The organism is Aeromonas sp. MR16 (genome assembly GCF_022549315.1).
In the GTDB taxonomy this organism is placed as follows: Bacteria; Pseudomonadota; Gammaproteobacteria; order Enterobacterales; family Aeromonadaceae; genus Aeromonas; species Aeromonas aquatica.
The window spans coordinates 1-55,941 of record NZ_JAKZFK010000022.1 but is presented as its reverse complement, the minus strand read 5'-3'; the positions used below and the strand labels follow the sequence as shown (position 1 = coordinate 55,941).

Sequence of the window (55,941 nt, the reverse complement as noted above, 5' to 3'; positions counted from 1 at the left end):
GGTGGGTGGGCCAGCCCATCTTCTGCTGGCGCTCTACCTCGAGCCGCAGTTCGCTGGCGCGCAGATAGTGTTCGTCCAGCCAGCCCTTGGGCAGGGTCAGGGTCAGCGCTTCTTCATCGGCCTGCAGCAGGAAGCTGGGCACTGTGCCCTGGGTACGGCGCATGCAGAGGATGAGGGAGATGCGCAGTATGCGGGCCAGCCGGATCGCCTGGCGGCCGGTGACGGCGCCCTGCTTCTCCAGGGTGTCCAGCTTGAATTCGTCCCGCTGGTTGAACAGCAGGGCCGACAACAGCTTCTTCTGGGCCGGCGTGAAGCCCGGCATGTCGATGTTGTCGATGATGTAGGCGGCGTGCTGCGGCGCCTTCTTGTACTCGATACAGAGACCGATCTCGTGCAGCAGGGCCGCATAACGCAGGATCGGGCGGCCGTAACGCTTGGAGAGGCGCCAGGCTGGTTGCAGCTGGTTGAACGCCTCGACGGCTGTGTCGCGCACCCGCTCGGCGTGTTCTTTATCCAGCTGATAGCGGCTGATCAGGCTGTCGGCGGTGCGATCCCGGGCGTCACAGTCGTGGTTGTTGCCGAGCAGGCCGTAGATCAGGCCTTCGCGCAGGGCGCCGCCGGCGAGGGTCATGCTCTCTATCCCTAAGGTCTCGAAGATGGCGATCAGGATGGCGAGGCCGGAGGGGAACACGGTCAGCCGCTCGGCCGCCAGTCCTTCCAGCTGCAGTCGATCCAGCCGGCCACAGGCGATGGCCTGACCCATCAGCTCCTGCAATTTCGGCAGGGTGACCCGCTCGCTCTTGCCCTGTGCCAGCATGATCTCCTGCAGCGCCTGGACGGTGCCGGAGGCACCGACACAGGTACGCCAGCCCAGGGCGCGGTAATCCTCCGCGACCGGTGCCATCACCGCCTTGGCGGCGGCGATGGCCTGGTTGAAGCGGGTCTCGCTCAGCTCGCCGTCACCGAAGTGATTGTTGAGCCAGGTAACGCAGCCCATGTGCAGGCTGTTGAGCAGCTTCGCCTCGCTGTGCTCGCCGATCACCAGCTCGGTGCTGGCACCGCCGATGTCGATCACCAGTCGGTTGCCCTCCCCGGCGGAGGTCCAGGAGACCCCCTCGTAGATGGTCTTGGCCTCTTCCTCGCCCGAGATGATCTCGATGCTGTGGTTGAGTACCCGTTCCGCCTCGCTCAGGAATTCATCGACGTTAGTGGCAAGCCGCAGGGTGGCGGTGCCTACTACCCGGATGTTGTCGGAGGGGATGTCCTGCAACTGCTCGGAGAACAGCCGCAGGCAGTCCCAGCCCCGCTCCATGGCGGCGCGGCTGAGACGAAACTCGGAGTCGAGACCGGCGGCGAGGCGCACCTTGCGCTTGACCTTGGTGACGGTGCGCAGGGCACCGGCGACCTCGCGCACCACCAGCATATGGAAGCTGTTGGAGCCGAGGTCGATGGCGGCATAGAGCGGCGAGTTGTGCAACTGGGCCCGGTCCCTTAGTTCTTGCGGGGCGGGCGGCGGCGGTTGTTGCTGTTGCCACCACCCTGGCGATCCCGCATGTTGCGGTTCACCGGCTGGCGGTTGCGGAACACCCGTTTCGGGGCGGTCACGTCATCCAGCAGCGACTCGCGGTCGTACTTGCTGACCGGGATCGGGTGGTGGATGTACTCCTCGATGGCCGGCAGGTTGAAGGCATAGTCTTCACAGGCCAGGCTGATGGAGTGACCGCTCTTGCCGGCACGACCGGTACGACCGATACGGTGTACATAGTCTTCGGCATCGTCGGGCAGGTCGTAGTTGAAGACGTGGGTCACGTCCGGGATGTGCAGACCACGGGCGGCCACGTCGGTGGCGACCAGGACGTCCAGCGTTCCCTTGGTGAACTCTTCCAGGATCTTCATCCGCTTCTTCTGCGGCACGTCACCGGTCAGCAGGCCGACCCGGTGGCCGTCGTTCTCCAGCCACGCATGCACGTCTTCACAGACATGCTTGGTGTTGGCGAAGACGATGGCTTTCTCCGGCCACTCCTCTTCCATCAGGGAGAGCAGCAGCAGCATCTTGTCTTCGTTGGAGGGGTAGAACAGCTCCTCCTTGATGCGCACGCCTGTCATCTGTTCCGGTTCGATTTGCACGTGTTCCGGGTGGTTCATGTGCTCGTAGGCCAGCTCCTGCACGCGCAGGGAGAGGGTGGCGGAGAACAGCATGCTCAGACGCTCGGTGGCCGGCGGCATGCGGCGAAACAGGAAGCGGATGTCCTTGATGAAGCCGAGATCGAACATGCGATCCGCTTCGTCCAGCACCACGACCTGGATGCTGCCCAGATCGATGACCTTGGACTTGAAGTAGTCGATGATGCGACCGGTGGTGCCGATCAGGATGTCGACACCCTGTTCCAGCACGGCCAACTGCTTGTCGTAGCCCTCGCCGCCATAGGCGAGACCGAGCTTCAGACCGGTGGAGGCGGACATGCCTTCGGCATCGTTGTAGATCTGGACGGCCAGCTCACGGGTCGGTGCCAGTATGATGGCGCGCGGCTGATTGATCAGGCGCGGTTGGGTCAACGGGTGGGTCAGCAAATAGTTGAAGGTCGCTGCCAGGAAGGCAAGGGTCTTGCCGGTTCCCGTCTGGGCCTGACCGGCGAGGTCATGGCCTTCTACCAGCAGTGGCAGAGACAGTGCCTGGATGGGCGTGCAATAGTGAAATCCCTTTGATTCCAGACCAGCCAGAACTTCGGGTTCGAGGCCCATTTGGGCGAATTTTTCGGTCGTAAGGTGTGTTTTGCTCATGGCGGTAGGTTATCAGGTTAGGCTTGCAATAATAAACAGGATCATTTCAAATAGGGCAACTATTGCCTTTGTTGATCCATCAATAAAGCCTTAATTACTGACTGGAGTTGGAGATGAGTGACAAGATTGTTCAGCTGAGCGATGCCAGCTTCGAGGCCGATGTAATCAAAGCCGACAGCCCCGTTCTGGTCGATTTCTGGGCTGAATGGTGCGGTCCGTGCAAGATGATTGCCCCGATCCTGAACGAAGTCGCCCAAGAATATGCCGGTCGCGTGACTGTGGCGAAATTGAACATCGATCATAACGCCGACACTCCGCCCAAGTATGGCATTCGCGGTATCCCGACCCTCTTGCTGTTCAAGAATGGCGAAGTGGCAGCGACCAAGGTCGGTGCCCTGTCCAAGACTCAGCTGAAAGAGTTCCTGGACGGTAACCTGTAATAATCAAGAAGGAGCGCATTGCAATAATGCGCTCCTTGTGTTTTATCACCTAGACGCTCATCCCGATTGGTGCTAGTTTATCGTTCGTTTGCTAACCATTTTGCCGACTCATAGCTTCACCACAGCCTGGCAAGTCAAATCCGATTAGCATCAATCCAGCAGACTGTCTCCTCATTTCAATCCTTGCTTACAGACTCTCACCACTATGAATCTGACTGAATTAAAGAACACTCCTGTGTCCGAGCTGGTCAAGCTTGGCGAATCCATGGGGTTGGAAAATCTGGCTCGGGCGCACAAGAAAGACATCATCTTCGCGATCCTCAAGGCGCACGCCAAGGGTGGTGAGGATATCTTTGGCGACGGTGTGCTGGAAATCCTGACCGACGGCTTTGGCTTCCTGCGTAGCGCCGATGGCTCCTACCTGGCCGGCCCGGATGACATCTATGTCTCCCCGAGCCAGATCCGCCGCTTCAACCTGCGTACCGGTGATACCGTCTCCGGCAAGATCCGTCCGCCGAAAGAGGGCGAGCGCTACTTCGCGCTGCTCAAGGTCAACGAAGTCAACTATGACCGTCCGGAAAACGTCCGCAACAAGATCCTGTTCGAAAACCTGACGCCGCTGCACGCCAACGAGCGTCTGCGCATGGAGCGCGGCAACGGTTCGACCGAGGACATCACAGCCCGTGTGCTGGACCTGGCGTCCCCCATCGGTAAAGGCCAGCGTGGCCTGATCGTGGCGCCGCCCAAGGCCGGTAAGACCATGCTGCTGCAGAACATCGCCCAGAGCATCGCTTACAACCACCCGGACTGTGAGCTCATCGTCCTGCTGATCGACGAGCGTCCGGAAGAAGTGACCGAGATGCAGCGTATGGTGAAGGGTGAAGTGATCGCCTCCACCTTCGACGAGCCTGCATCCCGTCACGTCCAAGTTGCCGACATGGTGATCGAGAAGGCCAAGCGTCTGGTCGAGCACAAGAAGGATGTGGTCATCCTGCTGGACTCCATCACCCGTCTGGCTCGTGCCTACAACACCGTCATCCCCTCATCGGGCAAGGTACTGACCGGTGGTGTGGATGCCAACGCCCTGCACCGCCCCAAACGCTTCTTCGGCGCCGCCCGTAACGTTGAGGAAGGCGGCAGCCTGACCATCATCGCCACCGCGCTGGTCGACACCGGTTCCAAGATGGACGAGGTGATCTACGAAGAGTTCAAGGGTACCGGCAACATGGAGCTGCACCTCTCGCGCAAGATCGCCGAGAAGCGTGTCTATCCGGCTATCGACATCACCCGTTCCGGCACCCGCAAGGAAGAGCTGCTCACCGCACCGGACGAGCTGCAGAAGATGTGGATACTGCGCAAGATCATTCACCCCATGGGCGAGATCGACAGCATCGAATTCCTCATCGACAAGCTGGCAGCCACCAAGACCAACGACGAGTTCTTTGACTCCATGAAGCGTCAGCAGAAGTAACTGCCTGCTGGCATGACAAAACCGCGGCCCAGGTCGCGGTTTTTGTTTATCTATTTCCCGGCGGGCTGAGTAGTATGTGAAGCCTCGATGTCACAAGGACAGGGACGTCATGAAGCTGGTATTTCTCTTATGGCTCGGCTGGCTGATGGCTGCACCTGTGCAGGCCGACGCTCCCCCGCAGTTGCGGGCGCCTCTGGTGGCGGACGAGGGGGTTCAGGGGCATCTCGATTATCTGAACAATCGACTGAGGTTGGGGCAGTTTGCCGCCATGGATTCCCTGCTCGCGACCCTGGCGGTGGGCCAGCGCGAGTATCTGCTGTATCAACTGCTCGGCGGCCTCAAGTCGGCGACGACACCGTCCCCCGCGCTGTTGGCCTGGGTGCGCAGCAAGGCCGCCAGGGCGCCGCAATGGCTGGTGGAAGGGGAGGTGGACGGTTTTCTGGTCCAGCTGCCCGCCTACGACTTTGCCGCCGAGGCGCGGCTGGTGCTGAGCCGCTGGCAACAGCTGGCCTGGCAGGACAACTACCGTCAACTGCTGGAGCAGAACCGCTTCGACTACAAGCAGCTCTACTTCAGCCGCAACCCTGAGCTGGCCCGGCAGCAGCAGGCGCTGCTGACGGTGCTCGACGACCAGTCCGCCCCCGTGCTCAGGCGAGAGGCCAGGCGGCTGGCCTCCCTGAACCTCTTCCTGCCGGACAACCGGCTGCTGCTGCACCTCATCGAGCGCACCGGCGATCCCGCCCTCTACCAGAAACTGTGGCGTCAGCCAGTGGATCACGACAGTCTTGCGGCACTGCACACTATTATCCGCTTCTATAAAGGTCAGGAGGCGAGCGATCTGCTGATTTCCGCCAGCCGCAACGACCGCCTGATGATCCCCGCCCTGCATCAGCTCAGCCAGCTCTCGCCGCTGCCGGACACGGCCCAGCAATATCTGCTGGTCGAACTCGGCAAGCATCAATATGGCGGCCTGGTGGCCGGTCTGTTGCTGCAGATGGACGAGCCCAGGCTGCTGGCCCAACTGGCCGACAGGCTCACCCGGCAGGAGTGGCGTCACGCCTCGTCCGTCATGCTGCCCGATACGGGTACACCGGATGCGCGGCCGGGGTTATAATGCGGCACCTCCTGAACCCGCTAGGGTACCTTCATGAAATACAAGGACTTGCGTGATTTCATCGCGCAGCTGGAACAAAACGGACAGCTCAAGCGCATCAGCCGCGAGATAGACCCCTATCTGGAGATGACCGAGATCAGCGATCGCACCCTGCGTGCGGGTGGCCCGGCCCTGCTGTTCGAAAACCCCAAGGGCTACGGCATGCCGGTGCTGACGAACCTGTTCGGCACCCCGGATCGGGTCGCCATGGGCATGGGTCAGCCCAACGTCGGTGCCCTGCGTCAGGTGGGCACCTGGCTAGCCTATCTGAAGGAGCCGGAGCCGCCCCGCGGTCTCAAGGAGCTGATGGAGAAGCTGCCGATCTTCAAGCAGGTGCTCAACATGCCGACCAAGCGGCTCTCCTCCGCCCCCTGCCAACAGATAGTGCAGGAAGGGGAGGCGGTCGACCTGGATCAGATCCCGATCCAGCACTGCTGGCCCGGCGATGTGGCGCCGCTGGTCACCTGGGGGCTGACCATCACCCGCGGCCCCTACAAGAAACGGCAGAACCTCGGCATCTATCGCCAGCAGAAGATCGGCAAGAACAAGCTGATCATGCGCTGGCTGGATCACCGCGGCGGCGCCATCGATTTTCGCGAGTGGCAGGAGGCCCACCCGGGAGAGCGTTTCCCGGTGGTGGTGGCGCTCGGCGCCGATCCTGCGACCATACTCGGCGCCGTGACGCCGGTGCCCGACACCCTCTCCGAATACGCCTTCGCCGGCCTGTTGCGGGGCAGCCGCACCGAGGTGGTGAAGGCCCTGAGCTGCGATCTGGAGGTGCCCGCCAGCGCCGAGATCGTGCTGGAAGGCTATCTGGAGCCGGGGGAGATGGCGCCGGAGGGTCCCTATGGGGACCACACCGGCTACTACAACGAGGTGGACGAATTCCCGGTGTTTACCATCACCCACCTGACCATGCGCCGCGATGCCATCTATCACAGCACCTACACGGGTCGCCCGCCCGATGAGCCGGCAGTGCTCGGGGTGGCGCTGAACGAGGTGTTCGTGCCGCTGTTGCAGAAGCAGTTCCCCGAGATAGTGGACTTCTACCTGCCGCCGGAGGGGTGCTCCTACCGGATGGCGGTGGTGACCATCAAGAAGCGCTACCCCGGCCACGCCAAGCGGGTGATGCTGGGGGTCTGGTCCTTCCTGCGCCAGTTCATGTACACCAAGTTCGTGATCGTCTGCGACGACGACATCAACGCCCGTGACTGGAAGGATGTGATCTGGGCCATCACCACCCGGATGGATCCGGCGCGGGATACCACCCTGATCGAGCACACCCCCATCGACTACCTCGACTTCGCCTCGCCGGTGTCGGGGCTCGGCTCCAAAATGGGGCTGGATGCCACCAACAAGTGGCCGGGGGAGAGCAACCGGGAATGGGGCCAACCCATAGTCCAGGATGCCGCCGTCAGCGCCAGGATCGATGAGATCTGGGCCGAGCTGAAGATCCTCGACTGAGCCTCACCCTGTGCGCCCGCTGGTCCCGACACAAAAGATCGGTATTAGCGGGCTGAATTGGGTATGCTCGACTGACCTGACCAGCCGCTGGTCGCCAGATCACAGTGAATCAATGAGCGAAGCGGGCCGAGCGAGCCCGTCACAAGGACAAGAATGCAACGTATCAAGTGCCGCGTAGAGGAACTGCGCGAATATGTCGACACCATCTGGCACGTGGCCCTGGCGCCGCAGCAAGCCATCAGCTTCAAGCCGGGCCAGTATCTGCTGGTGGTGATGAGCGACTCGGACAAGCGCCCCTTCTCCATCGCCAACTCGCCGACCCGCTCCGGTGTGCTGGAGTTGCAGATAGGCGCCACCCCTGAAAACGCCTATGCCGGCCAGGTGCTGGCCCGCATGCGCGAGCAGGGCGAGATCGAGATCGAACTGGCGGCGGGCAAGGCCTTCCTGCGTGACGAATCGCCGCGTCCCCTGATCCTGATGGCGGGGGGCACCGGTTTCTCCTACGCCCGCTCCATCCTGGAGTATCTGATCGCCAGCGACAGCAAGCGCCCGGTGTTCCTCTACTGGGGCGTGCGCCAGGCGCACTGGCTCTATGAGCAGGAGCAGATGCTGCAGTGGGAGCGGGACTATGCGCCGCTCACCTTCGTGCCCGTGGTGCAGGAGCCGGAGGCCGACTGGACCGGCAAGACGGGTCTGGTGCACAAGGCCATCATGGACGACTTCGTCAGCCTGCACGACTACGACATCTATGTGGCGGGCCGCTTCGAGATGGCGGGTGCGGCGCGGGAGGAGTTCAAGGTGCTGGGGGCCGAGCCAGAGCGGATCTTCGGCGACGCCTACGAGTTTATCTAGGCGATAGCCGGCGTCTCTTCGCTGTTCCAGAAACAACAAACCCCAGCCTGGCTGGGGTTTGTTTTATGTGCCGTCGAGGCAGGTGGTTCGAGCCCGACGTTCGGCGTGATTACTCACCCTTGGCACCGAGTTGCTGTTCCAGCTGGGCCAGCTTTGCCTCGAGGGCGGTCAGCTTCTCCCGGGTGCGCAGCAGCACCTTGGTCTGCACATCAAACTCTTCGCGGCTGACCAGGTCCAGCTTGTTGAGCTGGGCCTGCAGTACCTGACGAGTCTTCTTCTCCACCTCTTCACCCATGCTGCGAATGCCGGGCGGCAGGGCGTTGTGTACCTGTTTGGCGATCTCTTCCAGTTTCTTCGGGTCGATCATGGGGTTCTCCTTAAGCAATGGACCATTCTACCGACAAATCCCCCTCTTTGCCGAGATCGGGGTGGCTTTTTGCGTGTCGGGTCCAAACAGGCTCTGGTCGGGTCTGGCATTGTGCCGAATGCTGTTACCCTCCGCCAGCGGGGTCAATGCCAATTCCTTGATGTTGTACACAAAAAAATCAGATCAGATGACCGACCAGATGCTTATAAATTGTTGCGTTGCTGTTAATATGGTTCGGTCGGGTTTGGACGCTACCCCGTCAGGCTCATCATGGATAACAACATAAAAGAGATAAGGATATGAAAAAAAAGCTAATTTATGCAGCGGTCCTCAGTGCGCTACTGAGCGGTTGTGGTGGCAGTGACGATAATAAAGGCGATACCTCAAGCTATCTCGATTACCTGCTGAGTGGCTCCAATGCGACCCGACCCAGCGCCCTGGCTGCTCGCGCGACCGACGGCACCCTGAAGTTCTCGACCGAAACGGCCGATCTCTCCAACCCGGTCTCCGCACTCTCCACCCTGGATGGCTGGTCCACGACCCAGGCCATCCAGATAGTGCCGGTGACCGCCTCCGGCATCACCGTCAAGGCGCCGACGGCCACCGAATTTGGTGCCTCAGTGGCCCCGCTCTATCTGCTGGAGCTGGCTTTTGACAGCGCCGCTCTGCGCCCGAGCGGCGTGAAGAAGGTGCTGGCCTACGGGGTGGACTTCGTGGTCGCCGAGTCGGCCGGCAAGCTGAACCTGGTGCCGCTCAAGCCGCTCAATCCCTCTTCCTACTACATGATCGTGGCCACGGATGCGCTCAAAGACAGCAGCGGCAATCCCCTCAAGCCGGGCAGCGACTATAGCAACTACAAGAGCAACACCGGCAGCAATGCCCAGGAACAGACCATCAACGGCCTGATCACCCTGCAAGAAGGGCTGTTCAAGGCTGCCACCGGCATCACCAGCGATCACGTGATCTTCTCCGACTGGTTTGGTACCCAGTCCGGTGCCGATGTGCTGGTGGCGGTGAAAGGGGCGGCCGCCTCTGTGTTGAAGGGCAGCCCGACCCTGGATGCCGCCGTCCTGTGGAAACAGGATGCCAAGGGCAATACCAGCCTGCCTGGTACCTACACCCTGGCGGTGACCGGCAGCAATGCCTTCCTGACCCAGCTGGATGCCGAGCAGTTCCTGCCCCAGGAGCAGAAGGATGCGATTGCTACCGCCTTTGGCGCCGGCACCCCGCTCAACGGCCTGGCGCAAGCCACCAAGGTTTACAGCGGCACGGTCAAGCTGCCTTACTTCCTCTCCTCGCCGGCCACCGCCGGTTCCTGGGACAAGGCCAGGACCCAGTCCTGGCACGGTGCCATCCCCAGCCTGTACGCCATCGCCAATGCCCTGAAAGCCTCGGACAGCGAGGTGATCGGCGGCCTGGTGGGCGCCGGGGTGGACCCGGCCCTGCTGGGGGCGCTGATCGCCGATCCTAGCCGCCAGGCCGAACTGCTGGCGGAGGCGAGCAAGCTGATTGGGGTAACCCTCACCTCCGGCGGCAAGCCGCTGGATGCCGAGATGAATATCGGCCGCTTCAACCCGCTGCCGGCACTGGAAGAGGTGCAGTCCGTACCGATGCGCGTCTTCGCCAAGGATGCGCTCAACACCATCACCGATGTGATCATCTATCAGCACGGCGTCACTTCGGTGAAGGAGAATGCCTACGCCCTGGCATTGGGTCAGATTGCGGCCGGTGCCCAGGCGGGCAAGAAAGTGGCCCTGGTGGTGATCGATCATCCGCTGCACGGTGAGCGTGGCTATGCCCTGAGCGGCAGCATGGCGACCGTGACCACCTCCGATAACCCGACCCCCTATCTGAACCTGAGCTACCTGACGGTGGCGCGGGACAACCTGAAACAGAGCGTGGCGGATCTGCTGGGCCTGCGTCTGGCGGTGGGGCTGGCCAATGCCAAGGGAGCCATCGGCGTGGCGGGCGTCAAGGTGCACTTCCTCGGTCACTCCCTGGGGGCCATCTCGGGTGCCAACCTGTTGGCAGTCGCCAACCAGTCCCTCGGCAATCCCCAGGCGGATGCCCTGTTCAAGTTCGACACCGGTGGCCTGGCCATGCCGGGTGGCGGCATAGCGCCGTTGCTGCTGAACTCGCCGACCTTCGGCCCGACCATCAAGATGGGCGTGCTGACCGGCGGCAGCCCGGAGTTGAAGACGGCTTTCACCGCCTATGCCCCGAGCTGCAAGACGGCGGTAGCGAGCTGCTTCGTCAACGAGTTCCTGCCGAGCCTGGACGCTACCGCTCAGGCGACGGCCGCCGGTACGCTGCAGAGCTACGTTTTCGCGGCCCAGTCGGTGCTGGATTCGGCTGACCCGATCAACCTGGCCCGTGGCATCAAGGCGGACTTCCCGCTGTTTGCCACCGAAATTGTCGGTGACGGCGCCCTGAGCCTGTCGGATCAGGTGATCCCGAACAGCATCGCGAGCGCGCCGCTGGGAGGCACCGAGCCACTGTTCCGGATGCTGGCACTGCAGCCGCTGACCGCAACCGGCGCGGCCAACCACCACGCGGCCCGCTTCCTGGCCGGTGGTCACAGCTCGCTGCTGGCACCGGATGACAACTTCGATCCGACCGGTGCGGTCACGACCGAGATGCAGACCCAGTTCGGCAGCTTCTTCATGAGCGGTGGCACCGCGGTCAAGGTGACCGACGCCAGCATGCTCAAGCAGTAAGCTATCTTGGTAAGCCAATAAAAACGCCGCCCCAAGGGGCGGCGTTTTCGTCTGTGGCAATCAGAGCAATAGCTGTGGATCAGGTGGGTCTGTGGTGCCGATCCAGCCAGCCTTGCAGCAGGCCCACCAGCAGACCCGTCAGATGGGCAATGTTGGCGGTGGGCGTGCCGAGCAGATCGAAGAAGCCGAGCGCCATCCAGAACAGCATGAAGCCCATCAGCGCCGGCGGCAGGCTGAGGCCGCAGGCCGGTTGCAGCTTGCTGCGTAGCCAGCAGTAGCCGAGCAGGGCATAGACCACCCCGGAGAGGCCACCAAAGCGCGGGCCGCTCGCGAAGAACTCCGCCACGTTGGGCAGGGCTGCGCCGACGATCAGCAGGATAAACAACTTGCCGCTGCCCAGACGCTGCTCGATCTGGCCCCCCAGATACCACCACCACAGCAGGTTGAACACCAGGTGCAGCACCGAGAAGTGGATGAAGGCCGGGGTAATGTAGCGCCACGCCTGCCAGTCGGTGAACTGGGCCAGGGTCGGATGGAACGCCAGCTGGTCGAAGATGGGCAGGCCGATGGCGTCGAGGGCATAGACGGCCAGACAGGCGATGATGACCACCAGGGTCAGGGGCCCCGCCTGATGGAGAAAGTCGGTGATGGGATCCGTCATTCCCTTGCTGTAGTCGATGCGGGCATCGGCCCGGCCGGACTGCCAGGAGGCTTCCATGTAGCGGGGGTGGTTCGGTTCGGCCAGGAAGCGCTTCACCTCCAGCTGGGCCTGGGCGAGGCGCCGTTCGTCCGCCAGCCAGACAGAGACGCCGAGCTCGGACTGGGTCAGCTCGCACGGGATGCCCAGGGTGGCGAGGTAGTCCACCAGCGCCTGGGCCATGCGGGCGTCGCCCAGCACCAGCAGCTGGATCATGCCGGATGAGGGGGAGTTGCCTGCCTCCGTCATGCGTCCCCCGCCTGAATGGGGAACTCCCTGCGCCAGGCCTCGAAGCCGCCATCCAGACTGTAGACGGCGTCATAGCCCTGTTGCAGCAGGTACTGGGCCGCGCCCTGGCTGCTGTTGCCGTGGTAGCACATCACGATCACCGGGGTGTCGAAGTCCACCTCGTTCATGAAACGAACCAGGCTGCCATTGGTGAGGTGAAAGGCGCCGACCGCGTGGGCCGCCTCGAACGATTGGGGATCGCGAATGTCCACGAGGCGGGCCTCACCGGCCTCCAGCTTCTGGTGGGCATCCTGGGCGTTGATATGGGCAAACTGGTCCACTGACATGTCCTGCGAATAGATGATTGAGAGCCAGTTTACCGCAAGCGGTGGCTGGTGCTAAGCCCGCAATGCGGGCTGTCATGCAGTGGGGCGGGATCGCAATTTCCTTCAATACCCGGCACCGCCCGCCAGCTAGTGTGGGGCTCCCTATCGATGAGGAGTTCCCATGGACGCGAGTCTGTTGTTATCCATGGCCGGCTTTGCCCTGGCCATGTCCATCTCCCCCGGCCCGGTCAATCTGGTCGCCCTCAGCACGGGGGCCCAGTATGGTTTCTGTGCCAGCCTGCGTCACGTGGTGGGGGCAACGCTGGGCTTTATCCTGCTGCTCCTGCTGATGGGACTGGGTCTCGGCGCCGCCCTGTCACGGTGGCCCATGGCGGCTGGCACCCTGCACTGGGGCGGCATCCTCTTCCTCTGCTACATGGCCTGGCAGCAGGCGATGGACGGGGGCCGGGTGGAGCAGGCCGACGGGAGGCCACCCGCCTTCCTGTACGGTGCCCTGATGCAGTGGCTCAACCCCAAGGCCTGGCTGGCGGCCAGCATGGGGATGGGGGCCTATGGCGGTGCCGGCGGCATGGGGCAGATAGTCTCCTTCACCGCGCTCTATCTGGTGATCTGTCTGGGCTCCATCGCCTGCTGGGCCTATGCCGGCAGCTGCCTGCAGGAGGCCTTGCTCAAGCCCCGCCGGTTGCGCTGGTTCAACCGCTCCATGGCCCTGTTGCTGATGTTCAGCGCCGCTTACCTGGGGCTGGCCGAGGGCTGAGCTGCAACCGGTATTGGCCCGGGGTGGCGGCGACCCGCCGTTTGAACTGGCGCTGGAAATGCGCCTGATCGGCGAAGCCGCTCGCCAGGGCGACCTCGGCCAGGGGGTGCCCCTGCCTGAGCAGGATGCGGGCGTGACGGATGCGTTGATCGAGCAGGTAGGCGTGGGGCGTCATGCCGTAATGGTGGCTGAAGGCGCGCACGAAATGGGAGGGACTGAGCCCGGCGACCACGCTCAGTTGTTGCAGATTGAGCGCGCTGGCACTGTCATCCTGCATCAGCTCGGCGGCCCGTTGCAGGTGCAGCGGCGGGCGATCATCCCAGCTGGCGGGGGTCAGCCTGGCCAGCAGCTGGTGCCCGAACAGCTGGCAGGCCACCTCCTTGGCCAGCGGATCCTGCCCCTGCAACAGCGCGCGGTGCAGCCGCTGCAATGCCAGATAGAGCACGGGATCCCGGCTCGCCGTCATGTCGAAGGGGCGGAATCGGGATCCCAGTCCCGCCTCTTCCTGCAGGCCGTGCAGCCAGTCGGTGTCGAGGTAGAACATCAGATAGGACCAGGGCTGGTCGGCGATGGGGTTGCAGGCGTGCACTTCTTCCGGGTTCATCAGCACCAGGTGGCCGCTGCCGACCTCCTGATTGCTGCGCTGGTTGAGGTAGTGGCTGTGGCCACCGGTGATGGCGCCGATGGAGAAGTGGGCGTGGCTGTGTTTGTCGTAGCAGACGTGGCGGCCATCCTGCACCGCCCGTGTCTCGATAAATGGCAGGGCCGGATCGCACCAGAAGTGATGGCGGTCCGGCCCAGGGTTGGTGGCGCTCATGACGGGCACGATGGCACCCTGTTGTCAGCCGCCAAGGTAGGCCTGACGCACCGCCGGGTTTGCCAGCAGGGCGGCACCCGTGTCTTGCAGCACCACCCGGCCGTTCTCCAGCACATAGCCCCTGTCCGCCAGCTTGAGCGCCTGGTTCGCGTTCTGCTCCACCAGGAAGATGGTCATGCCCTTCTCCCGCAGCTGCAATATGGTGTCGAAGATCTGCTGGATGATGATGGGCGCCAGCCCCAGGGAGGGCTCGTCCAGCAGCAGCAGGCGCGGCTTGCTCATCAGGGCGCGGCCTATGGCCAGCATCTGCTGCTCGCCACCTGACATGGTGCCGGCGCGCTGCTCGAGTCGCTCGTGCAGGCGCGGGAACATGGTGAACACCTGATCCAGCAGGGCCGGTTGCTCGGCCTTGTCGACGAAGAAAGACCCCATCAGCAGGTTCTCCTGTACCGTCAGGCGGGCGAAGATGCGGCGCCCCTCCGGGACCACGGCGATATCCTTGCGCATGATGCGGGCGGTGCTGAGGGAGCTTATCTGCTCCCCCTCGAACCAGATGCTGCCGCTGCTGGGCTTGGGTTCGCCACAGAGCGTCATCAGCAAGGTGGTCTTGCCGGCGCCATTGGCGCCGATCAGGGTGACTATCTCGCCCTCTTTGACCTCGACGCTGACATCGTGCAGCGCCTGGATCTTGCCGTAATGGGTCGATACGTTGCGAAGTTCTAACATCTTTTTGTCCTTACGACTCGCCCAGATAGGCCTTGATCACGGCCGGATTGTTGCGGATATCAATCGGCTTGCCATGGGCCAGCGGCGTGCCCTGATTGACCACGAAGATGCGATTGGAGATCTCCATCACCAGCTTCATGTCGTGCTCGATCAGCAGGACGGAGACGCCAAACTCGTCCCTCAGGCTGGTGATGAGCTCGTTGAGCTCGTCGGTCTCGTGGGGGTTGAGGCCGGCGGCCGGCTCGTCCAGCATCAGCAGCTCGGGCCTGGTCGCCATGCAGCGGGCGATCTCGAGCCGGCGCTGCTGGCCATAGGCCAGGTTGCCGGCGGCGCGGTTCGCGAGATCCTTGAGGCCGACCTTCTCCAGCCAGAAGGCGGACTGCTCCAGCCCCTCTTTCTCGGCGCGGCGGAAGGCCGGGGTCTTGAACAGACCGGCCAGAAAACCGGTATTAAGATGCCTGTGCTGGGCGACCAGCAGATTTTCCACTGCCGTCATTTCCTTGAACAGACGAACGTGCTGGAAGGTGCGCACTATGCCCTTGCGGGCGATGAGGTGGCCGGGCAGGCCCTGGATCTCCTCGCCACGATAGCGGATGGTGCCGCCAGTCGGGCGGTAGAAGCCGGTCAGGCAGTTGAAGATGGTGGTCTTGCCGGCGCCGTTGGGGCCAATGATGGAGATCACTTCCCCCTTGTCCACGTCCAGCTTGACGCCGTTGACCGCCAGCAGACCCCCGAAGCGCATCGACAGATCAGAGACATCCAGCAACTTGTTGTTTGTGTTGTTCATGTTGCTCATTTTCGTAGCTCCAGGTGAGGGCGGCTCATCGGCAGCAGGCCCTGGGGTCGCCAGATCATCATGAACACCATCAGCAGACCGAACATCAGCATGCGGTACTCGTTGAACTCACGGGCCAGCTCCGGCAGCACCGTCATCACGATGGCGGCCAGCACCACCCCGATCTGGGAGCCCATGCCCCCCAGCACCACGATCGCAAGGACGATGGCCGACTCGATGAAGACGAAGGACTCCGGGCTGATGAAGCCCTGGCGCGAGGCGAAGAAGCTGCCGGCGAAGCCCGCGAAGCAGGCCCCTATGGTGAAGGCGGTCAGCTTGATGATGGTGGGGTTGAGGCCCAGCGACTTGCAGGCGATCTCGTCTTCCCGCAGCGCTTCCCAGGCGCGGCCCAGCGGCATGCGCAGCAGGCGGTTGATGACGAACAGGGTGGCGATCACCAGCAGCAATGCCATCAGATAGACGAAGATGACCTTGTGATTGGCGTTGTAGGCGATGCCGAAGAAGTCGTGGAAGGTGCCGAAGCCCCCGTCCTTGACGGTGCGGTTGAATTCCAGGCCGCCGAGGGTCGGCTTGGGAATGCCGGAGATGCCGTTCGGGCCGCCGGTGAGGCTGGTCATGTTGTTGAGCAGGATGCGGATGATCTCGCCAAAGCCCAGGGTGACTATGGCCAGATAGTCTCCTCGCAGCCGCAACACCGGGAAGCCGAGCAGGAAGCCGAAGGTGGCCGCCGTCAGGCCGGCGATGGGCAGACACTCCCAGAAGCTCAGCCCGAAGTAGGTGTTGAGCAGGGCATAGCTGTAGGCACCGACCGCGTAGAAGCCGACGTAGCCGAGATCCAGCAGACCGGCCAGACCCACCACCACGTTCAGGCCCAGCCCCAGCATGATGTAGATCAGCGCCAGGGTGGCCAGATCGATGGCACCGCGGGAGGCCATGAAGGGCCAGCTCACCGCGAACAGCAGCACCAGCACGGCGGTGAGGTTATAGAGCTTGGGTGCCTCTTCCGGGCTGGGCAGCACCAGCTTGGTGAAGCCGACGGAGAAGCCGCTGATGGAGGCCTGGAACAGCCTGGCGATCTGGCCGCGCAGCATCTGGAACCAGAACACCAGGGCGGCGCCCCCCAGCAACCAGGCGAGAGACACATCGAGCCGGCTCACCACCAGCAGGCGGTTGCCGTCTGTCTCGAGCTTGAAGCCGAGCAGCCAGAAGGAGAGCACCAGCAGCATCAGGCTGGCGATGCAGGCATGGATAAATTGACGCTTCATGCTTTCACCTCCGGATTGTGCTGGTTAACGACGCAGGTACGGGTAGTTGGATGTGTCATACCTTCTCGACCTCCGGGCGACCCAGAATGCCGGTCGGCATGAATAACAACACCGCGATCAGCAGGGCAAAGGCCATCACGTCCTTGTACTCGGTGCTGAGATAACCGGCGGTGAGCGCCTCGACCACGCCGAGCAACAGGCCACCGATGACGGCGCCCGGGATGCTGCCGATGCCGCCCAGTACCGCGGCGGTGAAGGCCTTCAAGCCGGCCATAAAGCCGAGGTAGGGGTTGATGACGCCGTAATACATGCCGAGCAGCACGCCCGCGACGGCGGCCAGGGCGGCCCCCAGCACGAAGGTGATGGAGATGACCACGTGGGTATCTATGCCCAGCAGGTTGGCCATCTTGATGTCTTCAGAACAGGCGCGGCAGGCGCGGCCCATGCGGGAGCGGCCGATGAACTGGGTCAGCGCCAGCATGGTGATGAAGGTCACCACGAAGATGATGAGCTGCATGTAGGAGAGGCTGGCCTGGAAGCCGTCCTCGGCCCCGAAGTTCCAGCCGCCGGAGATCAGGGTGGGCATGGCGATATCGCGCGAGCCCTGGGCCATCCGCATCATGTTTTGCAGGAAGATCGACATGCCGATGGCGGAGATGAGGGGGATGAGGCGATTGCCGCCCCGCAGCGGGCGATAGGCGACCCGCTCTATGGTCCAGCCATAGCTGCCGGTGATGATGATACTGACCAGGAAGGCGCCGCCCAGCAGCAGTACCGTGCTGTCGATGCCCATCATGGCGAGCCCTGCCATCACCATGAAGGCGACATAGGAGCCGATCATGTAGACCTCGCCGTGGGCGAAGTTGATCATGCCGATGATGCCGTAGACCATGGTGTAGCCGATGGCGATTAACGCATAGGTGCTACCAATGGTTAACCCGTTCAGCAGCTGCTGAACCAGATAAAGAAGGTGTTCGGACATACTGCGTTCCCTGTACTTGCCCGCAAAGAAAGGAGGGGGTGACGCTTGTCACCCCCGACCGGCAGATTATTTGAGTTGAGTGGAGGTACCATCGGCGTGCCACTGGAACACACCGAACTCGAAGCCCTTCAGGTCACCGTTCGGTGCCCAGGTCAGGGGACCCATGACGGTGTCGATCGGTGCGGCCTTGATGGCGGCAGCCACGGCAGCCGGATCATCTTCACCCGCCTTGGCGATACCGGCCGCCAGGGTTTGTACCGCGGCATAGGTAGTCCAGACGAAGGGGCCTGAGGAGTCCTGACCCTTGGCCTTGAACGCAGCGACGATGGAGGCGTTGGCAGGCAGCAGGTCATATTTGTTCGGCAGGGTGACCAGCAGGCCTTCGGAAGCCGGGCCGCCGATGGCGGAGATGTCCTTGTTACCCACGCCTTCCGGACCCATGAACTTGGCCTTCAGACCCTTCTCGCCCGCCTGGCGCAGGATCAGACCCAGCTCCGGGTGGTAGCCGCCGTAATAGACGAAGTCCACGTTCTCTTTCTGCAGCTTGGCGATCAGGGCGGAGAAGTCCTTGTCGCCGGCGGTGATGCCTTCAAAGGCCACTACCTTGACGCCAGCCTTCTCCAGCGCAGCCTTCACGCTGGTGGCGATGCCTTCACCGTACTGCTTCTTGTCGTGGATGACGGCCACGCGCTGGGGTTTGACCTGTTCGATGATGTACTTGGCGGCGGTCGGGCCCTGGTCGCTGTCCAGACCTATGGTACGCATGGTCAGCTGATAGCCACGCTCGGTGATCTTGGGGTTGGTGGAGGCCGGGGTGATCATCAGCACGCCTTCATCTTCATAGATGTCGGAGGCGGGCAGGGTGTTGTCGGAACAGAGGTGGCCGACCACGAACTTGACGCCGTCGTTGATCACCTTGTTGGCGATGGCCACGGCTTGCTTGGGATCGCAGGCGTCGTCATAGATGACGGCTTCGATCTGCTTGCCCTTGATGCCGCCCGCCTTGTTGATCTGCTCGACCGCCATCTTGCCGCCGGTGAACTGCATGTCACCGTACTGGGCGACCGGGCCGGTCAGCGGGCCGGCGATGCCGATCTTGATGGTATCGGCCGCGTTGGCCATGGAAACCGATCCAAACAGAGCCAAAGAAACCGCTGCTCTGATTGCCAATTTGCTCAAGTTATGCATTGATTCGTCCCTTAATCAGTGAAATGTTTCGTTTTTTGCGCATCATTCCGAGCCTGTATCCCGTCAGCCCGGTAATAGACAAGGTTCTATCATCCCTCGCCCTGCCATGACAAGATGTTAAAGATACTAACCGGGGAGGGGGTGGTAGTGATTTTTCAGAACTAATGCGCTGTTGGTTGTCTGTTTTTGGAGTTTAATATCGCCATGATGGCGTAACATACATATAACAAATTGTCATGGTGACAATTGTCAGAGTAAAAAGCTGGCGATATTTCGCTCTGCGCCTGCTCTCATTTTGACCAAAATTCGTTTGCGCAAATAGAAATGTCCGCCTAGATTAGCCAGCATTGACAATTCGCTGGCAGCTCCCGTTAAAACCAAGCCTTTATTCGGGAAATCTGCTACTGTTCCGCTTTTGATCTTCAGGAGACAGAGATGGCCACTATCAAGGATGTCGCTTCCCGTGCAGGCGTATCCATCTCCACCGTCTCACATGTACTCAATCACACCCGTCGGGTCAGCGAAGATGCGACTCAAAAAGTGCTTGAGGCGGTGGCAGAACTCAACTACGCGCCGAACTCGGTGGCGCGCAGCCTCAAGATAAATTCGACCAAGACCATCGGCATGCTGGTGACCACCAGTGCCAACCCCTTCTTCGCGGAAGTGGTGCAGGGGGTGGAAGCCTACTGCTTCGAGCAGGGCTACAGCCTGATCCTGTGCAACACCGAAAACCAGCCGCCCCGTCAGCAGCACTATCTGCGCATGCTGATGGAGAAGCGGGTGGATGGCCTGCTGGTGCTGGGAACCGACATCGACACCCCGCTGCGCGACATGCTGCGCATTCACAAGAACGTGCCACAGGTGGTGCTGGACTGGGGCACCGAGTGCGATTTCGCCAACGTGATCAACGACAACGCCCGCATAGGCGCGCGTCTGGCGGTGCGCCATCTGCTGGAGCAGGGCCATAAAGAGATCGTCTGCATCACTGGCCAGCTCTCCAAACCGACCACCCAGCAGCGGCTGGACGGGGTGCGCGATGCCCTGGGCGAGCACGGCTTGACCCTGAAAGAGGAACAGATCTTCGAGGGTGACTACGAGAGCCAGAGCGGCTTCGATGCCATGCAGCGCATCCTGGCCCTCAAGCCGCGGCCGACCGCGGTGTTTGCCTTCGACGATCCCATGGCCATAGGTGCCATCTGCGCCGCCTGGGAAGCCGGGGTCAAGGTGCCTGACGACATCTCCATGATTGGCTATGACGATATCGAGATGGCGCGCTTCTCCAGCCCGCCGCTCACCACCATTCGCCATCCCAAGGCCGAGCTGGGCCTGCTGGCGGTGCAGCATCTGGTGAGCCGGATCCGCAACAAGGCCCTGGAAGTCGAGTCCATGACGGTCCAGCCTGAGCTTATCGTCCGTCGCTCGGTCAAGTCCCTGCGCTGACCCTCCAGCAGCATCCGATGCAACGAAAAACCCCCTCCGTCAGGAGGGGGTTTTTGTTTATGGGCGCCGCGCGCCTTGTCTCAGTCTTTGAGGCCGAGCCGCCTCGCGAGGCGGTGCAGGTTGCCGCTGTCGAGCTCCAGGGCGCGGGCGGTGGCGGCCCAGTTGCCGCCATGGGCCGTCAGGGCCTGCTCTATCAGGGCGAGCTGGAAGGCATCGGTGGCGGCGCGCAGCCCGAGCCCGCCGGGCAAGGGGGCAACCGGCGCCACGCTGGGGCTGGTGGACGGGGGCAGGGGGCCGGCCGCCAGATTGAAGTGGTGACTGGCGAGGGTCGGCGTCTGGCTGCTCTGCTCGGCCCGGGCCAGCACGGCGGCGCGGTGGATGGCGTGCTCCAGCTCCCGCACGTTGCCAGGCCAGTCGTGGCGGCCGAGCAGCTGCAGCGCCTGGGGCTGGATGCGCAGCCGCTCCAGTCCCAGGCTGACCCGGCAGCGTTCGCAAAAATAACCGGCCAGCAGGGGAATGTCGCCGGGGCGTTCGCGCAGCGCCGGGGCGTGGATCGGGAAGACGCTCAGCCGGTGATAGAGATCGGCCCGGAACTGCCCCTCCACCACCGCCTGCTTCAGATCCCGGTTGGTGGCGGCCAGGATACGCACGTTCACCTTGAGCGGGGTGTCGTCACCGATCCGCTGCAAGTCGCCGTATTGCAGCACCCGCAGCAGCTTGGCCTGCAGCGGCAGGGAGAGCTCGCCTATCTCGTCGAGAAAGAGGGTGCCCCGATCGGCCAGCTCGAACTTGCCCGCCCTGTGGTGGATGGCGCCGGTGAAGGCTCCCTTCACATGGCCGAACAGCTCGCTCTCCGCCACCGACTCCGGCAGGGCGGCGCAGTTGAGGTAGACCAGGGGCGCCTTGGCGCGCAGGGAGCCCTGATGCACCGCCTTGGCGATCAGCTCCTTGCCGACCCCCGTCTCCCCCAGGATCAGCACGTTCAGCTCCGAGTTCGCCACCACATCGATCTCGTGGCGCAGCCGGGCCATGGCGGGGGAGTGGCCTATCATCTCCGGCTGGCCAGGGCCGGTCCGGGCGCCGGAGGCCAGCGGCTCGCTGCTCTGGCGGGCGAGCCGCTCCAGCAGCAGGGCGTTGCTGAGGGCGGCGGCGGCCAGGGCTCCCACCAGGCGCAACTCCTCGTCGCTGATGCCGTCGAACTGGGCCGGGTTCATGCCGTCTATGGTCAGGGCGCCGATCAGCGCCTGATCCGCGAACAGCGGCAGGCCGACGCAGGCGTGCACCCTGAAGTCGCCGTGATCCGGGAGCAGGCCGTCATAGGGGTCGGGCAGCTGGCTGTCGGCGGGGAAGCGCACCACGTCGCCGGCACGGGCGATAGCCTCCATGCGCGGGTGGTCCTTGAGGGCGAAGCGGCGGCCCAGCACGTCCTGCGTCAGGCCATCGATGGCCAGCGGGATGAACTGGCCACCCTCGTAGCGCAGCAGGGCCGAGGCATCGGAGTGCAGCAGGCTGCGCACGCTCTGGATCAGGCGGTGGAATCTGTCCTGATGGGAGATGCCGAGTTGCAGATCGAGGGCGATGCGCGCCAGGCTGTCGGTCGAGATCACTAGGTATTGTCCAAATGACAGTGGTGTTGTGGTTATGACTATATTTGCTGACTGTCTTAATGACAATGGCTGATATTAGTAGCTATTAAAAACAACAGCTTATGAGTTGGCACGTCAACTGCAATAGCGAGTTCAGTCGAACATTCGCTATGGCATTCTGAGGAACCACCGCATGAGCATTCACGTCAAAAACAACATCCACTGGGTCGGCCAACGGGACTGGGAGGTACGCGACTTCCACGGCACCGAGTACAAGACCCACAAGGGCACCAGCTACAACAGCTACCTCATCCGCGAAGGGAAGAACGTGCTGATCGACACGGTGGATCACAAGTTCAGCCGCGAGTTCGTGCAGAACCTGGCGGCGGAGATCGATCTCGCTTCCATCGATTATGTGGTGATCAACCACGCCGAGGAGGATCACGCCGGCGCCCTGACCGAGCTGATGGCCCGCATCCCGGGCACCCCCATCTACTGCACCCACAACGCCATCGACTCCATCACCGGCCACCATCATCACCCGGAGTGGAACTTCCAGCCGGTCAAGACGGGGGACAGCCTGGACATAGGCAACGGCAAGCAGCTGGTGTTTATCGAGACCCCCATGCTGCACTGGCCCGACAGCATGATGACCTACATGACGGAGGACGCCGTGCTGTTCTCCAACGACGCCTTCGGCCAGCACTACTGCGACGAGCACCTGTTCAACGACGAGGTGGATCAGACCGAGCTGATGGAGCAGTGCCAGCGCTACTACGCCAACATCCTCACCCCCTTCAGCCCGCTGGTGACCGCCAAGATCAAGGAGGTGCTGGGCTTCAACCTGCCGGTGAGCATGGTGGCCACCTCCCACGGCATCGTCTGGCGCGAGGATCCCACCCAGATCATCCTCAAATACCTGGAGTGGGCGGATCACTACCAGGAGGATCGCATCACCCTGTTCTACGACTCCATGTCCAACAATACCCGCATGATGGCCGACGCCATCGCCCAGGGCATCCACGAGGTGGACCCAGGCGTGGCGGTGAAGATCTACAACGTGGCGCGCCACGACAAGAACGAGATCCTGACCCAGGTGTTCCGCTCCAAGGGGATACTGGTGGGCTCCTCCACCATGAACAACGTCATGATGCCCAAGGTGGCGGGCATGCTGGAGGAGATCACCGGCCTGCGCTTCAGAAACAAGCGCGCCGCGGCTTTTGGCAGCTACGGCTGGACCGGCGGTGCCGTGGACCGGATCCAGACCCGGCTGATGGACGCGGGCTTCGACATCAGCCTCTCCCTCAAGACCAAGTGGCGGCCGGATGGCTCGGCGCTGGCCGAGTGCCGCGAGCATGGCCGCCAACTCGCCCGCCAGTGGGCGCTGCACCCGCCCCGTCCGATCACCACAACTCAGGCTGCCGTGACGCCAGCCCCCGTGATGGTTCCGACCCCTCAAGCCGCCGCCCCGGCCGCCAGCACGCTGGATGATGACCAGAGCATGCTCTGCGTGGTCTGCCAGTGGGTCTATGACCCGGCCCAGGGCGAGCCGGATCAGCTGGTGGCGCCGGGCACCCCCTGGGCCCAGGTGCCGGACAGCTTCCTCTGCCCGGGCTGCGGCATCGGCAAGGAGGTGTTCGAACCCTGCGCGCTGGAGGCCTGCGTATGAATGCAGCAACCCTGAATGACGCTGGCACCAGCCGGGAGATTGTGGTGATCGGTAGCGGCTTCGCCGCCCAGCAGCTGGTCAAGAGCCTACGCAAGCTGGACGGCGAGCGGCCCATCCGCCTCATCACCGCCGACAGCGGCGACGAGTACAACAAGCCGGACCTGAGCCACGTGGTGAGCCGGGGCTGCAGCGCCGCGGCCATGACCCGGCTGAGCGGCGCCGCCTTCGCCGAGCAGCAGCGCATCACGCTGCTGCCCCACTGCCCGGTGCTCGGCATAGATCCCGTCCGGCGGCTGGTGCTGACCGGCCAGGGGGAGTTCCCCTACGGCCAGCTGGTGCTGGCCACCGGCGCCAGCGCGGCGCGGCCCGATATGGCGGGAAGCGAATTCCTTGTCACCCTCAACAGCCAGCAGGAGTATGCCGCCGCCGAGGCATCGATCCGTCAGGCTCGCCGCATCCTGGTGCTGGGGGCGGGGCTGATTGGTTGCGAGCTGGCGATGGATATGGCGAGCGATGGTCGCGAGGTCACCCTGCTGGACTTGGCCGAGAGCCCGCTGAGCAGCCTGTTGCCGGCGGCCCTGAGCCAGCCGTTGCTGCAGGCACTGCGCGAGCAGGGAGTGAAGCTGCAACTGGGACAGGGCATTGCCAGAGTGGACGCCCAGCCCGGCGATGGCTGGCGAGTGACCCTGAGCGACGGCCGCACCTGCGAGCAGGATCTGGTGATCGCCGCGATCGGCCTGCGGCCGAATCTGCCCCTGGCCCAGAGGGCCGGGCTGGCGGTGGGGCGCGGCATACTGATCGACGATCTGCTGCGCACCAGCGATCCCCATATCTTCGCGCTGGGGGATTGCGCCGAGTGGCAGGGGCAGCTGCTTCCCTTCCTACAGCCCATAGTGCTGGGGGCCAGTGCCCTGGCCAGGACCCTGCTCGGCACCCCGACCCCGCTGACCCTGCCGCCCATGCTGGTGAAGGTGAAGACGCCGCGCTATCCGCTGCAACTGGCGGGCCGCACCCAGGGCGAGGATCTCGCCTGGCAGTGCCACTGGAACCAGCACGGCATGGTGGCCGAGGCGCGCGGTGCAGATGGCGAACTGTGCGGCTTCGTGGTGGGAGGCGACAAGATGAGCGCCGCCTTCCCGCTGCTGCGCCAGCTGCCCCGCTGATCCGTCAACTATTCAAGGCCGGGCAGACCGGCCATTCGAGGAGAATTACCATGTCCATGCAGCTTATTCCTACCCACTGGGTCGCTCGTCGCTCCACCCCCTTCTTCACCCGCGCCAACGTGCCGCCGGCCCTGCTCAGCCATCACAACACCGCGGCCGGGGTGTTCGGCCAGCTCTGCGTGATGGAGGGCACCGTCACCTATCACGGCTTCGCCGACGAGCGGGCCGAACAGCCTGAGATCAGCCTGGTGATCCACGCCGGCCAGTTCGCCACCAGCCCGCCTCAGTACTGGCACAGGGTCGAGCTGTCCGAGGATGCCCGCTTCAACATCCACTTCTGGGCCGAGCAGGGTTCGTCGGATCAGCCCCTGTTCAACAGCCGAAAATAATAAGGTTCAACAGCCGCAAGGGGGGAGTCACCGGGGATGGATCGGTGCGAATGACCCCCATTGCCCATGCAGATCAAATTAATCAACTCAGATGTTGGTTACCCTGAGCCCCTGATCCGGATGAGCGCAGTGAGGGAAGCATGAGTGTGATCGAAGCCGTGACTATGGCCGCTGGCCTGGTCTATCTGGTCCTGCTGTTGTGGCAGGGGCGATCCGGTTGGTCATGGACTCTCTCCCTCGTGCTGGCCGGCGCCGCCTGGCTGGTGGCAGCGGACTCGGTGCTCTGGCTCGCGCTGGGGTTGGTGGTCGGCAGCCTCGGCTTGCTGCACCGCATCTGGCCCTTGCCCGTGCTGGCCGAGATCAGCAGCCAGCCGCTGCGGGCCTGGACCCGCCACCTGTTGCTGCTCTGCTGGGGGCTGGTGACTGTGCAGTACGGCGTCCATATCTGGCAGCTGGGGCAGGGGATCCCCCCCTGGCTGGTGCGTCCGGACGTGGTGGACGGCTTCCTGCCCATCGCCGGCGGGCTCGGGTTGCGGGCCTGGCTCGGGCAGGGCATCGCGGATCCGCACCATCCGGCGGCCACCATCACGGTGCTGGTGCTCAGCCTGTCGGCCCTGCTGCTGGGGCGGGCGTTCTGCGCCTGGTTCTGCCCGCTCGGGCTGGTGGGTGAGTGGCTGCACCGACTGCGTACTCGCCTGTTGCCGGGGGAGTGGGTGCCGCCCCGCTGGCTGGATTGGCTGCTGCGGGCCCAGAAGTTTCTGGTGCTCGGTTTCCTGCTCTTCATCATATTGCTGGCGGTGCCCGCCGCCGCCCTGCCCGGCTATCTCGCCAGCCCCTACCATCAGGCGGCGGACATGAAGATGGGGGCCTTCTTCTTCAACCTGACCCTCATCTCCGGCCTCTGCCTCTGCTGGGTGCTGCTGCTCACCGTCGCCTTCCGGCAGGGATTCTGTCGCTACCTCTGCCCCTACGGCGCCTGGCTCTCTTTACTCGGCCTGCTGACACCTCTGCGCATTCGCCGCGACCCGGACCGCTGCCTGCGAAGTGCTGGCCATGACTGCGACAGGTGCAGCCGGGCCTGCCCGTCCCGCATCCAGGTGCACCAGCTGATCGCGGTGCACAGCCTCGAGTGCAGCAGCTGCATGAGCTGCGTCGCCGCCTGCCCCAAAAGCGCCGATGCACTGTACTTGGGCAGCAGGGCACGCAGGCTGGAGCCCCAGTGGCTGCTGGGCCTGCTCTGCCTGTTGCTGCTGGTGCTGCCACTGCTCTCATACGGCTTGCTGGATATCTGGGTCAGCCAGACGCCGCTCGCCGACCGATACGAGTTGCTGCAACGGCTGCCCTGGCTGAACCATTGAGGCTGCGCAGGGAAGGCGCGATGGTTAAATGGCGTTAACGGGGGAGTGAGCCATATATTGCTCTCCCGATAAAACTGTTAGCGCCATCCCAAATATCTGATCTCGTAATTGATAATGAAGGGCTGCCATCCATAATAGGGTGCGTTAATGCTGCGTTATTCATTTCAACCAGATGAGCAACAACATGGCTACCCTGATCGCTTCACCCAAGTGGTTTACCCTGGATCACAAGATCGCCTTCTTCTTCCCGCTGTAATTCCCGCGGCCGCTTGGCTATTGCTGACAATAATCCAAGCCTGCCCGAATCCCTGAACCGAAATAATCTGCACCCTCGCTCGCCATATTGATTGGCGGGGCGCCGGCGTGCACCCGATCTCATAGCGTTATTTCCGCCAACTATTAATTAAGGCGGGAGATGAGACTCATCCTGAATATTTAAAGTTGGGTGTTTATATTATGGAAAACTTCAAGCATCTTCCCGAGCCGTTCCGTATTCGTGTCATCGAGCCGGTCAAGCGCACCACCCGTGCCTACCGGGACGAGGCCATAGTCCGGGCAGGTATGAACCCCTTCCTGCTGGACAGCGAGGATGTCTTCATCGACTTGCTGACCGACAGCGGCACCGGCGCCATCACCCAGAACATGCAGGCCGCCATGCTGCGCGGTGACGAGGCCTACAGCGGCAGCCGCAGCTACTACGCCCTGCAGCAGGCGGTGCAGGAGATCTTCGGCTATTCCCTCACCATCCCCACCCACCAGGGGCGCGGCGCCGAGCAGATCTACATCCCCGTGCTGATCAAGAAGCGGGAGCAGGAGAAGGGGCTGGATCGCAAGAAGATGGTGGCGCTGTCCAACTACTTCTTCGACACCACCCAGGGTCACACCCAGATCAACTGCTGCGTCGCCAAGAACGTCTACACCAAGGAGGCGTTCGACACCTCGGTCACCGCCGACTTCAAGGGCAACTTCGATCTGGTCAAGCTGGAGGAGGCCATCCTGGAGGCGGGCCCAGCCAACGTGCCCTACATCGTCAGCACCATCACCTGCAACTCCGCCGGCGGCCAGCCGGTCTCCATCGCCAACCTGAAGGCGGTCTATGCCATCGCCCGCAAATACGACATTCCGGTGATCATGGATTCGGCCCGCTTCGCGGAGAACGCCTACTTCATCCAGCAGCGCGAGCCCGGCTACGCGGACTGGAGCATAGAGGCGATCACCATGGAGTCCTACCAGTACGCGGACGGCCTTGCCATGTCAGCCAAGAAGGATGCCATGGTGCAGATGGGGGGCCTGCTCTGCTTCAAGGACGACAGCATGCTGGACGTCTACACCGAGTGCCGCACCCTGTGCGTGGTGCAGGAGGGCTTCCCGACCTACGGCGGCCTGGAAGGGGGGGCCATGGAGCGGCTCGCGGTCGGCCTGCGCGACGGCATGCGCCAGGACTGGCTGGCCTACCGCATCGGTCAGGTGCAGTACCTGGTGAATGGCCTCGAGGCGATCGGCGTGGTGTGCCAGCAGGCGGGAGGCCACGCGGCCTTCGTGGACGCAGGCAAGCTGCTGCCCCATATCCCGGCGGATCAGTTCCCGGCCCACGCCCTGGCGTGCGAGCTGTACAAGGTGGCGGGCATCCGGGCGGTGGAGATCGGTTCCCTGCTGCTGGGGCGGGATCCCGCTACCGGCAAGCAGCATCCCTGCCCGGCGGAGCTGCTGCGCCTCACCATACCGCGCGCGACTTATACCCAAACCCACATGGACTTCGTCATCGAGGCCTTCGGCGAGGTGAAGAAGAACGCCAGGAACGTGAAGGGGCTCGACTTTATTTATGAGCCGGCGGTGCTGCGCCACTTTACCGCCAGGCTGAAAGAGGTGGAGCAGGGCGTTCAGACGAGCGGCAAGAAACAAGAGAAACTGGTAGAGGCATGATCAGTCGGGGGCTGGGATTGTTCTGTGCCCTGTTGCTCACCAGGTTGCGAATGATGTGATTGAGAGTGGCGGCAGTGATTTATTTCGCCAGAGATAAATATTTCGTGCTCTTCTGCTGCTAAATGGCAGCCCCGAATAAGGGGTCGGATACCCGGCAGATCTCATCGTAAAAAACGGCGCCCTCGGGCGCCGTTTTCTTATGGCTGCGTTAGGGGTTGGCGCCGCATAAACAGGGCCAGCATGATCCCCATGGCGATCAGCACCGCCAGGGAGGAGAGGGCGAGCAGGGGATCGAGCCGCTCCGCTGGCAACAGCCGGCCATAGAGCAGGTAGAGCCCGACCGACATCACCAGCGCCCCCAGCTGGTGCAGGTAGAACTGGATGCACGCCAGCCGCCCGCTTGGGTTGCCGAGCCACAATCGGTGGCAGAGCGCATAGATAAACGAGACCACGAAACCGACCAGCATGATGTGGGCATGGGTCACGAACTGGCTGTGATCCTTGCTGGCGGCCATATAGATGCCGAGCACCATGCCGAGCAGGGCATAGCAGAGGGCACTGATGACGAACTTCCTGTCCATGGGGTGGCTCCTTGCCGTGAAAACCGGCTTGAGTATAGTGCCGCACCTCCCGCAGACGGGGCCGTTCGCCAGAGATAGCGCCATGGGCAATGACACCAACATTTGATACCCGGGGGTGAGCAGGGTAAAGTCACACCCCCAAAATGGCGGCCTTGCTGCCATGTTGGGATCGGTAGCTAGCCTCAGCCACGTCTTGCCTCGCTGACGTAGCAGCAAGCGGCCAGGGCGCCGATAGCACAGCTTCTGCCGCCGACGCAGCAGCAAGCGGCTGGGCGCCGATAGCACAGCTTCTGCCGCCGATGCAGCAGCAAGCGGCTGGGCGCCGATAGCACAGCTTCTGCCGCCGATGCAGCAGCAAGCGGCTGGGCGCCGATAGCACAGCTTCTGCCGCCGATGCAGCAGCAAGCGGCTGGGCACCGATAGCACAGCTTCTGCCGCCGACGCAGCAGCAAGCGGCTGGGCACCGATAGCACAGCTTCTGCCGCCGATGCAGCAGCAAGCGGCTGGGCACCGATAGCACAGCTTCTGCCGCCGACGCAGCAGCAAGCGGCTGGGCACCGATAGTACAGATGAGCGCGATCTTACGATGACAACCGGCGTAGCAGATGCAACGGTCCGCGGTCGCGACCAGATCAACAATCGTCTTTGGGGAAGTAAATGGAACATAAACCATCGTTGGTGGGCGGGGCATGCATCATTGCCGGCGTCTGCGTGGGAGCTGGCATGCTGGGGCTGCCGAGTGCGGGGGCGGGTGCCTGGTCCCTCTGGTCCATGCTCGCGGTGGCGCTGACCATGGTGGTGATGACCGTCTCCGGCTGGATGCTGCTGGAGTCCTATCGGGGCTACCCATTGCGCGTCTCCTTCGATACCGTGACCCGGGATCTGCTGGGGAACAAGGTCAACGCCCTCAACAACTTAAGCGTCTATTTCGTCGGCGGCATCCTGCTCTACGCCTACATCACCTCGGCGGGCCTCATCATAGAGGGGATGACCGGGCTCGGCAGCCAGTGGGCCTCGGTGCTCTTCACCCTGGGCTTCTCCTTCGTGGTGTGGCACTCCACCCGGGCGGTGGACCGCATCTCTATCCTGCTGGTGATCCTGATGGGGCTGAGCTTCGCCTTCGGCATCTCGGGCATGTCCATGAACATCCGCCTGGATCTGCTGCTCGACAGGGTCGGTGCCGAGCACAGCTACGCCCCCTATGCCCTGGTGATGCTGCCGGTGGCGCTCACCTCCTTCGGTTATCACCATTCGGTGTCATCCATGCGCGCCTACTACGGCGAGGAGCGCCGCGCCAGTCGCGCCATCCTGGGCGGCACCGTGATCGCGCTCGCCTTCTACCTCATCTGGCTGGCCAGCGTGTTCGGCAACCTGCCGCGCAGCGCCTTCGGCCCGGTGATCGAGCAGGGTGGCAACGTGGATGCCCTGCTCACCGCGCTGGGCTCGGTGATCGAATCCGAGGCGGTGGCGAATGCCCTCAACGCCTTCTCCATGGCGGCCATCCTCTCCTCCTTTATCGGGGTGGGGCTCGGGGTGTTCGACTACCTGGCGGATCTGTTCAAATTCGACAACGACCGCAGCGGCCGCACCAAGTCCTGGGCCCTGACCTTCCTGCCGCCGCTGCTGCTCTCCCTGCTGTTCCCGTTCGGCTTCCTGGTCGCCATCGGCTATGCCGGCGCCGTGGCCACCCTCTGGACCTGCATCATTCCGCCCCTGCTGGCCTGGAAGGTGCGTTCGGCCCAGGGTGACAAGGGCGAAGGCTTCCGCGCCCCGGGCGGGGTGCTGATGATCGCCCTGGTGATCCTGTTCGGGGTGCTGACCGCCGTCTTCCACCTGCTCAACATGGTGGGTTGGTTGCCCGCCTATACCGGCTGAAGAAGATGATTTTCAGCCTCTGTATCGAGTCGGGGAAATAGCAAAACGGCGCCTGCGGGCGCCGTTTTTGTTGGTTTTAATGCTTTATGCTGCCCTGGTCACGCCGCTAGTCAGCATGATCAGTTTTTTTGATACTGGGCAGCGGTAATGAATTGTCCGAACGTCTCGCACCAGATGATCACGCTGTTGTAGTCAGATGGATCCATATTGGTCGGCAGCGGCACGATAAAGTTGTCGAAGGTCTTCACCGGCCCGATATGTACCATCTGCGGCTTCAGGCGGGCGAAGTCCGCCTCCGTCTCCACGAAGGTCGGCGACAGATAGAGCTGATAGTCGGGCCCAGGCGCCAGCTGGCCCATCAGGCCGATGGCGTCAGGCCCTATGCTCACCCGCCCCTCACCCCAATGCAGCCGATCGCTGTCTTTCAAGTCCCGCTTGAAGGTGCCTTGATAGGTCGCCTGCGCCTGGCTGGCCGCCACCTGCTCGCCACTCGGGGCGGGTGGCGCTATCAGGATCGGCAGCAGATAGATGCCGGCGGCAAAGCCAATCCCCCCGACCAGTAGATGGGTGGCCAGCAGCAGGGCCAGGGTCTTGCGGTGCATAACGTCTCGCTCGTCTATCACATGAATGGCCATACCCTAACAGCGGCCATCGCCGATGCCCATCCCCGACATGGCGCAGCCTCTGCAAGGGGCGGCGTCGCGATAGCTTGGCATCGATTCGATGATGCTGCGCCAATCGAACCTAGGGGCTAATCGGTGCCGCGCCCCTTCGCCGGCAGCCGTGCGCCGCTGCGCAGCAGGGGCAGCTGATAGAGCACCAGGGCCCCGAGCACCAGCCCGGCACCGGCCAGCTTGGCGCCGCCGAGGGCCTCCCCATAGCAGAGGGTGCTGAGCATCAGGGTCCAGACGGGTTCGAGCAGCATCAACAGGGCCGCGTGGGTGGTGGTCATCTTGCTCAGGGCCAGGGTCAGCAGCAGGTAGCGCAAGGTGGTGGCGAGCAGCACGCTGGCGGCGAACCAGCCCCAGGTGCTGGTGCTGACCAGGGGTGGCCAGCTCTCGGTCAGCAGGGACAGCGTGGTACCGATCAGGCCCGTCATGGCCAGCTGGATGCAGGTGAGCCAGCGCGGCGGGATCGACTGGGCGAAGTGGCGATGGACCGCGAGCTGGGTGCCGAGCGCCATGGCGGCGGCCAGGAACCAGAGCAGGGAGCGGGAGACGCCCCAGTCGGTGCCGCTCGAGAGCAGCAGCAGACCTGCCACGGCCAGGGGAAGTGTGGTCCAGTAGTGGCGGCCGGGGCGGGTCTTGAAGCCGGCCCAGGCGGCCAGTGGCGCCATCAGGGTGGCGACGCTCATGATAAAGGCGCCGCTGCCGAGGGCGTCGCTCTGGCTGATGGCGGTCACCCAGAGCAGCAGGTTGAGGCCGAGCAAGGAGCCGCAACCCAGGGCACGCAGCAGCTGGGCGCGGCTGGGCCTGGGTTCGTACAAGATGGCAAGGGGCAACAGGATCAGGGCCGCCAGCAGGAAGCGACTGCCGATAAAGGCGGCGGGGGGCAGTTCGCGGATCGCCTCCTTGGAGAAGAACCAGCCGGCAGCCGCCAACAGGGTGGTGCAGATCATCAACAACAGGGGCGTACGGTTCATGGGGTCGCCGTCGGGTCAAAGAGGCTGGAACGAGTGAGGGATTGTACACGGAAAAGGCGGGTATACAGATTTGGCTGGCAGTGGTCACCCTCAAGCCTGATGGAAAAAAGCCCCGATGATGGTCATCATGGGGGCTTCTTATTGCGACAAGACGGTGATCGCGGCAGCGGATTACTCGATGGCGGTCAGGCGGAAGCCTTTGCCTTGCATGCACAGGTTGATCAACTCTTCCTGCTCCTCATCCTCGATCTTGTTGAGCTTCACCTGATATTGGCATTCGGACAGGGCATCCGTTCTCTGGGCCTCGGAGGCGCCCTCTTTCATATATTCACTGTCGGGAGTCGAAGAGCAGGCGCTCAGTACGAGCATGGTGCCAAGCACGACAAGGTGACGCTTCATACAGATGTCCTTTAACGTGATACAGATTGCAGATATGGCCAATATGTTTATTTATTGTGTCAGCTTTGATATTAATGTTTCTTGTCAAATAAAAATCGCCAACTGAATAGCGGTATTATCTGTTTTTTTGAGATGTATCACCCTTTTGAATTGAACGATAGTGCTGACTAGGCACTATTATCCTCGCTGGAATGATACATACGGCACTATTATATCAATGTATGGGTTTTTGATATTGACTGGAGCTGAATGAGAGGGCGGAAAAACCATCGTTTCTTGCTAACGGCTCAGTAGCCACAGGGTGTCATAATGCCAATAAAAGCCAATGGGGTCGCAGCTCGGCATGCTCCCTTGGTATGAGATTCGATTCTAATGTCTCGAATATCCGATTAGGCCTCACGAATCAAACCTCAAGTTTTTCTGCCTATTCTCAGCGGTTTCCGTCTTCCTTAATATTATGGCAAATAGATATTTTAAAAGTTGCAATGATGTTTTTTAACGTAAATTATGATGTTGATATAGATCTCTTGATAACCATGCGGTATTTTCATAATGATTTTTATAAATTAAAAGGATGAGAGGACTATGGGGGCGAGTTGGCAAGATGTTGCTTTGGAGTCGGTTAAAATATTAGGCCCTGCTATAATTACTGCATTAGCAGCCTACTTTACAGCAAAATTTCAATTTAAAATAAAGGTAAAGGAGATTGTTGAAAGTAATAAGTTTAGAGCCCATGAGCGAATATTTGATTTTCATAAATCCAAGTATGATTTATTTGATAAGGCAATATTGAATATCAATGAGGGTTTTGGTTTCTTCGCAGGTTTATCCTTGTCAGAACAAAATGAACAAGGTGAAATAAAAAGGTTTGTTGCTAAATATTTAAGTGTGTATATAGAAACAGCTCCGCTTGATTTAAAGCAACTTATAGATGAGTTTTCCCACGTCTCTGAGTTACACACATTAGAATTTGAAAGATTAAAAAGGCAGTTTCTAATAGCTAAAGAAATATCAACACCTACGAATCAAGAAGAGATCAATGATGTTATTGTAAAATTGTTGGTTATTTATGGGGTTGCTAATTATTGCGGTAAAATATTGACTGAGATGCAAGCGGTTAGTATTTTTGATAAATACATAGAAAGATGATTTTTTGTAGTGCTAGTTCGTAGTTCTAAAATTAAGGAAATCTGGTTTACATATTATTATTGGATTGGTATAGGCGGACATAAAACCATGATTATTTAAATTTTTAGTTCGATTCCAAAAAATAGGCGCCCTTGGGCGCCTATTTTATAGAGTTCAATCTAACCAAAATCACTGCAGCAGCGAGATATCCGCCACTTGCAGGAACAGGTTGCGCAGGTTGTTTAGCAGCGCCAGACGGTTGGCCTTGAGGGCCTCGTCTTCTGCCATCACCATCACCTCGTTGAAGAAGGTGTCGACCGGCTCGCGCAGGGCGGCCAGACGGGTGAGGGCAGCCTGATAGTCACCGGCCGCGAACAGCGGTGCCAGTTCGGCTTGCAGTGCAGCAACCTGGGTGGCCAGCGCCTTCTCGGCGGCATCGACCAGCAGTTCCGGCTTGACGACGGTCGGCAGCTCGCCTTCCACCTTGGCCAGGATGTTGCTGACGCGCTTGTTGGCGGCAGCCAGTGCCAGTGCGGCATCCAGGCTGCGGAAGTGGCTGACGGCCTTGACGCGACGATCGAAGTCCAGCGGACGGGTCGGGCGGCGGGCCAGCACGGCCAGCACCACGTCGGCACCTATGCCTTCGTCCTGATAGGCGGCGCGGAAGCGGCCCAGCATGAAGTCGACCACGTCGGTGACGACGGTTTTGTTGGTCAGCTTGTCGCCGTAGACGCGAACCGCTTCTTCCACCAGTTCAACCAGATCCAGATCCAGCTGCTTCTCGGTCATGATGCGCAAGGCACCGATGGCGGCGCGGCGCAGGGCGAAGGGATCCTTGTCGCCTTTGGGCAGCATGCCGATGCCGAAGATACCGGCCAGGGTGTCGAGCTTGTCGGCCAGCGCCACGGCGCAGGCTTCCAGCGCGGACGGCAGGGCATCACCGGCGAAGCGCGGCATGTACTGCTCGTTCAGGGCCACGGCCACCACTTCGTCTTCGCCGTCGTGACGGGCGTAGTGCATCCCCATGACACCCTGGGTGCTGGCGAACTCGCCGACCATGTTGGTCATGAGATCGCACTTGGAGAGCAGGCCGGCACGCTTGGCCTGAGCCACGTTGGCACCGATGCGCTCGGCGATAAAGCCGGCGACGGTCTCGATGCGCTCGACCTTGGCCTTGACGGTGCCGAGCTGTTGCTGGAACAGCACGGTTTCGAGGCGCGGTAGGCGGGAGGCCAGGCTCTGCTTGAGGTCGGTCTTGAAGAAGAACTCGGCGTCAGACAGACGGGGGCGCACCACCTTCTCGTTGCCGCTGATGATCTGGCTCGGGTCCTTGGACTCGATGTTGGTGACGAAGATGAACTTCGGCAGCAGCTTGCCGCTCTTGTCGTAGACCGGGAAGTACTTCTGGTCACCCTTCATGGTGTGCACCAGCGCCTCGGCCGGTACCGCCAGGAACTTCTCTTCGAAGTTGGCGGTCAGCACCACAGGCCATTCGACCAGGGCGGTGACTTCTTCCAGCAGGGCGTCGTCCAGATCGGCGACGCCACCGAAGGCGGCGGCGGCCGCTTCGACGTCAGCCTTGATCTTGGCCTTGCGCGCCATGAAGTCGGCAACCACTTTGCCTTTTTCCAGCAGGATCTGCGGGTACTGGCCGGCGTTGTCGATTTGGAACTCGGGCTCGCCCATAAAGCGGTGACCGCGGATGGTGCGGGCAGAGTCGATCCCCAGGATGTGGGCAGGCACGAGATCGCCGTCCAGCAGCAGGGTCACGGTGAAGACCGGACGCACGAACTGGATGGTCTTGTCGCCCCAGCGCATCATCTTGGGGATGGGCAGCTTGGCCAGAGATGAAGCTACAAGCTCACCCAGCAGCTCGCGCGCCGGACGACCTTCAACCTTGGCGGTGTGAACCAGCCACTCGCCTTTGTCGGTGACCAGACGCTCGGCCTGCTCGACGGTGATGCCGTTGCCACGGGCCCAGCCTTCGGCGGCCTTGGTCGGCTTGCCTTCGGCATCGAACGCCTGGGAGACGGCCGGGCCGCGCTTCTCGACGCTCTTGCTCGGCTGCTCGCCGGCCAGGTTGCTCACCTTGAGCGCCAGACGGCGCGGTGAGGCGAACCACTCGACGTCGCCGAAGGCCAGATCGGCCTTGGTCAGCTCGGCCTTGAAGTTGTCGGCAAAGGCTTCGGCCAGGGAGCGAAGGGCCTTGGGTGGCAGCTCGGCGGTGCCGATCTCTACCAGAAATGTATGTTGTGCCATGTCCGTTCCTTAACCTTGCTTGTTCTCAGTGCGCTGACGCTCTTCGTCGCTGCGCTGGCACATCGGGAAGCCCAGCGCCTCGCGGGAGGCGTAGTAAGCCTCGGCCACGGCCTTGGTCAGGGTGCGAATGCGCAGTATGTAGCGCTGACGCTCGGTGACCGAGATGGCCTTGCGGGCATCCAGCAGGTTGAAGGAGTGGGCGGCTTTCAGAATGCGCTCGTAGGCGGGCAGGGGCAGCGGTTTTTCCAGTGCCAGCAGATGCTGGGCTTCCTTCTCGTACTGCTCGAAGCAATGGAACAGGAAGTCCACGTCGGCGTGCTCGAAGTTGTAGGTGGATTGCTCCACCTCGTTCTGGTGGAAGACGTCGCCGTAGGTGGTCTTGCCCAGGGGGCCATCGGACCAGACCAGGTCATAGACGCTGTCCACGCCCTGGATGTACATGGCCAGACGCTCGAGACCATAGGTGATCTCGCCGGTCACCGGCTTGCACTCCAGGCCGCCAACCTGCTGGAAGTAGGTGAACTGAGTCACTTCCATGCCGTTGAGCCAGACTTCCCAGCCCAGACCCCAGGCGCCCAGCGTCGGGTTTTCCCAGTTGTCTTCCACGAAGCGGATGTCGTGGATCTCGGGATCCATGCCCAGCTCTTTCAAAGAGCCGAGATAGAGTTCCTGAATGTTGTCGGGGGAAGGCTTGATGATCACCTGGAACTGGTAGTAGTGCTGCAGGCGGTTCGGGTTCTCACCGTAGCGGCCGTCGGTGGGACGGCGGGACGGTTGCACGTAGGCGCAGGCGATGGGCTCCGGGCCCAGGGCGCGCAGGCAGGTCATGGGGTGGGAGGTACCGGCACCCACTTCCATATCCAGCGGCTGGATGATGGTACAGCCCTGGCGGGACCAATAGTCCTGCAGCTGCAGGATCAGGCCCTGAAAGGTTTTGACATCGAATTTTTGCATAGTGTTTTTCGCGCGAAGTGAAATCAGAGCAAGATTTGCTGAATGTGAACCGAAGGAGTATACCGTCTGGCATGGTCGGATAATAGGCGAAATTGTAGGGGATTCATGGGGTGGCGCTGCGCCGGGCCTGGTCGGCCCGGGATGAAAGCCCCGTCATGTGGCCGATGAAATCCCCTTGTCGGACAGAGAGTCGGACAGAGAGAAATAACAGGAGACGAGGAATGGAACTGCGCTGCGCCTGGGTGACCAAGGACCCGGAATACATCGAATACCATGACAAGCAGTGGGGGCGGCCGGTGCGTGATCCGCGCGAGTTGTTTGCCAAGCTCTGCCTCGATGGCCAGCAGGCGGGGCTCTCCTGGATCACCATTCTCAAACGCACCGACAGTTACTACCGCGCCTATGCCGGCTTCGATCCCACCCTCATTGTCCGGTTCGACGAGCAGGATGTGGCGCGGCTGATGCAGGACAAAGGCATCATCCGCAATCGCCTCAAGGTGCAGTCGATCATCAAAAACGCTCGCGCCTATCTGGCACTGGAGGCGCAGGGCATCGACTTCGCGGACTATCTGTGGGGCTTCGTCGGCGGCGTCCCCATCGTCAATCAGCGGCAGGGCAACGGCGATATCCCGGCTACCTCGCCGGAGTCGGATGCCATGGCCAAGGCCCTCAAGAAGCTCGGTTTTACCTTCGTCGGCAGTACCATCTGCTACGCCTTCATGCAGGCGGTGGGCATGGTGAACGATCATCTCGTCATCTGCCCATGTCACGTCGCCTGTCAGCAAGGCTAAATCGGGAGTGGAAGAAGAAGGGAGGCCAGCAGCCTCCCTTTTTCCTTTCTGGCCTTGAGGCCAGCGGCCATCTCGCCAGGATCTGACGCAATGGTGAAAGCGCTCAAGCGGCTCTGTCTTACCTTGGTTGGCAGCCCTGGCTGCTGCGCCTCCATGCGGGCCTTGGGCTTGGTGAATGATCATCTCGTCGCCGGCCCCTGTCAGGCCCCCTGCCAGCAGGACCAGGGGTCCGTTTTTCGGCGCTCGGTACAGCCGGCATACAGTAACTGCTGCTCAAAATTGGGACATTCATCACGAGGATTTACCTATGTCACTGAACTCATTTCGTCACCGTACCCTCGGCACCCTGATCCTGGCGGGTTGTTCCCTGCTGGCGACCTTGCCTGCCCAGGCGGCCGATCGCCAGGATTCCCGCGACGTGCGTCAGGAGGTGCGTCCCGAAGTCCGTGAGGCTACGCAGGACTGCCGCGAGGCCGATCAGAAGAACAACATCGAATGCCGTCAGGACAAGCATGACGTCAAGCAAGGGGCTCGTGAGAAGAGCCGCGACGTCAAATACTGATCCACCGCCCAGGACCGCAGCAACCTCAGCCCGAATAACCAGGGAGCCTCAATATGAACACTGTCACTCCTCATAATGCCCGTAGCGCGCTGCTGTCTGCCCTGCTGGCTGGTTGTTCCCTGTTGGTAGCCCTGCCGGCTCAGGCCACCGAACAAGCCCAGCAGCGTCGCGACGCGCGGGATCTGCGCCAGGCAGTCCGTCAGGAGTCTCGCGAACAGAAGCGCGACTGTCGTCAGGAAGAGTTCCTTGGCAACGCCGATTGCCGCCAGGAGCATCGCCACCACAAGCAAGATGCGCGCGAAGCGGCACGCGATATCAAATATTGAGGCCGGGATGGGATCGTTCCCCCTGCCATTAACCCTTATTTATTGGAGTCCCCATGACTATTTCTATCTCTCGCCTGAGCGCCACCCTGCTGACCGCTTGCACCCTGTTCGCCGCCGTGCCGGCTCAAGCCACCAATCAGGGTGAGCAGCGTCAGGATGCCCGTGACATCCGCCAGGACGGTCGTCAGGAATCCCGTGACGCCAAGCAGGAGTGCCGTGAGGGCGTGGTTGGCAACGCTGATTGTCGTCAGGACAACCGCGACAACAAACAAGAAAACCGTGACGAGGCTCGTGACGTCAAATATTGATAGTCAGGGCTTGCCAGCCCAACGCCGGGCCCCGTGTATAATTGAGAGACGCCGATCCGCTGCGTTTCAATCACTTTAGGAGTCACCATGAAGAAGTCCGTATTCATGCTGCTTGCCGCCACCGTCTTGTTGACTGCCCTGCCTGCGCAGGCCACCAAGCAGGCACAAGAGCGCCGTCAGGCTCGCGATGTACGCCAGGACACTCGCCAGGATTCCCGCGACGCCAAGCAAGATTGCCGCAATGGTTTGGTGGGCAATGCCGATTGCCGCCAGGAACACCGCGACAACAAGCAGGAAGGGCGCGACCAGGCCCGCGACATCAAATATTGATTCGCTGCCCTCGTGGGCAGGCGATGGGATTGATGAACAGGGGGGCTTCGGCCCCCTTGTTCATCTCGGTGACGCATGCGCGTCACACTCTGGCGTTCCTCTGAGGTAGAATGCGCGACTGTTCGGCTTGAGTCGTTTTTTCAGAGGTTTTTTCCCATGCATTTCAAGAAACTCGTTCCAGCACTTGCCCTGACCGTCGCCATGACCGGCTGTACCACCAATCCCTATACCGGCGAATCCCAGACCTCCAAGGGCGCCTGGGGTGCACTGGCCGGTGCCGCCACCGGCGCCGCCGTGGGGGCACTGTCATCCAGCAAGGGTGATCGCAAGAAGGGTATTTTGACCGGCGTCGCCGCCGGCGCGGCGCTGGGTGGTGGCATCGGCTACTACATGGACGTGCAGGAAGCCAAGCTGCGCGAGAAGCTGCAAGGCACCGGCGTCAGCGTGACCCGCAACGGCGATCAGCTGATCCTCAACATGCCGAACAACGTCACCTTCGACAGCTCAAGCGCCCAGTTGAAGGCGGCCGGTGCCAACACCCTGTCCGGCGTGGCCATGGTGGTTGCCGAGTTCGACAAGACCCGTCTTAACGTGGTCGGTCACACCGACAGCACCGGCTCCCGCGAGCTGAACATGAAGCTCTCCGCCCAGCGCGCCGACGCCGTCGCCGCCCAGCTGATCGGCCAGGGCGTGACCGGTAGCCGCATCGCCACCAGTGGTGTGGGCCCGGATCAACCGGTCGCCACCAACAGCACCGCCGCCGGCAAGGCCCAGAACCGTCGTGTGACCATTACCCTGACCCCGACTGCCTAAGTCGCCCGGTTGCCGGTAACGAAAAGGCCCCGCCAATCTGGCAGGGCCTTTTGCTATCTCAGGCTGGGCGGGCGGCTCAGACCGCCGCGGTCAGCTGCACCTCGACCTTGTAGTCCTCGTGGGCGAGGCGAGCCTGCACGCAGGCGCGTACCGGGGCCGTGCCCGCCGGGAGCCAGGCATCCCACTGGGCGTTGAAGGCGGCGATATCGCCGATGTCTTTCAGATAGATGTTGGCCATCAGTATCTTGTCGACCCCGGAGCCGTTGGCTTCCAGCAGGCGCTGCAGGCTGGTCAACACCTCGCGGGTCTGCTGGTGAATGTCGGCTTCATCCGTGGCGGGGACTTCCACCACATAGAGGGTGCCGTTGTGGATGACCACATCTGACCAACGCTGGGTGGTGCCGATTCGGGTAATGGCTGTCATGGACTCTTCCTGCATGGGGATCATTGACCCTTGCGGATCAGATAGCGGTAAGGAGCCTGCTCGATTTCGCTGGCGATCAGGGTGTGATCCATGAAACGGCAGAAACTGGGAATGTCGCGGGTGGTGGAGGGATCGTCGGCGCTGACCAGCAGGGTCTCCCCCTCGGCCATCAGCCGCACTTTCTTGCGCACCATCATCACGGGTTCCGGGCAACGAAGCCCAATTGCGTCCAACTCATGAGTTGCGTCGCAGAATAAAGCACTCATCAATAATCAACCTTCAGCCGCACTTTCTTGCGCGCTATCGTCACGGGTTCCGGGCAACGAAGCCCAATTGCGTCCAACTCATGAGTTGCGTCGCAGAATAAAGCACTCATCAATAATCAACCTTCAGCCGCACTTTCTTGCGCGCTATCGTCACGGGTTCGGGGCAACGAAGCCCGATTGCGTCCAACTCGTGAGTCGCATCGCAGAATAAATTACTCATTAATAATCAACCTTCAGCCACACTTTCTTGCGCGCTATCGTCACGGGTTCGGGGCAACGAAGCCCGATTGCGTCCAACGCGTGAGTCGCATCGCAGAATAAATTACTCATTAATAATCAACCTTCAGCCGCACTTTCTTGCGCGCTATCGTCACGGGTTCCGGGCAACGAAGCCCGATTGCGTCCAACTCGTGAGTTGCGTCGCAGAATAAAGCACTCATCAATAATCAACCTTCAACCAATTCAGCTGCCAATGATACTCAAGGCGAAAAAATAATCAAATAATAGGGCTGTTATGCAGCATATGTAACCAAAATGTGATCTGACCCTATCCAGCTCCCGCCCGATGAGTAATATAAAAATTGAATCATATTCAACAAGGAGGTGTGAATATGCAGGTCTCCTACGGCAGATTACAAGCCTACGCAGGCATGGGGTTCCTGTCGTTCGCCATGATAGTGCTGGGCAGTCCGATCGGAAACACCGGCACCTGGTTCGGGTCCATGGTGATGATAGGGCTGGGGCTCTGGATCGAGCTCAGCGACTACTACGACGAGGACGAAGACGAGAACGATCGCTCCTGAACATTCAGGCTTCGATGACCCAAAGGCGGACTGGTTCCGCCTTTGTTATTTCTGCTCGGCGCCGGAGCGGGTCGAGCGCATGGCGCGCTCCAGTTGCAGCGCCGTTTGCTCGGGGTTGGCCCGGGTGTCGTTGAAGAAGCTGCTCAGCACATCCATGATCGCCTGGCGCATGTTGGTTGGCACGGCCATCCCCTCCGCCATGCTGGGCAGCAGGTTGCCGTCTCGCTCCGCCAGCTGGAAGTCCTGATAGGAGCGGATGGCGCAGCGATCGAACTTGCTCATGTCCGGCTTGGTGAGCGCGGGGATGGAGCCCTTCACCCGGTTGAACTCCTCCTGGAACTTCGGCGTCATCAGCAACTGGGCCAGCTCGCCCTGGGCCTGAAGCTGGGCGGGATCCCGCTGCTTGAACATGGCGATGGAGTCCAGGTTGTAACTGAACAGGCCCTGGCTGCCCGGGCTCGGCAGGCATTCGATATCCTCCCCGGGTCGGTAGTTGCCGGCACTCAGCTCCCCCTTCACCCAGTCCCCCATGATCTGCATGGCGGCGCCGCCGCTCTCCAGCAGGTTGGTGGCCTGGTGCCACTTCAGCCCGGCGTATTTCTCGGGCACAAAGCCACGCAACTGGCGGAAGCGGGTCAGCACCCGCACCATGTCGGGCCCGGTCAGGGTGGCCTCGTCCTGCTCCAGGAAGGCCTTGCGATAGAAGGCCTTGCCCCCTTCCCCCAGCGCTACCGTTTCGAACAGCACCGCCAGCTGCCAGGGCTCGTTGCCGATGGCGAGCGGTGCCACCCCCTCGGCCTTGATCTTCTCCGCCACCGCCATGAACTGTTTCCAGTCGGTCGGCGGTTGCAGTCCCAGCCGCTCGAACACCTTGCGGTTGAGCCACAGCCAGTTGACTCTGTGGATGCCGGTCGGCACCGCCATCAGGGCGCCGTTCTGGCTGAGGGTTTCGCGCACCATGGGGGAGAGCTGCGGGTACCAGCCGAGGTGTTCGGCCATGGGGCTGAGGTCGCGCAGGAAGCCGAGCCCGGCCCACTCGTGCAATTCATAGCCCTTGAGGTGGGCCGCCTCCGGTGGATTGGCCGCCAGTGCCCGGCTCTTGAGCACCGTCATGGCACTCTTGCCGCCGCCCCCCTGCACCGCGAAGTCGTTCCACTGGTTGCCGCGCTCGGCCCACTCCGACTTGAGCACCTCTACCGCCTTGGCCTCGCCGCCGGAGGTCCACCAGTGCAACACCTCCACCTGAGCGGCACCGACGGGAAGGGACAACAGGGCAATGACAGAAAAAGACAACCACTTCATAAGGTTACTGCCTTGGTAGGGAGAGGGTGGCCTGCAGGCCACCCTGGGGGCGATTTTCCAGCACCAGATCGCCGCCGTGGGCGTGGGCTATGTTGCGGGCGATGCCGAGGCCGAGGCCGGTGCCGGCAGCGTCCGTGCTCAAGCGGTAATAGGGCTCGAAGATGCGTTCGAGCTGATCTTCCGGCAGGCCCTGACCCTCGTCCATGATGAACAGGATCAGCATCTCCTCGTCATCCATGACGATGATGCGCACGCGCTGGCCGTACTTGATGCCATTGTCCACCAGGTTGCCGATGCAGCGCTTGAGTGCCAGCAACTTGCCGCGGTAGGGCCACTTGCAGTGCCCCTCGATGATGAGCAGGTCCTGGTGCAGGTTCATGGACTCCGCCATCTGCTCCAGCAGGGCGTTGACGTCGATCTGCTCGAGGTTCTCGTGAATGTCGGTCTCCTTGACCGTCTGCAGCGCCCCTTTCACCATCAGCTCCAGCTCGTCGAGATCCTTGTTGAACTTGCCGATCTGGGTCTCGTTGTCGAGCAGCTCGACCCGCAGCCGCAGCCGGGTGATGGGGGTCTTGAGATCGTGGGAGATGGAGCTGAACAGTCGCTCCCTGTCATCGATGAAGCGGCGGATACGCTGCTGCATGATGTTGAAGGCGCGGGTTGCCGCCACTATTTCGGAGGCCCCTTCCTCCTTGAGGGGGGGCTGGTCGATGTCCTTGCCGAGATTGACCGCCGCCTTGGCGAGCCGGCGCAGCGGCCGGGTCTGCCAGCGCACCAGCAGGAAGGTGAAGAAGCAGAGGAACACCGTCATCAGGGCGATGAAGCGTACCTGGTTGCTCGGCATCACGGTATCGTCGAGCGTCATGTAGGGGGCGGGCAGCAGGGCCGCCAGGTAGAGCCACTCCCCCGGTTCTATCTCGATCTGGGTCACCAGCACCGGGGGATTGATGGGTTCGAGGGAGAGGGTGTAGCGGGCCCAGGAGGAGGGCAGATCCGCCAGCAGGGTGTCGTTGTTGAAGACGTGCAGCTCTTCCGGACGGGAGAAGTCCACCTTGATGGCCATGGCGTCGGAGAGCTTGCGGGCGAGCACCTCCTCCACCTCCTTCAGCACCAGCGTTTTGCGCTCGCTGTCCGGGATGGCGCTGATGTGGATCTCCTCCTCGTTCAGCGACACGAAGAAGCGGCTGCCCCCCATGTTGCGCAGCTGGTCCAGTGCGATATGGCGGTACTGCAGCGGCAGGGACTTGAAGAAGTTGACGGTGGAGGCGGCCGACAGCGCCAGGTTGCGGGTGGTGCTGAGCATGCCTTCCAGCTCCCGCTTCTGGATCTGCTGCATCCAGATGCCGGTGAGTATGGTCTGGGAGAGCAGGATGGCGAGCAGCAACAGCAACAGCATCCGCGACAGCAGGGAACGGGGCACCAGCGCCTGCCAGAACCGCCGGCCTTTCATGGGATCTCGTGCCTCTTGTCGATCAGCGGGTAGCTGCTGCTATGGGGCTGCGCCTGCCAGAACGTCTGGTCTTTCATGGGATCTCGTGGACTTCGGCGATCAGCATGTAGCCGCTGCCCCGTATGGTCTTGATGATGCGCGGGCTCTTGCCGTTGTCACCGAGCTTCTGGCGCAGGCGGCTGATCTGCACGTCTATGCCGCGTTCCATCGGCAGGCTCTCGCGGCCACGGGTGGCATCGGAGATGGTGTCCCTGTCCAGCACCACGCCGGGCTGCTGCAGGAACATGCCGAGCAGCAGGGCATCGCTGCCGGAGAGATCCAGCAGGCTGCCGTCGTCGTGGGTCAGCTGATGGCTCAGGGTGTCCAGGGTCCAGTCGGCGAAGCGCAGGCGACGACTCGGCTCCTTCTCTTTTTCCGGCTGGCGGAACTCGGCCCGGCGCAGCAGCGCCTTGATGCGGGCCTGCAGCTCGCGCGGGCTGAACGGCTTGGCGATGTAGTCATCGGCGCCGAGTTCGAGGCCGATCACCCGATCCGCCTCATCGGAGGCGGCGGTCAGCATGATGATGGGCACCTGAGAGTCGCGACGGATCTGCTGGCAGAGGGTAAAGCCGTCGTCGCCGGGCATCATGATGTCCAGAATGATCAGGTCCGGGCTGTGCTGGGCGAGTTGCTGACGCATCTCGTCGCCTCCTGCCGCCGTCAATACCTGAAAGCCGGCCCGGCTCAGGTATTCGTTGAGCAGCTCGCGGATCTCTTGGTCGTCGTCGACGATCAGCAATTGTTTGCTCGTTGACATATGTATGTGCATCCACCCATTTTTTTGTGCAGATTGAACCTGTCGAGGGGGCAAAAAGCAAGCAAGCCCCCCTCCTAATGTGAGGTTATGGGCAATATAGCCCCAGATCCGGGGTTGAGAAGAAAAAAGGCCGACCCAAACGGGGCGGCCAACACGCAGATTCCGACGGCAAGAGATCACCCCGTGTGGCGATCTCCACAGACTCGATGACGGGTCGGTCAGGCCGACCCCACAGCAGACAATTCGGTATCGCCCTCACCCACGAGTGCGGGCGATACCCTGATCTAGCCGAGATGGCCGGATCAGCGACTTTCAGTTCATCACACCCGCTCGAACACGGTGGCGATGCCCTGGCCCAGACCGATACACATGGTCGCGACCCCCAGGGTGGCATCCTTCTCTTCCATCAGGTTGATCAGGGTGGTGGAGATGCGGGCACCGGAGCAGCCGAGCGGGTGGCCCAGGGCGATGGCGCCACCGTTCAGGTTCACCTTCTCGTCCACCAGATCCTGCAGCCCCAGATCCTTGACGCAGGGCAGGGATTGGGCGGCGAAGGCCTCGTTCAACTCGAACAGGTCGATGTCGCCGACGGTCAGACCGGCCCGCTTGAGCGCCTTCTGGGTGGCGGGCACCGGACCGTAACCCATGATGGCGGCGTCGCAGCCGGCGATGGCCATGGCCCGCACCCTGGCGCGGGGGGTCAGCCCCAGCGCCTTGGCCCGATCCGCGCTCATCACCAGCATGGCGGCGGCGCCGTCGGACAGGGCCGAGGAGGTGCCGGCGGTGACGGTGCCGTTGACCGGGTCGAACACCGGGCGCAGCTGGCCCAGGGTCTCGACCGTGGTCTCAGGCCGGATCACCTCGTCGTAGTCGTAGAAGAAGCGGGCGCCGCTGGCGTCATGGCCTTCCAGCCCGACGATCTCCCTGGCGAAGCGTCCTTCCAGGGTGGCGGCATGGGCGCGGCGGTGGGAGCGGGCGGCAAACTCGTCCTGCTGCTGACGGCTGATGCCGTGCAGCTTGCCCAGCATCTCGGCGGTCAGCCCCATCATGCCGGAGGCCTTGGCCACCGTTTTGGCCATGCCGGGGTGGAAGTCGACGCCGTGGCTCATGGGCACGTGGCCCATGTGCTCGACGCCGCCGATGATGAAGATGTCACCATCACCCACCTGAATGGCGCGGGAGGCATCGTGCAGCGCCTGCATGGAGGATCCGCACAGACGGTTGACGGTGACCGCCCCCACCTGCTTCGGAATACCGGCCAGCAGGGCGGCGTTGCGGGCTATGTTGAAGCCCTGCTCCAGGGTCTGCTGCACGCAGCCCCAGTAGATGTCCTCGATCTCGTTCGGGTCGAGGTTGGGGTTGCGCAGCAGGATGGAGCTCATCAGGTGCGCGGACAGATCTTCTGCACGCACGTTGCGGAAGGCGCCGCCCTTGGACCGGCCCATGGGGGTCCGGATACAGTCGACAATGACTACGTCTTTCATGAATGGATCTCCTTTCCGCAATCAGTAGAAGGTTTTGCCCTGGGCGGCCATCTCGCGCAGCTTGTCGCTGACGTGGTAGAGCGGGCCCAGGTCGGCATACTGGTCGGCCATGGCCACGTAACGATCCAGACCTATGGTGTCCAGATAGCGGAACACGCCACCACGGAAGGGAGGGAAGCCCAGCCCATAGACCAGCGCGATGTCCGCTTCCGCCGGGGTGGCGACTATGCCTTCCTCCAGGCAGAGCACCACCTCGTTGATCATGGGGATCATCATGCGGGCTATGATGGCGTCCTTGTCGTAATCCTGTTTCGGCTTGGCAATGGGGGCCAGCAGCTCGTAAGCGGCCACATCGGCCACCTTCTTCGGCTTGCCCTTCTTGTCCTGCTCGTAGGCGTAGAAACCCTTGCCATTCTTCTGACCGAAGCGGCTGGCGTCATACATCACATCGATGGCGGTGCGGCTGGTCTTGCTCATGCGCGCCGGGAAACCCTGCGCCATGACGTCACCGGCATGGTGACCGGTGTCGATGCCGACCACGTCCAGCAGGTAGGCTGGGCCCATGGGCCAGCCGAACTCTTTCTCCATCACCTTGTCGACCGCGGCGAAGTCGGCGCCATCGGCGACCAGCTGGTTGAAGCCGAAGAAGTAGGGGAACAGCACGCGGTTGACGAAGAAGCCCGGGCAGTCGTTGACCACGACCGGGGACTTGCCCATGGCGGCGGCATAGGCCACCACGCGGTTGATGGTGTCGTCCGACGTCTGCTCGCCGCGGATGATCTCCACCAGGGGCATGCGGTGCACCGGGTTGAAGAAGTGCATGCCGCAGAAGTTCTCGGGGCGCTTCAGCCCCTTGGCCAGCAGGGAGATGGGAATGGTGGAGGTGTTGCTGGCGAGCACGGCGTCGTCGCCGATAACGGCTTCCACTTCACCCAGCACGGCGGCCTTCACCTTGGGATTCTCGACTACGGCTTCGACCACCAGATCCACGTGCTTGACGCTGTCATAGCTGAGGGTCGGGGTGATGGCGGAGAGCACCTGGCCCATCTTGATGCCGTCGATGCGGCCCTTCTCGAGCTGGCCGTTGAGCAGCTTGGTGGCTTCGCCCATGCCAAGCGCCAGCGCCTTCTCGTTGATGTCCTTCATCACCGCCGGAATGCCCTTGCTGGCGGACTGGTAGGCGATGCCGCCCCCCATGATGCCGGCACCCAGTACGGCGGCGTGGCTAGTGGCCTTGGCTGCCTGCTTGGCCGCCTTCTTGGCCAGCGCCTTGATGTGCTGATCGTTCAGGAAGATGCCGACCAGCGCCTTGGCCACGTCGGTCTTGGCGAGCTTGATGAAGCCTTGCGCCTCGACAACGAGGGCCTCGTCGCGGCTCATGCCGGCGGCGGCCTCGACCGTCTTCACCGCCATCATCGGGGCCGGATAGTGCTTGCCCGCAACGGCGGCAACCATGCCGGCGGCGGTGCTGAAGCTCATCATGGCTTCCAGCTTGGAGAGGCGCAGCGGGGCCTTCTTGGCGGCGCGACGGCCCTGCCAGTCCAGCTTGCCCGCGATGGCGTCTCTCATCATCTGCACGGCGGCGCCGTGCAGGGCATCCGGGGCGACCACGGCATCGATGGCACCCACCTTGAGGGCATCATCGGCACGGACATCCTTGCCGGTGGTGATCCACTCCAGCGCGTTGTCGGCACCGATCACCCGCGGCAGGCGGACTGTGCCGCCAAAGCCCGGCATGATGCCGAGTTTGGTCTCTGGCAGGCCAATCCTGGCGCTGCTGTCGGCCAGACGGAAATCGGTGGACAGTATGGTTTCGCAGCCGCCGCCCAGAGCGTGGCCCTTGATGGCGGACAGGGTCGGGACCGGCAGATCTTCGATGGCGCTGAAGATGTCGTTGGCTTTCTTCAGCCAGCCGAGCAAGTCTTCTTGCGGCAGATCGAACAGTTCCAGGAATTCGGTGATGTCGGCGCCGACGATGAAAGCGTCTTTGCCGGAGGTGAGGATCAGACCTTTTAGTTCACGTTCTTGTTTTAATGCGGCGATCGCTTCGCTCAGCGAGAGCAGGGTAGCGCGATCCAGCTTGTTGACTGAACCCGGGGCATCAAACCTCAGCTCGGCAATGCCGTGTTCGAGGTAGCTGACCGACAGGGTTTCGCCTTGGTAGATCATGAGAGTGTCTCCTTGTTCCCACGCGGTGGGGGGCTTTGCTCCTTTCTCCCCAGCAGGGGGCGAGGCTCACTATTGATCCAAAATAAGACAATTTCAACACCTATTTAAAACAATTGTTTAACAGATCTCGAGTAAAAACTCGTTCTGGGTGATGAGACAGAATAAAGGCGCCAGGAGGCGCCTTTATTCTGCTTGTTTGGCTCAGCTGGCCAGCTCCGGCCGGTCACGGTACTGGTTCAATACCTCGGGATCGGCGAGGGCATGGGTGTTGTTGACGGGTCTGTTGTGGACCACCTCGCGCACCGCCAGCTCCACTATCTTGCCGGACTTGGTACGGGGAATGGCATCCACCTGCAGGATGCGGGCAGGCACATGGCGGGCGGTGCAGTGCTGGCGGATCTGCTGGCGGATGCGCTCACGCAGCAGCTCATCGAGCCGCAGCCCGGCTCTGAGCTTGACGAACAGCACCACCCGTTCGTCCTGCTGCCACTGCTGGCCGATGACGATGCTCTCCTCCACCTCGTCCAGCAGCTCCACGTAGCGGTAGATCTCGCTGGTGCCGATGCGGACGCCACCCGGGTTGAGGGTGGCATCGGAGCGGCCATAGAAGAGGACGCCGCCGGTGTCGGTCAGCTCGATCCAGTCGCCGTGGCACCAGATGTTGTCGAAGCGATCGAAGTAGGCGGCGTGATACTTGTCGCCGTTCTCGTCGCCCCAGAAGTAGATTGGCTGGGCCGGGAACGGCTTGGTGCAGACCAGCTCCCCCTTCTCGCCCTGCACCGGCTGGCCCGCCTCGTTGAACACCTGCACCGCCAGCCCCAGACCACGGCCCTGGCTCTCGCCGCGATAGACAGGGCTCAAGGGGTTGCCGATGACGAAGCAGGAGCAGATGTCGGTGCCGCCGGAGATGGAGCTGAGATGTACATCTTTTTTGATCCCCTGATAGACATAGTCGAACCCCTCCGGCGAGAGCACTGAGCCGGTGCTGCAGATCAGCCGCAGGGCCGGCAGCTCATGGGTCTTGATCGGGGCATAACCCTGCTTGTGCAAGGCATCCAGGTACTTGGCGGAGGTGCCAAACAGGCTGACCTGTTCGTCGCGGGCCAGATCCCAGAGTACGTTGCCGTCCGGGTAGAAGGGAGATCCGTCGTAGAGCACCAGAGTGGCGCCGGAGGCGAGCGCGCTCACCAGCCAGTTCCACATCATCCAGCCGCAGGTGGTGAAGTAGAACACCCGCTCCCCCGGCTTGACGTCGCAGTGCAGCTGATGCTCCTTGAGGTGCTGCAGCAGGGTGCCGCCGATGCCGTGGACTATGCACTTGGGTTTGCCGGTGGTGCCTGACGAATAGAGGATGTAGAGCGGATCGTTGAAGCCCATGGGTTCGAAGCTGAGGCTGGCGTCGGGCTGGCTGGCCAGGATCTGTTGCCAATCCTGGCCGAGCAGCAGGGGATGGCCGAGCAGCGGGATCATCACCGTCTGCTCTATGCTGTCGATCTGGCCGATCACGCTGGCCACCTTGGCTTGAATGTCGATCCCCTTGCCGTTGTAACGATAACCGTCCACCGCGAACAGCACCCGGGGCCGGGTCTGACCGAAGCGCTCCACCACGCTGGCCTCGCCAAAGTCGGGGCTGGTGGAGGTCCAGACCGCCCCCAGACTGGTGGTAGCCAGCATGGCGATCACGGCCTCCGGAATATTGGGCAGATAGGCGGCGACCACATCGCCGCGGCCTATGCCCTGCGCACGCAACCACTGGCTCAGGCGGGCGACACGCGCCCCTAGCTCGGCCCAGCTCAGGGTCTGGCTCACCCCTCCCTCGATGCGGGAGATGATGGCCGGGCTCTCGTCCTGGCGGCGCAACAGGTTCTCGGCGAAGTTGAGCCGGCTGTCGGGGAACCAGCGGGCACGCTGCATCTCCTGGCGGTTCTCCGCCACTATGTTGCCCAGCTCGCCCTTGACGCCACAGTGCTGCCACACCAGCGGCCAGAAGCGGGTGGTCTTCTCCACCGACCATTGGTACAGGTCGGCATAGCTGCGCAGCTGCAGGTCGTGGAAGTGGTTGACCTCGGCCATGAACTGATGGAGGTTGGAGCCTTGCATCCTGTCCTGATCCGGCTGCCACAGGCAAAGGTTGTGCATGAATTGTTCCTGACTGCTTATATCTGCTGGCAGTGTATTTAATTGTTCTTTATTTGTTAATGGTTGGTTTTTGTTTCATAACAAAATCCTTGTAACCTATGCGTTACCTCACGAAGCGACAGCTTGACGGTTCGAGCCAGAATTCGCTTGATGTTATGCTGAAGCCACATTTGCCCGGAGCAGGACGCCATGAGCAGTTACAGTCAACTTTTTGCCCAGCACCTCGACACCCTACAGCAACGCACCCGCGACATACTGCAACAGCAGGGGCTCGGCGGCTTGGCCATTCATTCGGGCCAGACCCACCGCATCTTCCTCGACGATCAGGATTACCCCTTCAAGGTCAATCCACACTTCAAGGCCTGGTTGCCGGTGCTGGACAATCCCCATTGCTGGCTGCTGGTGGATGGGGTGAGCAAGCCGGTGCTGCTGTTCTACCGGCCGGTGGATTTCTGGCACAAGGTCGCGGACCTGCCCAATGCTTTCTGGGTCGATTTCTTCGACATCCGCTTCCTGACGAGGCCGGAGCAGGTGGCGGATCACCTGCCCGCCGACAAGCAGGAGTGGGCCTATCTGGGGGGCCATCTCGAGGTGGGCGAACTGTTGGGGCTGGGTCAACCCAATCCGGAGGCGGTGCTCAACTACCTGCATTACCACCGTGCCTACAAGACCGCTTATGAGCTCGAATGCCTGCGGGAAGCAAACCGCATCGGCGTGCGTGGTCACATCGCGGCCAAAGACGCCTTCATGGCGGGGGCGAGCGAGTTCGAGATCAACCTGGCCTACATGAAGGCGGTCGGGCAGGGGGCCAATGAGGCGCCTTATGGCAACATCATTGCCATCAACCGCAATGCAGCCATCCTCCATTACACCCAGCTTTCCACTCAGCGGGTGCCGGATGCGGAGCGTCACTCCTTCCTGATCGATGCCGGGGTGGATTATCACGGCTATGCCTCCGACATCACTCGTACCTGGGCCTGGCGCCGTGGCGAGTTTGCCGATCTGATCGCGGCGCTGGATGCGCAACAGCAGCAGATCATCGAGGAGATCAAACCGGGCCGCCGTTACAGCGAGCTGCACCTGCAGATGCATCACAGACTGGCGCGGCTGCTGCAATCGGTCGAACTGGTGGACATGTCGGTAGACGAGATGATCCACACCGGCGTGACCAACGCCTTCTTCCCCCACGGGCTCGGCCACTTCCTCGGCCTGCAGGTACACGATGCAGGCGGCTTCATGCAGGACGAGCGTGGCACTCATCTGCCTGCCCCCGAGCCGTTCCCCTACCTGCGTTGCACCCGGGTGATGGAGGTGGGCCAGGTGTTCACCATCGAGCCTGGGCTCTACTTCATCGACAGCCTGCTGGAGCCACTGCGTCAGAGCGAGCAGGGCAAGCGCGTCAACTGGAATAAAGTAGAAGGGCTGCGTCCCTTCGGTGGCATCCGCATCGAGGACAACGTCGTGCTGCATGGGGACGGGGTGGAGAATCTGACCCGGCAAGCAGGGCTCTGATGGTTGCAGACTATGGCATTCCCGCCGCGCCGCTGGAGTTGACCGAGGAGATCAAGAAGAGTCGCTTTATCACCCTGGTCGCGCATGCTCCGACGGTGGCGGCCGCCAAAGCCTGGATAAACGAAGTCAAACGGCAACACCCGACGGCCCGGCATCATTGCTGGGCCTTCGTCGCCGGAGCCCCCCAGGACAGCCAGGTCTATGGCTTCAGCGATGACGGCGAACCCTCTGGCACGGCGGGCAAACCCATGCTGGCCCAGCTGATGGGCGCGGGGCTTGGCGAGATCGCCGCCGTGGTGGTGCGTTACTACGGTGGCGTGCTGCTGGGTACCGGCGGCCTGGTCAAGGCCTATGGCGGTGGTGTCGGTGCGGCGCTCAAGTTGCTCGAGACCCGAGTCAAGCGCCAGCAAACTCCTTCTCTTATCTGCTGCGACTATGCCGATATGGGCGTGGTAGAGACCCTGATCGGCGCTCATCAGGGCCAGTTGCTGGCCGCCGATTATGGTCAGCTGGTCCGTCTGAACATTGCTTGGGATACCGTTATCTGGAGCCAGGTGGCCCAGGAATTGACCGATAGAACCCATGGCCGGGTATCTCTTCGTCCCTTAGATGGCTAGAATCCATCGCTCTTTTAGTCTGAAGAGGGAGCCAGAATGCAAGTTCTGAGCATCATCCGTATCGTTGGCCTGCTGGTCGCGCTGTTCAGTTCGACCATGCTGCTGCCCGCGCTGGTCGCTTTTGCGTATCGTGATGGCGGCGGTGCCGAGTTTGTAAATTCCTTCTTCATCGCGCTGCTGCTCGGTGCCATGCTCTGGTTCCCCAACCGTCACCAGAAGAAAGACCTCAGATCCAAGGAAGGCTTTCTCATAGTGGTGCTGTTCTGGGTCGTGCTGGGCAGCGTGGGGGCCTTGCCATTTTTGCTGGGCGAGGTGCCCGGCATGTCGGTCTCCGAGGCCTTCTTCGAGTCGTTCTCCGGCCTGACCACCACGGGCGCCACCGTCTTGACCGGGCTGGACAACCTGCCCAAGGCCTTCCTCTTCTATCGTCAGCTGCTGCAGTGGCTGGGGGGCATGGGGATCATAGTGCTGGCGGTCGCCATACTGCCGCTGCTCGGCATCGGGGGCATGCAGCTCTACCGTGCCGAGATCCCGGGGCCGGTCAAGGACAACAAGGTCACTCCCCGCATCGCCGAGACGGCCAAGGCGCTCTGGTTCATCTACCTGTTGCTGACCTCTCTCTGCGCCCTGGCCTACTGGATGGCCGGGATGAGCCTGTTCGACGCCATCTGCCACTCCTTCTCCACCCTGTCGGTGGGCGGCTTCTCGACTCATGACGCCAGCATCGGCTTCTTCAACAGCCCGGCCATCAACCTGATCACAGTGGTGTTCCTGTTGCTGGCCAGCGTCAACTTCGCCCTGCACTTCATGGTGTTTGCCCACAAGCCGGTGCGGTTGAGCAGTTATCTGCACGACTCCGAGCTCAAGGTGTTTCTGGGGATCCAGGGCGTGCTGATACTGATCTGCTTCGTCTCCCTGTTGTTCCACGGTCACTACGCCACCTGGCAGGAGGCGCTCAACCACGGTCTGTTCCAGGCGGTATCCCTCGGCACGACCACGGGATACAGCACGACCAGCTACGCGGATTGGCCCTCCTTCCTGCCCATGCTGCTGATGTTCTCCGCCTTTATAGGCTGTTGTGCTGGCAGCACCGGGGGCGGCATCAAGGTGATGCGCTTCATGATCCTGTTCCTGCAGGGGATGCGTGAGCTCAAGCGGCTGGTGCACCCGCGTGCCATTTACACCCTGAAATTGGGGCGCCGCGCGGTACCGGAGCGGATCGTCGAGGCGGTGTGGGGCTACTTCGCCACCTACATCATCCTGTTCTTCATCTTTATGCTGCTATTGCTGATGACGGGGCTGAACGAGGTGACGGCCTTCTCTGCCGTGGCGGCCGCCTTCACCAACGTGGGGCCCGGGCTGGGGGAGGTCTCCGCCAACTTCGGCAAGATCTCGGCAACGGCGCAGTGGATACTGATTGTCGCCATGTTGTTTGGTCGATTGGAAATTTTCACGCTTCTGGTACTGTTTACGCCCGCATTCTGGCGTAGTTGAGGTAGGTATGGACAAGATTTTGGTGCTTTATTCTTCCCGGGACGGGCAAACACGGAAAATTGTGGATGCCATGCTGGAGGAAATATCAGGATGCGACGTGGTGATGCAGGATCTGCATACCCTGCCCAAGTGCAATCTCAGCAAGTATGCCAAGGTATTGATCGGTGCCTCCATTCGCTATGGCAACTTCCACCCCAGCCTGCTCAACTTCATCAATGCTCACCATGAACAGCTGGAAGTGGCCAATGCCGCCTTCTTCTGCGTCAACCTGACCGCCCGCAAGCCTGAAAAGCAGACGCCGCAAACCAATGCCTATATGAAGAAGTTCCTGCGCCTCTCTCCCTGGAAGCCGAAGACGCTGGGGGTCTTTGCCGGCGCGCTGCAATACTCCCGTTATAACTGGTGGCAGACCCGCATCATTCAGCTGATCATGAAGATGACTGGCGGCAGTACGGACACCAGCCAGGACCTCGAGTTCACCGATTGGGAAAAGGTGCGCAGTTTTGCTCGAGAATTCTGGTCAAAAAGATAGCAAACCCGCGCCATTACTGGCCGAAGCCCCGCTGATACGGGGCTTTTTGTTGGATAAATAGGCATTTGAACCGCTAAAGTGCGAAAAACGGATCTTTCTGCATATTTTCCCTTGTCATCGCGCTCTGGCTCCCTATAATGCGCCCCTACCAGCACGGCAGAACACGCCGGACTGATGAGCCAGCTTCCTCGTGAAGTAGGCGCCGAAAGAAAAGCGAAAACAATCGCTTGACTTTCGAAGTGAGGAGCGTAATATGCGCCTCCTCAACGCGATAAGCGTGACGCTCTTTAACAATTTGAATCAAGCAATCTGTGTGGGCACTCACAACATCGACCATCAAAATTAATTTTTGATTTTCAATGTCTGGTGAAGTGACCAAAACGACTTGTTAGCAATAACAAGCCGAACA

The 55,941-nt window shown here is 61.8% G+C and carries 52 protein-coding genes and 5 pseudogenes (1 of these 57 only partly in view); 27 read left to right on the top strand and 30 right to left on the bottom strand.

The window, feature by feature from the left end:
* Positions 1-1,477, bottom strand: partial view of a guanosine-5'-triphosphate,3'-diphosphate diphosphatase gene (gene gppA / locus MM194_RS15530; protein ID WP_033132513.1) — the 5' portion only. 14 nt of this gene lie to the left of the window's left edge; 1,477 of the gene's 1,491 nt are visible here — the first part of the coding sequence; it begins with the start codon at positions 1,475-1,477; its stop codon lies off the left edge, out of view.
* 14 nt (positions 1,478-1,491) lie between these two features.
* Positions 1,492-2,781, bottom strand: coding sequence for an ATP-dependent RNA helicase RhlB (gene rhlB, locus MM194_RS15525; protein WP_033132514.1), 1,290 nt, complete (start codon positions 2,779-2,781; stop codon positions 1,492-1,494).
* 113 nt (positions 2,782-2,894) lie between these two features.
* Here rhlB and trxA point away from each other — a divergent pair, with 113 nt between their 5' ends.
* From trxA to fre, 5 genes are all read left to right on the top strand, one after another.
* Positions 2,895-3,221, top strand: coding sequence for a thioredoxin TrxA (gene trxA / locus MM194_RS15520; RefSeq protein ID WP_025328829.1), 327 nt, complete (start codon positions 2,895-2,897; stop codon positions 3,219-3,221).
* A 205-nt stretch (positions 3,222-3,426) separates the two neighbouring features.
* Positions 3,427-4,692: a transcription termination factor Rho gene (gene rho, locus MM194_RS15515; protein ID WP_033132515.1), complete on the top strand. Its 1,266-nt coding sequence runs from the start codon at positions 3,427-3,429 to the stop codon at positions 4,690-4,692.
* A gap of 109 nt (positions 4,693-4,801) precedes the next feature.
* Positions 4,802-5,806 carry a hypothetical protein gene (locus MM194_RS15510; protein WP_033132516.1) on the top strand — a complete coding sequence of 335 codons (1,005 nt, stop codon included), beginning with the start codon at positions 4,802-4,804 and terminating at the stop codon, positions 5,804-5,806.
* A 33-nt stretch (positions 5,807-5,839) separates the two neighbouring features.
* Positions 5,840-7,309 (top strand): 4-hydroxy-3-polyprenylbenzoate decarboxylase, encoded by a 1,470-nt coding sequence (gene ubiD / locus MM194_RS15505; RefSeq protein ID WP_033132517.1) that lies wholly within the window; start codon positions 5,840-5,842, stop codon positions 7,307-7,309.
* A gap of 153 nt (positions 7,310-7,462) precedes the next feature.
* The gene (gene fre / locus MM194_RS15500; RefSeq protein ID WP_033132518.1) at positions 7,463-8,161 is read left to right on the top strand and encodes an NAD(P)H-flavin reductase; all 699 of its coding nucleotides are present in this window, start codon (positions 7,463-7,465) and stop codon (positions 8,159-8,161) included.
* Between the two features lie 109 nt (positions 8,162-8,270).
* Here fre and MM194_RS15495 read toward each other — a convergent pair whose 3' ends face one another.
* Entirely contained in the window at positions 8,271-8,528 is a 258-nt protein-coding gene (locus MM194_RS15495) for an accessory factor UbiK family protein (RefSeq protein ID WP_033132519.1), read from the bottom strand.
* A gap of 299 nt (positions 8,529-8,827) precedes the next feature.
* On the opposite strand from MM194_RS15495, the gene MM194_RS15490 reads away from it, so the two are divergent.
* A complete protein-coding gene (locus tag MM194_RS15490) occupies positions 8,828-11,245 on the top strand; it encodes a VolA/Pla-1 family phospholipase (protein WP_241344053.1) in 2,418 nt (805 codons plus the stop codon).
* A gap of 79 nt (positions 11,246-11,324) precedes the next feature.
* Here the strand turns inward: MM194_RS15490 and glpG are convergent, their stop codons facing one another.
* Positions 11,325-12,158: a rhomboid family intramembrane serine protease GlpG gene (gene glpG, locus MM194_RS15485; protein ID WP_241344062.1), complete on the bottom strand. Its 834-nt coding sequence runs from the start codon at positions 12,156-12,158 to the stop codon at positions 11,325-11,327.
* A 29-nt stretch (positions 12,159-12,187) separates the two neighbouring features.
* Positions 12,188-12,511: a thiosulfate sulfurtransferase GlpE gene (glpE, locus tag MM194_RS15480; protein ID WP_033132521.1), complete on the bottom strand. Its 324-nt coding sequence runs from the start codon at positions 12,509-12,511 to the stop codon at positions 12,188-12,190.
* Between the two features lie 166 nt (positions 12,512-12,677).
* Between glpE and MM194_RS15475 the strand changes: the two genes are divergently transcribed.
* Positions 12,678-13,274 (top strand): LysE family translocator, encoded by a 597-nt coding sequence (locus tag MM194_RS15475; RefSeq protein WP_241344052.1) that lies wholly within the window; start codon positions 12,678-12,680, stop codon positions 13,272-13,274.
* Here MM194_RS15475 and MM194_RS15470 read toward each other — a convergent pair.
* The 6 genes from MM194_RS15470 to MM194_RS15445 all read right to left on the bottom strand — a co-directional run bounded on the left by MM194_RS15470 (position 13,240) and on the right by MM194_RS15445 (position 19,048).
* Positions 13,240-14,091, bottom strand: a complete 852-nt coding sequence (locus MM194_RS15470) for an AraC family transcriptional regulator (RefSeq protein ID WP_241344051.1) — start codon at positions 14,089-14,091, stop codon at positions 13,240-13,242. The two genes, MM194_RS15475 and MM194_RS15470, sit on opposite strands and share 35 nt — an antisense overlap.
* Positions 14,092-14,115: 24 nt before the next feature.
* A complete protein-coding gene (locus MM194_RS15465; RefSeq protein WP_033132523.1) occupies positions 14,116-14,817 on the bottom strand; it encodes an ATP-binding cassette domain-containing protein in 702 nt (233 codons plus the stop codon).
* Positions 14,818-14,827: 10 nt separating this feature from the next.
* On the bottom strand, positions 14,828-15,604 hold the full coding sequence (livG, locus tag MM194_RS15460; protein ID WP_033132562.1) for a high-affinity branched-chain amino acid ABC transporter ATP-binding protein LivG: 777 nt from the start codon (positions 15,602-15,604) through the stop codon (positions 14,828-14,830).
* A gap of 5 nt (positions 15,605-15,609) precedes the next feature.
* Positions 15,610-16,878 (bottom strand): high-affinity branched-chain amino acid ABC transporter permease LivM, encoded by a 1,269-nt coding sequence (locus MM194_RS15455; RefSeq protein WP_033132524.1) that lies wholly within the window; start codon positions 16,876-16,878, stop codon positions 15,610-15,612.
* Positions 16,879-16,933: 55 nt separating this feature from the next.
* Positions 16,934-17,860, bottom strand: coding sequence for a high-affinity branched-chain amino acid ABC transporter permease LivH (gene livH, locus MM194_RS15450; RefSeq protein WP_033132525.1), 927 nt, complete (start codon positions 17,858-17,860; stop codon positions 16,934-16,936).
* Positions 17,861-17,926: 66 nt separating this feature from the next.
* Positions 17,927-19,048: a branched-chain amino acid ABC transporter substrate-binding protein gene (locus tag MM194_RS15445; protein WP_241344050.1), complete on the bottom strand. Its 1,122-nt coding sequence runs from the start codon at positions 19,046-19,048 to the stop codon at positions 17,927-17,929.
* A gap of 435 nt (positions 19,049-19,483) precedes the next feature.
* On the opposite strand from MM194_RS15445, the gene MM194_RS15440 reads away from it, so the two are divergent.
* Positions 19,484-20,488, top strand: coding sequence for a substrate-binding domain-containing protein (locus MM194_RS15440; protein WP_033132527.1), 1,005 nt, complete (start codon positions 19,484-19,486; stop codon positions 20,486-20,488).
* 80 nt (positions 20,489-20,568) lie between these two features.
* On the opposite strand, the gene norR is transcribed toward MM194_RS15440, so the two are convergent.
* Positions 20,569-22,095: a nitric oxide reductase transcriptional regulator NorR gene (gene norR / locus MM194_RS15435; RefSeq protein WP_241344049.1), complete on the bottom strand. Its 1,527-nt coding sequence runs from the start codon at positions 22,093-22,095 to the stop codon at positions 20,569-20,571.
* A 172-nt stretch (positions 22,096-22,267) separates the two neighbouring features.
* On the opposite strand from norR, the gene norV reads away from it, so the two are divergent.
* From norV to tnaA, 5 genes are all read left to right on the top strand, one after another.
* A complete protein-coding gene (norV, locus tag MM194_RS15430; protein ID WP_241344048.1) occupies positions 22,268-23,743 on the top strand; it encodes an anaerobic nitric oxide reductase flavorubredoxin in 1,476 nt (491 codons plus the stop codon).
* Positions 23,740-24,906, top strand: coding sequence for an NADH:flavorubredoxin reductase NorW (gene norW / locus MM194_RS15425; RefSeq protein ID WP_241344047.1), 1,167 nt, complete (start codon positions 23,740-23,742; stop codon positions 24,904-24,906). Before norV ends, norW begins: the two co-directional genes overlap by 4 nt.
* 50 nt (positions 24,907-24,956) lie before the next feature.
* On the top strand, positions 24,957-25,295 hold the full coding sequence (locus tag MM194_RS15420) for a DUF1971 domain-containing protein (RefSeq protein ID WP_241344046.1): 339 nt from the start codon (positions 24,957-24,959) through the stop codon (positions 25,293-25,295).
* Between the two features lie 140 nt (positions 25,296-25,435).
* On the top strand, positions 25,436-26,653 hold the full coding sequence (locus tag MM194_RS15415; protein ID WP_241344045.1) for a 4Fe-4S binding protein: 1,218 nt from the start codon (positions 25,436-25,438) through the stop codon (positions 26,651-26,653).
* 456 nt (positions 26,654-27,109) lie between these two features.
* Positions 27,110-28,576 (top strand): tryptophanase, encoded by a 1,467-nt coding sequence (gene tnaA, locus MM194_RS15410; RefSeq protein WP_241344044.1) that lies wholly within the window; start codon positions 27,110-27,112, stop codon positions 28,574-28,576.
* Positions 28,577-28,773: 197 nt separating this feature from the next.
* Here tnaA and MM194_RS15405 read toward each other — a convergent pair whose 3' ends face one another.
* The gene (locus MM194_RS15405) at positions 28,774-29,157 is read right to left on the bottom strand and encodes a hypothetical protein (RefSeq protein WP_033132534.1); all 384 of its coding nucleotides are present in this window, start codon (positions 29,155-29,157) and stop codon (positions 28,774-28,776) included.
* Between the two features lie 657 nt (positions 29,158-29,814).
* Between MM194_RS15405 and MM194_RS15400 the strand changes: the two genes are divergently transcribed.
* On the top strand, positions 29,815-31,032 hold the full coding sequence (locus tag MM194_RS15400) for an aromatic amino acid transporter (protein ID WP_033132535.1): 1,218 nt from the start codon (positions 29,815-29,817) through the stop codon (positions 31,030-31,032).
* Positions 31,033-31,151: 119 nt separating this feature from the next.
* Here the strand turns inward: MM194_RS15400 and MM194_RS15395 are convergent, their stop codons facing one another.
* From MM194_RS15395 to MM194_RS15385, 3 genes are all read right to left on the bottom strand, one after another.
* On the bottom strand, positions 31,152-31,634 hold the full coding sequence (locus MM194_RS15395; RefSeq protein WP_241344043.1) for a DM13 domain-containing protein: 483 nt from the start codon (positions 31,632-31,634) through the stop codon (positions 31,152-31,154).
* A gap of 149 nt (positions 31,635-31,783) precedes the next feature.
* A complete protein-coding gene (locus MM194_RS15390) occupies positions 31,784-32,674 on the bottom strand; it encodes a DMT family transporter (protein WP_241344042.1) in 891 nt (296 codons plus the stop codon).
* A 171-nt stretch (positions 32,675-32,845) separates the two neighbouring features.
* Positions 32,846-33,073: a lipoprotein gene (locus MM194_RS15385; protein ID WP_033132538.1), complete on the bottom strand. Its 228-nt coding sequence runs from the start codon at positions 33,071-33,073 to the stop codon at positions 32,846-32,848.
* Between the two features lie 585 nt (positions 33,074-33,658).
* Between MM194_RS15385 and MM194_RS15380 the strand changes: the two genes are divergently transcribed.
* Positions 33,659-34,222: a hypothetical protein gene (locus MM194_RS15380; RefSeq protein ID WP_241344041.1), complete on the top strand. Its 564-nt coding sequence runs from the start codon at positions 33,659-33,661 to the stop codon at positions 34,220-34,222.
* A 168-nt stretch (positions 34,223-34,390) separates the two neighbouring features.
* Here MM194_RS15380 and glyS read toward each other — a convergent pair whose 3' ends face one another.
* Both glyS and glyQ read right to left on the bottom strand, forming a co-directional pair.
* Positions 34,391-36,460, bottom strand: coding sequence for a glycine--tRNA ligase subunit beta (gene glyS / locus MM194_RS15375; protein ID WP_241344040.1), 2,070 nt, complete (start codon positions 36,458-36,460; stop codon positions 34,391-34,393).
* Positions 36,461-36,469: 9 nt separating this feature from the next.
* Positions 36,470-37,414, bottom strand: a complete 945-nt coding sequence (glyQ, locus tag MM194_RS15370; protein ID WP_241344039.1) for a glycine--tRNA ligase subunit alpha — start codon at positions 37,412-37,414, stop codon at positions 36,470-36,472.
* A 221-nt stretch (positions 37,415-37,635) separates the two neighbouring features.
* On the opposite strand from glyQ, the gene MM194_RS15365 reads away from it, so the two are divergent.
* The 7 genes and pseudogenes from MM194_RS15365 (at position 37,636) to MM194_RS15335 (ending at position 40,544) form a co-directional block, all read left to right on the top strand.
* Positions 37,636-38,205: a DNA-3-methyladenine glycosylase I gene (locus tag MM194_RS15365; protein ID WP_241344038.1), complete on the top strand. Its 570-nt coding sequence runs from the start codon at positions 37,636-37,638 to the stop codon at positions 38,203-38,205.
* 66 nt (positions 38,206-38,271) lie between these two features.
* A pseudogene (locus tag MM194_RS22040) lies at positions 38,272-38,424 on the top strand (DNA-3-methyladenine glycosylase I); the annotation flags it as partial.
* 88 nt (positions 38,425-38,512) lie between these two features.
* Entirely contained in the window at positions 38,513-38,767 is a 255-nt protein-coding gene (locus MM194_RS15355; protein WP_052101240.1) for a hypothetical protein, read from the top strand.
* A gap of 53 nt (positions 38,768-38,820) precedes the next feature.
* Complete coding sequence (locus MM194_RS15350) at positions 38,821-39,093, top strand: hypothetical protein (RefSeq protein ID WP_241344037.1); 273 nt, start codon at positions 38,821-38,823, stop codon at positions 39,091-39,093.
* Positions 39,094-39,146: 53 nt separating this feature from the next.
* A complete protein-coding gene (locus MM194_RS15345; protein WP_033132544.1) occupies positions 39,147-39,401 on the top strand; it encodes a hypothetical protein in 255 nt (84 codons plus the stop codon).
* An 87-nt stretch (positions 39,402-39,488) separates the two neighbouring features.
* Positions 39,489-39,731 (top strand): hypothetical protein, encoded by a 243-nt coding sequence (locus MM194_RS15340; protein ID WP_033132545.1) that lies wholly within the window; start codon positions 39,489-39,491, stop codon positions 39,729-39,731.
* 156 nt (positions 39,732-39,887) lie between these two features.
* On the top strand, positions 39,888-40,544 hold the full coding sequence (locus MM194_RS15335) for an OmpA family lipoprotein (RefSeq protein WP_033132546.1): 657 nt from the start codon (positions 39,888-39,890) through the stop codon (positions 40,542-40,544).
* A gap of 76 nt (positions 40,545-40,620) precedes the next feature.
* On the opposite strand, the gene MM194_RS15330 is transcribed toward MM194_RS15335, so the two are convergent.
* From MM194_RS15330 to MM194_RS15305, 6 genes and pseudogenes are all read right to left on the bottom strand, one after another.
* Positions 40,621-40,968: a RidA family protein gene (locus tag MM194_RS15330; RefSeq protein WP_033132564.1), complete on the bottom strand. Its 348-nt coding sequence runs from the start codon at positions 40,966-40,968 to the stop codon at positions 40,621-40,623.
* 20 nt (positions 40,969-40,988) lie between these two features.
* Positions 40,989-41,234: a sulfurtransferase TusA gene (gene tusA, locus MM194_RS15325; protein WP_241344036.1), complete on the bottom strand. Its 246-nt coding sequence runs from the start codon at positions 41,232-41,234 to the stop codon at positions 40,989-40,991.
* 14 nt (positions 41,235-41,248) lie between these two features.
* Positions 41,249-41,344, bottom strand: a pseudogene (locus MM194_RS15320) (sulfurtransferase TusA); the annotation flags it as partial.
* Positions 41,345-41,358: 14 nt separating this feature from the next.
* A pseudogene (locus MM194_RS15315) lies at positions 41,359-41,454 on the bottom strand (sulfurtransferase TusA); the annotation flags it as partial.
* A 14-nt stretch (positions 41,455-41,468) separates the two neighbouring features.
* Positions 41,469-41,564 (bottom strand): annotated as a pseudogene (locus tag MM194_RS15310) (sulfurtransferase TusA); the annotation flags it as partial.
* A gap of 14 nt (positions 41,565-41,578) precedes the next feature.
* Positions 41,579-41,674, bottom strand: a pseudogene (locus MM194_RS15305) (sulfurtransferase TusA); the annotation flags it as partial.
* Positions 41,675-41,845: 171 nt separating this feature from the next.
* Here MM194_RS15305 and MM194_RS15300 point away from each other — a divergent pair.
* Positions 41,846-42,037 (top strand): hypothetical protein, encoded by a 192-nt coding sequence (locus tag MM194_RS15300; protein ID WP_033132548.1) that lies wholly within the window; start codon positions 41,846-41,848, stop codon positions 42,035-42,037.
* 45 nt (positions 42,038-42,082) lie between these two features.
* On the opposite strand, the gene MM194_RS15295 is transcribed toward MM194_RS15300, so the two are convergent.
* The 6 genes from MM194_RS15295 to MM194_RS15270 all read right to left on the bottom strand — a co-directional run bounded on the left by MM194_RS15295 (position 42,083) and on the right by MM194_RS15270 (position 51,377).
* Positions 42,083-43,339 carry an ABC transporter substrate-binding protein gene (locus MM194_RS15295; protein WP_033132549.1) on the bottom strand — a complete coding sequence of 419 codons (1,257 nt, stop codon included), beginning with the start codon at positions 43,337-43,339 and terminating at the stop codon, positions 42,083-42,085.
* Between the two features lie 4 nt (positions 43,340-43,343).
* Entirely contained in the window at positions 43,344-44,789 is a 1,446-nt protein-coding gene (locus MM194_RS15290; RefSeq protein ID WP_241344035.1) for an ATP-binding protein, read from the bottom strand.
* A 73-nt stretch (positions 44,790-44,862) separates the two neighbouring features.
* The gene (locus MM194_RS15285) at positions 44,863-45,585 is read right to left on the bottom strand and encodes a response regulator transcription factor (RefSeq protein ID WP_033132551.1); all 723 of its coding nucleotides are present in this window, start codon (positions 45,583-45,585) and stop codon (positions 44,863-44,865) included.
* A gap of 320 nt (positions 45,586-45,905) precedes the next feature.
* A complete protein-coding gene (gene fadA, locus MM194_RS15280) occupies positions 45,906-47,090 on the bottom strand; it encodes an acetyl-CoA C-acyltransferase FadA (protein ID WP_218389862.1) in 1,185 nt (394 codons plus the stop codon).
* Positions 47,091-49,238 carry a fatty acid oxidation complex subunit alpha FadB gene (gene fadB / locus MM194_RS15275; RefSeq protein WP_241344034.1) on the bottom strand — a complete coding sequence of 716 codons (2,148 nt, stop codon included), beginning with the start codon at positions 49,236-49,238 and terminating at the stop codon, positions 47,091-47,093.
* A 201-nt stretch (positions 49,239-49,439) separates the two neighbouring features.
* Positions 49,440-51,377: an acetoacetate--CoA ligase gene (locus MM194_RS15270; protein ID WP_241344033.1), complete on the bottom strand. Its 1,938-nt coding sequence runs from the start codon at positions 51,375-51,377 to the stop codon at positions 49,440-49,442.
* Between the two features lie 189 nt (positions 51,378-51,566).
* Between MM194_RS15270 and pepQ the strand changes: the two genes are divergently transcribed.
* From pepQ to hemG, 4 genes are read left to right on the top strand one after another with little or no spacing between them, the layout of a single operon-like run.
* The gene (pepQ, locus tag MM194_RS15265) at positions 51,567-52,889 is read left to right on the top strand and encodes a Xaa-Pro dipeptidase (RefSeq protein ID WP_241344032.1); all 1,323 of its coding nucleotides are present in this window, start codon (positions 51,567-51,569) and stop codon (positions 52,887-52,889) included.
* The gene (locus MM194_RS15260) at positions 52,889-53,506 is read left to right on the top strand and encodes a YigZ family protein (protein WP_241344031.1); all 618 of its coding nucleotides are present in this window, start codon (positions 52,889-52,891) and stop codon (positions 53,504-53,506) included. The genes pepQ and MM194_RS15260 overlap by 1 nt, the downstream gene beginning before the upstream one ends.
* Before the next feature lie 36 nt (positions 53,507-53,542).
* A complete protein-coding gene (locus tag MM194_RS15255) occupies positions 53,543-55,000 on the top strand; it encodes a TrkH family potassium uptake protein (RefSeq protein WP_042642617.1) in 1,458 nt (485 codons plus the stop codon).
* A 7-nt stretch (positions 55,001-55,007) separates the two neighbouring features.
* The gene (hemG, locus tag MM194_RS15250; protein WP_241344030.1) at positions 55,008-55,532 is read left to right on the top strand and encodes a menaquinone-dependent protoporphyrinogen IX dehydrogenase; all 525 of its coding nucleotides are present in this window, start codon (positions 55,008-55,010) and stop codon (positions 55,530-55,532) included.
* Positions 55,533-55,941: the final 409 nt, after the last annotated feature.

Excerpts from the sequence above, each read along its gene's own strand:
- MM194_RS15270 (WP_241344033.1), bottom strand. The coding sequence starts at position 51,377 with ATGCACAACCTTTGCCTGTGGCAGCCGGATCAGGACAGGATGCAAGGC.
- trxA (WP_025328829.1), top strand. The coding sequence starts at position 2,895 with ATGAGTGACAAGATTGTTCAGCTGAGCGATGCCAGCTTCGAGGCCGAT.
- rhlB (WP_033132514.1), bottom strand. The coding sequence starts at position 2,781 with ATGAGCAAAACACACCTTACGACCGAAAAATTCGCCCAAATGGGCCTC.
- MM194_RS15395 (WP_241344043.1), bottom strand. The coding sequence starts at position 31,634 with ATGCACCGCAAGACCCTGGCCCTGCTGCTGGCCACCCATCTACTGGTC.
- tnaA (WP_241344044.1), top strand. The coding sequence starts at position 27,110 with ATGGAAAACTTCAAGCATCTTCCCGAGCCGTTCCGTATTCGTGTCATC.
- glyS (WP_241344040.1), bottom strand. The coding sequence starts at position 36,460 with ATGGCACAACATACATTTCTGGTAGAGATCGGCACCGCCGAGCTGCCA.
- MM194_RS15260 (WP_241344031.1), top strand. The coding sequence starts at position 52,889 with ATGGTTGCAGACTATGGCATTCCCGCCGCGCCGCTGGAGTTGACCGAG.
- MM194_RS15385 (WP_033132538.1), bottom strand. The coding sequence starts at position 33,073 with ATGAAGCGTCACCTTGTCGTGCTTGGCACCATGCTCGTACTGAGCGCC.
- fadB (WP_241344034.1), bottom strand. The coding sequence starts at position 49,238 with ATGATCTACCAAGGCGAAACCCTGTCGGTCAGCTACCTCGAACACGGC.
- MM194_RS15390 (WP_241344042.1), bottom strand. The coding sequence starts at position 32,674 with ATGAACCGTACGCCCCTGTTGTTGATGATCTGCACCACCCTGTTGGCG.
- norV (WP_241344048.1), top strand. The coding sequence starts at position 22,268 with ATGAGCATTCACGTCAAAAACAACATCCACTGGGTCGGCCAACGGGAC.
- pepQ (WP_241344032.1), top strand. The coding sequence starts at position 51,567 with ATGAGCAGTTACAGTCAACTTTTTGCCCAGCACCTCGACACCCTACAG.
- ubiD (WP_033132517.1), top strand. The coding sequence starts at position 5,840 with ATGAAATACAAGGACTTGCGTGATTTCATCGCGCAGCTGGAACAAAAC.
- livH (WP_033132525.1), bottom strand. The coding sequence starts at position 17,860 with ATGTCCGAACACCTTCTTTATCTGGTTCAGCAGCTGCTGAACGGGTTA.
- MM194_RS15290 (WP_241344035.1), bottom strand. The coding sequence starts at position 44,789 with ATGAAAGGCCGGCGGTTCTGGCAGGCGCTGGTGCCCCGTTCCCTGCTG.
- MM194_RS15490 (WP_241344053.1), top strand. The coding sequence starts at position 8,828 with ATGAAAAAAAAGCTAATTTATGCAGCGGTCCTCAGTGCGCTACTGAGC.
- MM194_RS15340 (WP_033132545.1), top strand. The coding sequence starts at position 39,489 with ATGAAGAAGTCCGTATTCATGCTGCTTGCCGCCACCGTCTTGTTGACT.
- MM194_RS15470 (WP_241344051.1), bottom strand. The coding sequence starts at position 14,091 with ATGAGCGCCACCAACCCTGGGCCGGACCGCCATCACTTCTGGTGCGAT.
- norW (WP_241344047.1), top strand. The coding sequence starts at position 23,740 with ATGAATGCAGCAACCCTGAATGACGCTGGCACCAGCCGGGAGATTGTG.
- MM194_RS15365 (WP_241344038.1), top strand. The coding sequence starts at position 37,636 with ATGGAACTGCGCTGCGCCTGGGTGACCAAGGACCCGGAATACATCGAA.
- MM194_RS15510 (WP_033132516.1), top strand. The coding sequence starts at position 4,802 with ATGAAGCTGGTATTTCTCTTATGGCTCGGCTGGCTGATGGCTGCACCT.
- MM194_RS15495 (WP_033132519.1), bottom strand. The coding sequence starts at position 8,528 with ATGATCGACCCGAAGAAACTGGAAGAGATCGCCAAACAGGTACACAAC.
- MM194_RS15300 (WP_033132548.1), top strand. The coding sequence starts at position 41,846 with ATGCAGGTCTCCTACGGCAGATTACAAGCCTACGCAGGCATGGGGTTC.
- MM194_RS15415 (WP_241344045.1), top strand. The coding sequence starts at position 25,436 with ATGAGTGTGATCGAAGCCGTGACTATGGCCGCTGGCCTGGTCTATCTG.
- MM194_RS15440 (WP_033132527.1), top strand. The coding sequence starts at position 19,484 with ATGGCCACTATCAAGGATGTCGCTTCCCGTGCAGGCGTATCCATCTCC.
- glpG (WP_241344062.1), bottom strand. The coding sequence starts at position 12,158 with ATGATCCAGCTGCTGGTGCTGGGCGACGCCCGCATGGCCCAGGCGCTG.
- MM194_RS15420 (WP_241344046.1), top strand. The coding sequence starts at position 24,957 with ATGTCCATGCAGCTTATTCCTACCCACTGGGTCGCTCGTCGCTCCACC.
- MM194_RS15345 (WP_033132544.1), top strand. The coding sequence starts at position 39,147 with ATGACTATTTCTATCTCTCGCCTGAGCGCCACCCTGCTGACCGCTTGC.
- fre (WP_033132518.1), top strand. The coding sequence starts at position 7,463 with ATGCAACGTATCAAGTGCCGCGTAGAGGAACTGCGCGAATATGTCGAC.
- MM194_RS15295 (WP_033132549.1), bottom strand. The coding sequence starts at position 43,339 with ATGAAGTGGTTGTCTTTTTCTGTCATTGCCCTGTTGTCCCTTCCCGTC.
- livG (WP_033132562.1), bottom strand. The coding sequence starts at position 15,604 with ATGAACAACACAAACAACAAGTTGCTGGATGTCTCTGATCTGTCGATG.
- MM194_RS15380 (WP_241344041.1), top strand. The coding sequence starts at position 33,659 with ATGGGGGCGAGTTGGCAAGATGTTGCTTTGGAGTCGGTTAAAATATTA.
- MM194_RS15455 (WP_033132524.1), bottom strand. The coding sequence starts at position 16,878 with ATGAAGCGTCAATTTATCCATGCCTGCATCGCCAGCCTGATGCTGCTG.
- MM194_RS15350 (WP_241344037.1), top strand. The coding sequence starts at position 38,821 with ATGAACACTGTCACTCCTCATAATGCCCGTAGCGCGCTGCTGTCTGCC.
- MM194_RS15255 (WP_042642617.1), top strand. The coding sequence starts at position 53,543 with ATGCAAGTTCTGAGCATCATCCGTATCGTTGGCCTGCTGGTCGCGCTG.
- MM194_RS15400 (WP_033132535.1), top strand. The coding sequence starts at position 29,815 with ATGGAACATAAACCATCGTTGGTGGGCGGGGCATGCATCATTGCCGGC.
- MM194_RS15465 (WP_033132523.1), bottom strand. The coding sequence starts at position 14,817 with ATGTTAGAACTTCGCAACGTATCGACCCATTACGGCAAGATCCAGGCG.
- MM194_RS15405 (WP_033132534.1), bottom strand. The coding sequence starts at position 29,157 with ATGGACAGGAAGTTCGTCATCAGTGCCCTCTGCTATGCCCTGCTCGGC.
- hemG (WP_241344030.1), top strand. The coding sequence starts at position 55,008 with ATGGACAAGATTTTGGTGCTTTATTCTTCCCGGGACGGGCAAACACGG.
- tusA (WP_241344036.1), bottom strand. The coding sequence starts at position 41,234 with ATGAGTGCTTTATTCTGCGACGCAACTCATGAGTTGGACGCAATTGGG.
- MM194_RS15445 (WP_241344050.1), bottom strand. The coding sequence starts at position 19,048 with ATGCATAACTTGAGCAAATTGGCAATCAGAGCAGCGGTTTCTTTGGCT.
- MM194_RS15355 (WP_052101240.1), top strand. The coding sequence starts at position 38,513 with ATGTCACTGAACTCATTTCGTCACCGTACCCTCGGCACCCTGATCCTG.
- rho (WP_033132515.1), top strand. The coding sequence starts at position 3,427 with ATGAATCTGACTGAATTAAAGAACACTCCTGTGTCCGAGCTGGTCAAG.
- MM194_RS15285 (WP_033132551.1), bottom strand. The coding sequence starts at position 45,585 with ATGTCAACGAGCAAACAATTGCTGATCGTCGACGACGACCAAGAGATC.
- glyQ (WP_241344039.1), bottom strand. The coding sequence starts at position 37,414 with ATGCAAAAATTCGATGTCAAAACCTTTCAGGGCCTGATCCTGCAGCTG.
- MM194_RS15330 (WP_033132564.1), bottom strand. The coding sequence starts at position 40,968 with ATGACAGCCATTACCCGAATCGGCACCACCCAGCGTTGGTCAGATGTG.
- MM194_RS15335 (WP_033132546.1), top strand. The coding sequence starts at position 39,888 with ATGCATTTCAAGAAACTCGTTCCAGCACTTGCCCTGACCGTCGCCATG.
- MM194_RS15475 (WP_241344052.1), top strand. The coding sequence starts at position 12,678 with ATGGACGCGAGTCTGTTGTTATCCATGGCCGGCTTTGCCCTGGCCATG.